The following is a 57671-nucleotide window of genomic DNA, read 5'->3' as shown; positions in this document are numbered from 1 at the left end:
GCGATGTTCAAGTGGCTGCTGCTCGCTGCGGCGCTCACCCTCTGGCTGGCGGTGTGGCTGAGCTGGCGCTGGTGGCGTGAGGGCAAACGCAACGCCGATCGGCTGAGCCGTTGGCTGACGCCGCTGCGGCTGCGCGTGGTGTGCGCCGTGAGTTGGCTGGCGGCGCTGGCGGTTGGCTATCTGCTGAGCCAGCAGCCGCTGATGCCGGTGTATCGGCACCTGTTGTGGCAGGTGCTGTCCGGGCAATGATTGCGGGGGCGTAAGCCCCCGTTTGCCTTACTGGAAGAACGCTTCCAGCTGTTCAAATACCCGCACGTCTTCGCTGTGGCGCTTCACCTGCAGCACGTCTTCCAGCTTTTCCACCTGGCTTATCATTTGCTCCAGCCGCTGATCGTCGGCGACCAGTAGCCAAATGCGGCTCTGCTGGCCGTCCTTCAGCGGCAGACACAGAATGCCTTCGACGTTGAACGCGCGGCGGGCGAACAGCCCGCAAACGTGCGACATGACGCCGGGATGGTTGCGCACGGCCAGCTCCAGGATCACCTGGGGTTTATCTTGTGGTTGCAGCATGGCTTATTCTCCAATCATGTCGATGTTGGCGGCGCCCGGCGGCACCATCGGGAACACTTTTTCGTTGATGTCGATCAGCGCGTGGATTAGGCAAGGACCCGGGCGTTGGATCGCTTCGGCCAGTGCGGCCTGCGGATCTTCCGCGGCGTTCAGATCGCAGGTATCCAGCCCGAATCCGGCGGCGATCTTCAGGAAGTTGGTGCGCTTCGGATAGGCGGCGGCGAAGATGCGCTGCTGGTAGAACAGGGTTTGCTGCTGGTGCACCAGCCCCAGCGCCTGGTTGTTCATCAAAATGATTTTCACGTCCAGATCGTGTTCGACCGCGGTGGCCATTTCCTGAATGTTCATCATCAGGCTACCGTCGCCGGAGAAGCACAGCACTTTACGCTCGGGCTCCGCCAGCGCCGCACCGATCGCCGCCGGCAGACCGAAGCCCATGGTGCCCAGGCCGCCCGACGTCAGCCACTGGCGCGGCCGGCTCAGCGGATAGGCCTGCGCCACCCACATCTGATGCTGGCCCACGTCGGTGGTGATAATGGCGCTGTCGTCCACGCAGCGCGCGGCGGCCAGCACCAGGCCGTAATGGCTCAGCGGATCGTCGGCGTTCGGCATGTTGAACGGGAACTCGCGCTTCAGGTCGTTGACCGTGTTCAGCCACGCGCTGCGCGGCTGCGTGTCGATCTGCGGCAGCAGCTGTTGCAGTACCTGGCCGACGTCGGCATGGATCGCCACGTTGGCCTGTTTGACCTTGCCCAGCTCGGCGCGGTCGATATCCACGTGAATGATGGCGGCGTTAGGGCAGAACTGCTCGGTTTTGCCGATTGCCCGATCGTCGAAGCGCGCGCCCAGCACGATCAGCAGATCGGCCTCCTGCAGAATGAAATTGGTGCTGCGCGCCGCGTGCATGCCCAGCATGCCCAGCGACAGCGGGTGTTCCACCGGCATCGCCCCCAGCGCCATCAGCGTCATGGTGGTAGGCAGACCGGCGCGCTCAGCCAGTTCCAGCGCCTGGTGGTGAGCGTCGGCGCAGATGATGCCGCCGCCCAGGTAGAGGATCGGGCGTTTCGCCTGATTGATCATCGCGGCGGCCTGCGAAACCAGCGCCGGATCGAAGCTCGGAGCGGCGTCCGGCACGGCGATCGGCGGCAGCTCTTCCAGCGTGATGGTGGCGGTTTGCACGTCTTTCGGCACATCGATCCAGACCGGGCCGGGGCGACCGGATTCGGCGATGCGGAACGCGTCGCCGATCACCTGCGGCAGTTCGCGGATATCGCGCACCAGATGGTTGTGCTTGGTGATCGGGATGGAAATGCCGTAGGTGTCCACTTCCTGGAAGGCGTCGGTGCCGATCATCGAGGAGGGCACCTGACCGGTGATGCACACCAGTGGAATGGAGTCGAGCTTGGCGTCGGCGATGGCGGTGACCAGGTTAGTGGCACCCGGCCCGCTGGAAGCGATGCACACCGCCGCTTTGCCGTTGGCGCGCGCCATGCCCTGCGCCATAAAGCCCGCGCCCTGTTCGTGGCGCGCCAGCACGTGGTGAATGCGGGTGCTTTGGCTCAGCGCGTCATACAGCGGCAGCGCCGCGCCGCCGGGGATGCCGGCGACGGTGGTGATGCCCTGACGCTCCAGCAGATGAACGATCAATTGTGCGCCGGTGAAGCGGGTGCTCGGTTGAGGCGTGCCCGAAGTTGCCATGTTCCTGTCCTTTCTCAAGGCCGGTGAGCTTTGCTGGGCAGGGTGCTAAAACAAGAAACCCCGCCCGGTTTGCGCCGGCGGGGTTTGGGAATCGATGCGTTGATTCGGACCCTACGGCGCATTGCCGACGACCACCACCACACGCACGACGACCACCGCGGCTGGTAGCGCGGTAACTAGTAGGGTCGAAGTCAGCGAGGATGCGATCACAGGGAACCTTATCATCAGTAAAAAAAGTCAGGTTTTTATAAAAACACAGGCGCAAAATTCGCACAACAGGTTTATTGGCGCAGCATAAAAAACGCGCGTCAGATCACGCTTTACCCGAAATGCCCAGCACGCGCGCTTCGGGCGCGCTGCCGTCCAGCAGGGCCTGCGTCGGGCCGTCGTAGTAGATGCGCCCGTCGACCACCAGCAGCGTGCGCGGCGCGATGCGCGCGGCGTCGTCGAGGTTATGCGACACCATCAGCAGCGTCAGGTTGCGCTGTTCGCACACCGTCTGCAGCAGCTGCAGCATCTCGTTGCGCAGCGCCGGATCGAGCGCCGAGAAGGGCTCGTCGAGCAACAGGATCGGCCGTTGGCGAATCAAACAGCGCGCCAGCGCGGCGCGCTGACGCTGACCGCCGGAAAGCTGCGATGGCAGGCGCTCCAGGTGTTCCTCCAGGCCGACCTGACGGGCGATATGCGCCCGCTGTTGGCGCTGCTGTTCAGTCAAGCGCAGACCGGGATCCAACCCCAGCCCGATGTTCTGCGCCACCGTCAGGTGCGCGAACAGGTTGTTTTCCTGAAACAGCATCGACACCGGCCGTTTGGCCGGCGGCGTGGCGGTGTGGTCCTCGCCGTTCAGCAGCAGCCGGCCGCTGGCCGCCGGCAGAAAACCGGCGATCAAACTCAGCAGGGTGCTTTTACCGGCGCCGCTGGGGCCGAGCACCGCGACGCGCTCGCCCGGCTGAATGCGCAGATCAAAGCGCATCGGCAGGTGTTCATACAGATAGGTCAGTTTTTCAAGCGTCAGCATGGCGCCCCGGTAAGCGTTCGATCAGGGTAAACAGCAGGAAGCACAACAGCAGCAACAGCAGCGCGGTCACCGCCCCGTCGTTGCTACGGTAGGCGCCAATCTGCTGATACAGGTAAAAAGGCAGGGTACGGAAATGCTCGTTGCCAAACAAGGCGACCACGCCGAAATCGCCGATCGACAGCACGCAGGCGAAGGCCAGCGCCTGCGCCAGCGGGCGGCGCAGCGCGCGCAGTTCGATCAGCCGCAGCCGTTGCCAGCCGCGGATATCCAGCGACAGGCACAGCGGGTTGTAACGTTCGGCGAGGTCGCGCATCGGGTTTTCCAACACCTTCAGCGCATAGGGTACCGCCATCAGCGCATTGGTGAGGATCACCAGCGCATAGGGCGACTGCGGCAGCCCGATCGTATCGCTCAGCAGCAGGAAGAAGCCGGTGGCCAGCACGATGCCCGGCATCGCCAGGATCACCATGCCGCTCAGCTCCAGCGCCTGGCCGCCGCGCAGCTGCTGCCGCAGCTTCAGCTCGCGGCTGCTCCACAGCAGCATCATCGTGAGCGCCACGCACAGCAGCCCGGCCCCGAGGGCGATGCGCAGCGACGTGAACAGCGCCTGCCACAGCACCGGCTGGCGCAGCACGCTGACGACGGCCTGATTGGCGCCGTCGGCGATCACCGCCAGCAGAGGCGGCAGCAGCAGGAGCAGCGCGGCGGCGATCAGCAGAAAATCGCCGACGCGTCGCCACCGGCTGTCTTCCGGGTTGCGCCAGCGTTGGGCGTGGGTATGGCCCACCGGCAGCGCCTGGCTCAGGCGCTGGCTGATCAACACCAGCCCCAGACAACAGCTTAACTGGATCAGCGCCAGCATGGCGGCGCGGCCCAGATCGTAGTCGTAACTCAGCGCCTGGTAGATCGCCAGTTCGATGGTGGTGGCCTGCGGTCCGCCGCCCAGCGACAGCACGGTGGCGAAGCTGGCGAAGCACAGCATAAAAATCAACGCGCCGCTCGGCAGGATCTGGCGGCGCAGCGCCGGCCATTCGACGAAGCGGAACTGCTGCCAGCCGCTCATACCCAGTTGGGCGGCCAGCTGGCGCTGCTCCACCGGGATGTTCTCCAGCGCCTGCAGCAACAGGCGGGTGGCCAGCGGCAGGTTAAAGAACAGGTGCGCCAGCAGAATGCCCTGCAGCCCGTAGGGCGAGAAGCCATATTCGACGCCCAGCCAGCCGCACAGCGTCGCCAGCCAGCCCTGGCGCCCATAGACGCTGAGCAGGCCGAACACTGCCACCAGCACCGGTAGCACCAGCGTCATGGCGCACAGCCGCAGCAGCAGCTGCCGGCCGGGGAAACGGCGGCGATAGAGCGCACGCGCCAGCAGAACGGCGGGCAGCACCGAAATCAGCGCCGACAACAGCGCCTGCCAGAAGGTGAAGCGCACCACGTGCCACAGGTAGCTGTCCTGCCACAGGCCGCGCCAGTCGCTGTCCGGCGCATGGCGCCACAGCGAGCCCATCGCCAGCGCGGCGACCAGCAGGATCACGCCGGCGGCCAGCAGCCCCGGCCAGAGCCAGCGGGGGATCAACGGCTGACGGCGGTTTGCCATGCCCGGATCCAACCGCCGCGTTGTGTGGCTACCTCTTCGGCGCTGTATTGCAGCGCGGTATGCGGTACGTTCATCTGCTCAAAGCCGACGGGCAGTGGGGTGTTGATCACCGGATACATCCAGTTGCCGGTCGGGATGGTGTTCTGGAACGCCGGCGTCACCATGAACTGCATGAAGCGCTCCGCCAGCTCAGGCTGTTTGGCGGCCTTCAGCTTGCCCGCCACTTCCACCTGCAGGTAGTGACCTTCGCTGAACATGGCGGCGGCATAGAGATCTTTTTTCTCTGCGATCAGGTGATAGGCGGGAGAGGTGGTGTAGCTGAGCACCAGATCGCCTTCGCCTTTCAGGAACAGGCCGTAGGCCTCGCTCCAGCCTTTGGTAACGGTGACGGTCTTTTTCGCTAACTGCTGCCAGGCGGCCGGCGCCTTGTCGCCATACACTTTTTGCATCCACAGCAGCAGGCCGAGGCCCGGCGTGCTGGTGCGCGGATCTTCGTAAATCACCTTCCAGTTGCGATCGCTGCTGATCAGCTCCTGCAGGCTTTTTGGCGGGTTCTTCAGTTTTTCTTTGTTGTAGACGAAGGCGAAGTATCCGTAGTCGTAAGGCACGAAGGTCGTATCCTGCCAGCCGCCCGGCACCGTCAGTTTGGCGGTGTCGACGCCGCTCGGCGCGAACAGGCCGGTTTGCTGCGCCGCCTGCAACAGGTTGTTGTCCAACCCCAGTACCACGTCGGCGGCGCTGTTCTTGCCCTCCATGCGCAGGCGGTTCAGCAGCGAGACGCCGTCTTCCAGCGCGACGAACTTCAGTTCACAGTCGCACTCGGCTTCGAAGGCTTTTTTCACCGCCGGGCCAGGGCCCCAGTCGGCGGCGAAGGAATCGTAGGTGTATACCGTCAGCGTCGGCTTGGCGAACACCGGCGCGGCGCACAGCAGCAATAAGCAGGGCAGATATTTTTTGACCACGTTGCACTCCTGAAAAATAAGGGGGCAAGGGCATCTGAGGGGGCGAGGCGGCGTCGCCGGTTCGCTGGGCTCAAATCCCTCCGCCGGTATTGACCGGATCAGGTTCGACGGGTGTGCTCTCAGCGGAAAATCGGGCTTATCACACGGCCCTATTCTCCGCACCCCGTTGAGACGGCGCTATTGTAAAGATTAACCGACCTGGGCGAAAGGCGCTTATGCCTCCGGCGGGGCAAACCAGGCGGACTTGAAGTCGAACCAGCCCAGTGTGTTCATCCGCACGCCGCGCATGCTGCGCTGGCCGTGCAGCTGCAGCCAGTGGTGGAACAGCGGATGCAGCTGGTGGTTGCTGACCAGGCGCCGGCAGAACTCGGCCAGCGGCAAGCGGTTGGCGCGCCACAGCGCCGCATCCTCCGCCAGATCCTCGTTCATGCAGTGCTGCATCAGCGGCAGTTCGTACAGCGTGGCGAACAGCGAAAACTCCAACGGCAGATAGAAGTTGGCGCTGCCGAGCCACAGATCGCTGCGCGCGTCGCCCTGGTGCCAGGTGGCGTAATCCACGCTTTGCACGATCAGGCGGATGCCGTGCTGCGCCAGCAGCGGTTCGATCGCCTGGCGAATGGCGTGAAACTCCGAATGCTCATTGAAGTGGGTCATCGTCAGTTCGGTCAGGCCCGCGGGTTTGGGCTGCTGCGCCAGCGTGCGGTTGTGGTGCCAGCGCGGCAGCAGGCCGTACGCCGGCGACCAGTAGCGCTGGTAGAGCGGCCCGGCGTGGCTCAGCAGCGAAATGGGGTTGATCAATTCGCACAGCCAACTGCGAATGGCGGGATCGGCCGCTAATGGGGATCGCTGATCGAACAGCAGGAAATAACAGCCTTCTTCCAGCCGGCTTTCCAGCTCGCTGTTGCCGGTTTCATTGCCCTGCAGCTGCACGCCGGAGTGCACCAGCTCTTCGGAGAATTCCGGCAGCACCCAGATATTGACCTCATCAATAAGCGCCCGGTAGCCGAAATAGTCGTCGAAGGCGTGGATCTTCATCTGGCTGGGAAGGTTGCGCACCACGCGGTAGGGGCCGGTGCCGACCGGATGGCGGGCGAAATCCGGCAGTTCGCGCCATTCGTGCGGCAGGATCATGGCCTGCACGCTGCCCAGCAGCCAGGGCAGCCAGTGGTCGGGGCTGCGCAGATGCACGTCGATAACAAACGGCGTCGGCGAGGTGACGCTCTCGATATGCGAGAACAGCGGTTGCGAGGTCAGACGCGAGAGGGAAGTGATGACGTCTGCCATCTCCAGCTCGCGGCCATGATGAAAATGGATTGCCGGGCGCAGATAAAACCGCCAGTGCAGCGGCGTCAGCGCCTGCCAATGGTGAGACAGATCGGATTCCAGTTCCCCGTTTTCCTCATTTATGCGCGTCAGGCCGTTGAAGATCTGGCGCGCCAAATGGGTCTCCGAACGCCGCAGCGCCGAGCCGGGCAGCAGGTTGTACAGCTGCCGATAGTAGAGCACCCGCAGGATGTGTTTACCCTGGCGGAAGCTGCGACCCAGCTGCGACAGCAGCATCTGGCGCACCACGTTTTTGTCGCCCACCAACTGCACCAACTGATCGATGCGGTCCTGCTCCAGCAGCTCCTCGGCCCGCTGTTGCTGCAGCGCCAGGCCGGTGTAGTGGAAGGTGAGCCGTGAACGCTTGCCGCGCCCCGACTCCGCCTGCCAGGTGAGCCAGCCTTCCCGCTGCATGGCGCTCAGCAGGGAGCGCACGTGGCGCCGCGAGCAGCTGAGCACCTCCGCCAGATCCTGGAGCGTGGTGTCAGTGGTTTCACCGTGACAGCGCTGCCACAGGCGGATGAACTGTTGCTGCAATCTGGACGTGGACATAAAAGAGGAACGCTCCCGCCTCAACTCGTCAATTTATCTTTCCCTATATTACGCCGATAATTTTCATCAATGAAAGGGGAGGGCGTAATCATGAAAGCTTTCTTATCCAGACAGTTCTATCAGCGCTATTTCAGCGCGGTGCGCCGCCAGCGCGCCGACTGGTTGAGCGTGGTGCCCGAACAGGCGCGGCTGGCGATGCTGGCGCACCTGACGCAATGGGATATCAAAGAGATGACGGACAAACAGTATCGCGAGCACCTGTAAGGCGCTGCGGTATAAAAGTTTCTGAGTAATGGTGCTGTTTCACCAGCCAGTGGGGCGACCCACTGGTTTTTTTATGCGTGGTCATGGCGATATGCTTGCATTTTTCTCGTCGTGGCCTAAGGTTCATTCTTCTGCTTTGAGGTCAGGGAAGACGATATGCAACGCCTGAGCCGGTTGTCACTGCGCATCAACCCCATCTTTGCCGCATTCCTGCTGATCGCTTTTCTCTCCGGCATCGCCGGCGCGTTGCTGACGCCGACGCTCAGCCTGTTTCTGACCACCGAGGTCAAAGTGCGGCCGCTGTGGGTCGGTCTGTTTTACACCGCCAACGCGGTGGCCGGCATTGTGGTCAGCTTCATGCTGGCCAAGCGCTCGGACACCCGCGGCGATCGGCGCAGGCTGATCCTGCTGTGCTGCCTGATGGCGGTCGGCAATTGCCTGTTGTTCGCCTTTAACCGCGACTACCTGACGCTGATCACTGCCGGGGTGTTGATGGCGGCGATCGCCAACACCGCCATGCCGCAGATCTTCGCGCTGGCGCGGGAATACGCCGACAGCGAGGCGCGTGAAGTCGTGATGTTCAGCTCGGTGATGCGCGCCCAGCTTTCGCTGGCCTGGGTGATTGGCCCGCCGCTGTCGTTTGCGTTGGCGCTGAACTACGGCTTTACCGTGATGTTCCTGATCGCCGCCGCCACCTTCGCGGTCTGCGTGCTGCTGGTCGGATTCATGCTGCCTTCGGTGCCGCGCGCGGCGGAGGGGGAAGGGTTGCGGGATGGCGCTTCCGCGCCGATTGCGCCCGCCAGCGCCTGGCGCAATCGCGACGTGCGTTGGCTCTTCATCGCCTCAATGCTGATGTGGACCTGCAATACCCTGTACATCATCGACATGCCGCTGTATATCACCGCCGATCTCGGCCTGCCGGAAGGGCTGGCCGGGGTGCTGATGGGCACCGCTGCCGGGCTGGAGATCCCGGCGATGCTGCTGGCCGGTTATTACGTCAAACGCTTCGGCAAGCGTAATATGATGCTGCTGGCGGTGGCGGCGGGCGTGCTGTTTTATCTCGGGCTGATCGTGCTGGCGGCCAAGCCGGCCCTGATCGCGCTGCAGCTGCTCAACGCGGTGTTTATTGGCATCGTCGCCGGTATCGGCATGCTCTATTTTCAAGATTTGATGCCGGGCCGACCGGGCGCCGCCACCACGCTGTTCACCAACAGTATCTCGACCGGGGTGATCCTGGCCGGGGTGCTGCAGGGCGTGCTGGTGGAGAACCTCGGTCATGGCTCGGTGTATTGGATGGCGGCGCTGTTGGCGCTGGCGGCGCTCTGGATGAGCGCCAAAGTGCGTGAAGTGTGAGGTCAAACGACGGCATTCTTGATGCAAGTCATTGAGAAGGCTGAAGCGGACGCCCAAGCTGAAGGCATATGGAGCGCGATCGTTGCGCCCACGCCCGTCTCGCTATTGAGATGCCGCCTTGTTGTTTAGAACAGTGGGAACGTTATGGATAAACTCACACCGCTCAAACCGCTTCCTTCCTTGTGCGCCCTCGCCGCCACGCTGATTATCTGGTTCCTCATTCCCGTGCCGGAGGGCGTTGCGCCCAACGCCTGGCAGCTGCTGGCGCTGTTTATTGGCACCATCATCGCCATCATCGGCAAGGCAATGCCGATTGGCGCGGTCTCAGTGATCGCCATCGCCCTGGTGGCGGTGACCGGCGTCACCAATCCCGGCAAGCCGGGCGCCGCGCTGGACGATGCGCTCAGCGGTTTTTCCAACCAACTGATCTGGCTGATCGGCTTTTCGATCATGATCTCCCTCAGCCTGAACAAAACCGGGCTGGGCGCGCGCATTGGCTATTACTTTATTTCGCTGTTCGGCAAAAAAACGCTGGGCATCGCCTATGCGCTGACGCTGGCGGAAACCACGCTGGCGCCGGTGACGCCGAGCAACACCGCGCGCGGCGGCGGCATCATTCACCCGATCATGAAATCGATCGCCGACAGTTTCGGTTCAAAACCGGAGCTCAATACCTCCGGCAAGATCGGCCGCTACCTGTCGCTGGTGAACTACAACATCAACCCGGTTACCTCGGCGATGTTTATCACCGCCACTGCGCCTAACCCGTTGATCGTCAGCCTGATCGCCAAAGGCACCCACGGCAGCTTCGAGCTGTCCTGGTCGATGTGGGCGATCGCTGCCCTGGTGCCGGGGCTGTGTTCGCTGATCGTGATGCCGTTGGTCATCTACCTGCTGTATCCGCCGGAGGTGAAAAGCACCCCAGACGCGCCGCGCTTCGCGCGCGAAAAACTGCAGGCGCTGGGGCCGGTGACGCTACCGGAGAAAATTACCCTTGGGGTGTTCGCGCTGTTGCTGGTGCTGTGGGCCGGCATCCCGGCGATGATCTTCGGCCCGGCGCTGGCGGTCAATCCCACCACCGCGGCGCTGATCGGCCTGGCGGTGTTGCTGGCCACCGGTGTGCTGAGCTGGGAGGATGTGCTGAAGCATAAAGGGGCCTGGGACACCGTGGTGTGGTTCTCGGCACTGGTGATGATGGCCAGCTTCCTCGGCAAGCTGGGGCTGATCGGCTGGCTGTCGCAGACCGTGGGCAACGGCATTGACCATATGGGTATGAGCTGGGTGGGCGGTACGATCTTGCTGACCCTTATCTATTTGTATTCGCACTATTTCTTCGCCAGTACCACGGCGCACGTGACGGCGATGTTCGCCGCCTTCTTCGCCGCCGGCATCGCGCTTGGCGCGCCACCGGCGCTGCTGGGCCTGATCCTGGCGTTCTCTTCCTCGCTGATGATGTCGTTGACGCATTACGGCACCGGCACCGCGCCGATCATCTTCGGCTCCGGCTACGTGACGCTGGGGGAATGGTGGAAAGCGGGATGGGTGATGAGCGTGGTTAACCTGCTGATCTGGATGCTGATCGGCGGGGCATGGTGGAAGCTGCTGGGCTACTGGTGAGGAAAAAATTCACCCGCCGGGCGGCGGGTGAAGGGGATTAATTCAGAAACGCCGGCTGCTGCGCTTCGTAGCGGGAGATGTCCGCTTCGTGCTGCAGCGTCAGGCCGATGCTGTCCAGCCCGTTGATCATGCAGTGGCGGCGGAAGCTGTCGATTTCGAACGGGTAGCTTTTGCCACCGGCGTTGACCGTCTGGTTCTCCAGATCCACCACGAACTCCGTCCCCTCGTTGGCGCCGACCAGGGTGAACAGCTCATCCACCTGCTGCTCGCTCAGCGTCACCGGCAACAGCTGGTTGTTGAACGAGTTGCCATAGAAGATATCGGCGAAGCTCGGCGCGATCACCACTTTGAACCCGTAGTCGGTCAGCGCCCAAGGGGCGTGCTCGCGCGAGGAACCGCAACCGAAGTTCTCGCGTGCCAACAGGATGCTGGCGCCTTTATAGCGCGGTTTGTTCAGCACGAACGCCGGGTTCGGCTGTTGGCCGGCGTCGTCGAGGAAGCGCCAGTCGTTGAACAGATGCTGGCCGAAGCCGGTACGGGTGACCTTCTGTAAGAACTGCTTGGGAATAATGGCGTCGGTGTCGACGTTGGCCGCATCTAAAGGCACCACTAAGCCGGTATGTTGAGTAAATTTAGCCACGTTAGCCCCTTAGTGAATGTCACGGATATCGGCGAAGTGACCGGCGACGGCGGCCGCGGCGGCCATCGCCGGGCTGACCAGGTGGGTGCGCCCACCGCGGCCCTGACGCCCTTCGAAGTTACGGTTGCTGGTGGACGCGCAGCGCTCGCCTGGATTCAGACGGTCGTTGTTCATCGCCAGACACATTGAGCAACCCGGCAAACGCCATTCGAAACCGGCTTCGATAAAGATTTTGTCCAACCCTTCGGCTTCCGCCTGGGCCTTCACCGGGCCGGATCCCGGCACCACGATGGCCTGCACGCCGCTGGCGACCTTGCGCCCCTTGGCTACCGCCGCCGCCGCTCGCAGATCTTCGATGCGGGAGTTGGTGCAGGAGCCGATGAACACTTTGTCGATCGGCACGTCGGTCAATTTGATGCCCGGCTTCAAATCCATGTAGGCCAAGGCTTTTTCCGCGGAGGCGCGCTCGACCGGATCGTTGAACGATTCCGGCGCCGGGATCGCCTGATTGACGGCGATCACCTGGCCGGGGTTGGTGCCCCAGGTGACCTGCGGCGCGATCTCTTCTGCGCGCAGCGTAACCACGGTATCGAACTGGGCGTCGGCGTCGGACTTCATCGTGCGCCAGTAAGCGACCGCTTGCTCCCAGTTTTCACCGGTTGGCGCGAACTGGCGCCCTTTCAGGTAGGCGAAGGTGGTGTCGTCCGGCGCAACCAACCCGGCCTTGGCGCCCATTTCGATCGCCATGTTGCACAGGGTCATGCGGCCTTCCATGCTCAACGCTTCGATCGCCTTGCCGCAGAACTCCACCACGTGGCCGGTGCCGCCGGCGCTGCCGGTTTTGCCGATCACCGCCAGCACGATGTCTTTGGCGGTAATGCCCTCGGCGGCGTCGCCGGTGACTTCAATCTTCATGGTCTTGGCGCGGCCCTGCTTCAGGGTCTGGGTCGCCAGCACGTGTTCTACTTCGGAGGTGCCGATACCGAACGCCAGTGAGCCGAAAGCGCCGTGGGTGGCGGTGTGCGAGTCGCCGCAGACGATGGTCATGCCCGGCAGCGTCATGCCTTGCTCCGGCCCGATCACATGCACGATGCCCTGGAACGGGTGGTTCAGGTCATACAGCGAAACGCCGAATTCCGCGCAGTTCTTGATCAGCTCCTGCATTTGGATGCGCGCCATTTCGCCGCTGGCGTTGATGTCTTTGGTCTGGGTCGACACGTTGTGATCCATGGTGGCGAAGGTTTTGCCGGGTTGGCGCACCTTGCGGCCCATGGCGCGCAGGCCGTCGAACGCCTGGGGTGAGGTGACTTCGTGCACCAGGTGACGGTCGATATACAGCAACGGCGTTTCGTTCGGCGCTTCGTGCACCACGTGGGCGTCGTACAGCTTCTGGTATAAGGTCTTGGCCATGTTATGCCCCCTGAGCTACAAAGCGAGCGATGATGTCACCCATTTCATCGGTGCTGACGGCTTTGCCGTCACCGGCCAGATCGGCGGTGCGGTAGCCCTGTTCCAACGCCTGGTTGATGGCGCGCTCCACGGCGTCGGCCGCTTCATCGGCGCCCAGGCTGTAACGCAGCAGCAGGGTGGCGGACAGGATCTGCGCAATCGGGTTGGCGATGCCTTTGCCTGCAATATCCGGCGCGGAACCGCCCGCCGGTTCGTACAGGCCGAAGCCTTGCTCGTTCAGGCTGGCGGACGGCAACATGCCCATCGAGCCGGTGATCATCGCGCATTCGTCGGACAGGATGTCGCCGAACAGGTTGGAGCACAGCAGCACGTCGAACTGGGACGGATCCTTGATCAGCTGCATGGTGGCGTTGTCGATATACATATGCGACAGCGACACGTCCGGGTAATCCTTGGCGACCTGATTGACCACCTCACGCCACAGGATAGAACTCTGCAGCACGTTGGCCTTGTCGATCGACGTCACCTTGTGGCGGCGCTTGCGGGCGGATTCGAAGGCGATGCGTGCGATGCGTTCAATCTCGAAACGGTGATACACCTCGGTATCGAAAGCGCGCTCCTGCATGCCCTGGCCTTCGCGGCCCTTCGGTTGGCCGAAGTAGATGCCACCGGTCAGTTCGCGCACGCACAGAATGTCGAAGCCGCGGGCGGCGATGTCGGCGCGCAGCGGGCAGAATGCCTCCAGCCCTTGATACAGGCGCGCCGGACGCAGGTTGCTGAACAGTTTAAAGTGCTTGCGCAGCGGCAACAGCGCGCCGCGTTCCGGCTGCTCGGCCGGCGGTAGGTGTTCCCATTTCGGGCCGCCCACTGAGCCGAACAGGATGGCGTCGGCCTGCTCACAGCCGGCGACGGTTGCCGCCGGCAACGGGCTGCCGTGGCGATCGATGGCGATGCCGCCGACGTCGTACTCGGCGGTGGTGATGCGAATGTCAAAGCGTTGACGCACCGCGTCCAACACTTTGCGCGCCTGAGCCATTACTTCCGGGCCGATGCCGTCTCCGGGCAAGACGGCAATGTGATAAGTCTTCGTCATGTTCACACCGTTTCCTGATTATTTTGATGTTTGTTTTGCTGCAGGCGCTGCTTTTCTTTTTCTACCTGCTGTGAGCGCCAAATATTGTTCAACACGTGCACCATCGCTTTGGCGGAGGACTCGACGATGTCGGTCGCCAGACCTACGCCGTGGAAGCGGCGGCCGTTGTAAGAGACCACGATATCTACCTGGCCCAGCGCGTCGCGGCCATGGCCCTTGGCGGTCAGCTGGTATTTCACCAGCTCGATCGGGTAGTCGGTGATGCGATTGATCGCCTGATAAACCGCATCGACCGGGCCATTGCCGGTGGCGGCTTCGGCTTTCTCTTCGCCGCCGCAGATCAGTTTCACCGAGGCGGTGGCCATGATGCTGCTGCCGGACTGCACGCTGAAGTAGCCCAGGCTGAAGTGCTCCGGCTCTTCCTGCTGTTTATTGATGAAGGCCAGCGCCTCCAGGTCATAGTCGAACACCTGGCCTTTTTTGTCGGCCAGCTTCAGGAAGGCGGCATACAGGGTATCCAGGTTGTAGTCCTGCTCCTGGTAGCCCATCTCTTCCATGCGGTGTTTCACCGCCGCGCGGCCGGAGCGGGAGGTCAGGTTCAACTGCACGTCCTTCAGGCCGATCGACTGCGGGGTCATGATTTCGTAGTTTTCGCGGTTCTTCAGCACGCCGTCCTGGTGAATGCCGGAGGAGTGGGCGAAGGCGTTGGAGCCGACGATCGCCTTGTTGGCCGGAATCGGCATGTTGCACAGCTGACTGACGATCTGGCTGGTGCGGAAGATTTCCTGATGATTGATGTTGGTGTGCACGTTCATGATGTCCTGGCGCACTTTAATCGCCATGATCACCTCTTCCAGTGAACAGTTGCCGGCGCGCTCACCGATGCCGTTCAGGGTACCTTCCACCTGACGGGCACCGGCCTGTACCGCAGCGATGGAGTTGCCGACCGCCATGCCTAAATCGTCGTGGCAGTGTACGGAGATGATGGCTTTGTCGATGTTCGGCACGCGGTCATACAAGGTGGTGATGATGCCGCCGAACTGGTTCGGCGTGGTATAACCGACGGTGTCCGGAATATTGATGGTGGTGGCGCCGGCGTTGATGGCGGCTTCGACCACGCGGCACAGATTGTCGATCGGCGTGCGACCGGCGTCTTCACAGGAGAACTCTACGTCGTCGGTGTAGTTGCGGGCGCGTTTGACCGAGCGCACCGCCATCTCCAACACTTCGTCGAACGAGCGTTTCAGCTTCGATTCAATGTGCAGGGTCGAGGTGGCCAGGAACACATGGATGCGGAACGCTTCAGCGACGCGCAGCGCTTCGGCGGCCACGTCGATGTCTTTGTCCACGCAGCGGGCCAGGCCGCAGACGCGGCTGTTCTTGATCTGGCGCGCGATGGTTTGCACCGACTCGAAGTCGCCCGGCGAAGAGACCGGGAAGCCAACCTCCATCACGTCTACGCCCATTCTCTCCAGCGCCAGCGCAATCTGAATCTTCTCTTTTACGCTCAGGCTGGCCTGTAATGCCTGTTCGCCATCACGCAGCGTGGTATCGAAAATAATGACTTGTTGGCTCATCGGTGCATTCCTTATCGTGTTGATTTCACGCTAAGCGGGCAAAAAAAAACCCGCGCAGTAGCGCGGGTTTCTTATGGGTGATCGGCTGAGTCAGCTCCGAACTTCGTCCACAGGCATACCGCGCAAACAAGATGCGTTAAGTAGTAGGCCTAGTAGACGGTGAGTACGGATCATAATGGTTCAGCTTCTCTTAAATTGGGTGTCTGCCTAATTTGATACGTGATTGGCCTGGCGATGTCAACACCTGATTGAATGCGGGGACAATGCACCGGCCAAGGGGCCAAACAGAGGATCATGCGGCAAAAAAGCGACGCCTTAGAGAAAAAACGGGGCCAGTTTGCGCGCTGCTTAGCATAAACGAATCGAATAGAGACTGCGCTAATTGCTTCTGGATTTCGTTGCGTTAAGATTTGTAATGAAAAATAAGAGCGATTAATCACGGGGGGCAATAAAATAACATTTTTAATACAAATGATTTAAATTGAATTCATATGATTAATTGATTGTTTTAGTCATAATATAACAAAATAATGCGTTTTTACACAAAGTGAGCGGTGTTTTTAGATGGTTTGATTGCTTATGATGTGTTTTTATAGTTTGTCCCATACTGTGCGGTTAGGTTGTTTAATTGTATTAATCATTGTTGATACCTAATTATTAGTACCACCCAGGTGGCATTCTTCCCGCTGACGGGAGAAGCTGCTGACATGCATTCCATATACGACTTATATCGTGACGATAACACGAGGTTTTTTATCGGCTGATGGCGGTAATGGCAGGATTTGTCGTGCAAAGATAAGACAATGCGGCGTTTCATTGTTTGTCGAGCATAAGGATTAGATTATCTACACAGGATTTAGTGGAGTGAAATATGGCTGAATATGATTCAGAAATCGCCATGGTCAAAGAGCCGGCGGACATTCATTTGCGCAGCGTCGATCTTAATTTGCTGACGGTGTTTGACGCCGTGATGCAAATGCAAAATATTACGCGAGCCGCTAATTCGTTGGGGATGTCGCAGCCGGCGGTGAGCAATGCGGTGGCGCGCCTGAAGGTGATGTTCAACGATGAGCTGTTCGTGCGCTGTGGGCGCGGGATCCAGCCCACCATGCGGGCCAGGCAGCTTTTTGGGCCGGTGCGGCAAGCGCTGCAGCTGGTGCAAAATGAGTTGCCGGGCGCCGAGTTCGAACCGTTGACCAGCACGCGAGCGTTCTCCCTGTCGCTGTGCAGCCCGCTCGATTTGCGTCTGGGCGCCGGGATAATCAATCACGTCAAACAGATCGCGCCGCAGCTTAACCTGCAAATAAAATCGTACATCAACAATAATATTGAGCATCAATTGCGTTATCAGGACGTCGAGTTTGTCATCGGCTACAGCCGTTTCGAATCGGCGGAGTTTCGCAGCCTGGCGATGTTCGACGACGAATTAGTGCTGGCGGTTGCGCAGGCGCATCCGAGAATAGGCGAGGAGGTGACGCCGGAGCACATACTGGCCGAGCAGCACGCTGCGGTTTCCCTGGAAAGTTTTGGATCGTTCAGTAAACCTTTTTATTTAGAGGAACCGATGCTGCGCGCCGTGACGCAACAGTGCACGGATCTTTACAGCGTGTTGAATATGGTGTCGCAAACGGAAATGGTGGCGATTGCGCCCGCTTGGTTGGTGCGGCAACAGGCGGAGGCGTTGAAAATAAAGGCGGTTCCTTTATGTGGCAACGATAATAAAGCCACTTGCTATCTCTCCTGGCATGAATCCTCCGAGCGGGATAAAGGCCACCAGTGGATGAAATCCGTCCTGATTGAGGCCGGTAACCCAAAGTAAAGCGATAAAAAATGGGAACCACATAAAGATAATATTCAACTGAGCGTTTTTTTCTCATGATAAAAGCTAAGAACTATCTGTGTTTTTATTAAGATGTTTCTTGGTTTTACGGCGATAAAATAACTTATTTTCAGAGTGGGTTTGTTCGTTCAGCAAAAATAATTAATATAAATTAATATTCTGATTTTTACTTCCCGGCTGGTATTTTAAACTAACCGATGCGGCGGCCCGAATGGGCCGCGTTTTATTGCCGCCACCAAACCTTTTCCTTCCCATTCTGTCCAACCTATGGAAGCACGAAAGCCGGCCTGAGTTTTGGCTCACACTTCTACGCTGAAATCACTTTTCCCTCTGCCTGAGAGTAGGTAGACTGCGCGGAAAAAAGTAAACACGTGTAAGCTGAGATGAGGGCCGCAAGGCGTCGTTCAGGCTTAACTGTATGATTCATTTCAGGCTTAGAGCACTATGATCACTAATCTGCTGCAATACCATCTTATCCATCGTATACAGCATCAAATCATCCACCGAGCCGATCGCACAGCTTTTCGCCAATGGTCGCCCAACGGCGAGTTTCAGTTGACCTGGGGAGAGGCCGCCACTCGTATTGATCGCATTGCCGCCGGGCTGCTGGGGCTTGGCGTCGACGTGCAAGAACGCATCGGTATTTTCGCCAATAACACGATGGCCTGGGCGTTGGCCGATCTCGCTATCCTGCATCTGCGCGGCGTCAGCGTGCCGCTGTATTCCACCAATACGCCGGCACAGGCGGCGTTCGTCACCAACGACGCCGACATCCGTATACTGTTCGTCGGCGAGCAGGCGCAGCTTGACGCCGCCATCGCGCTGCGCGGCGTCTGCCCACAGCTGCGTCATATTGTCGTCTTCGACGAGGGGGCCGATCTGCGCGGCTGCGAGATCGCACAGCATCTGAGCGTCTTCGAACGCGCTGCCGATCCGGCGGCTTTTGCCGCTCAACGTCGGCAGCGTATTGAAGAGTGCGACCTGCAGGATCTCTTCACCCTGATCTATACCTCGGGCACTACCGGCGAGCCGAAAGGGGTGATGCTGGACTACCGCAACCTGGCGGCGCAGCTTTACCTGCATGATGAAAGGCTGACGGTCGGCGAAGAAGATGTGTCGCTCAGCTTCCTGCCGCTGTCGCACGTTTTTGAGCGGGCCTGGAGCTTCTTTGTGATGCATTCCGGCGCGCAGAACGTTTTCCTGCCGAACACCGACTGGGTGCGGGAAGCGATGGGGCAGGTCCGCCCGACGCTGATGTGTGCGGTGCCGCGTTTCTACGAAAAGATTTTCAGCGCGGTGCACGAAAAAGTGGCGCGCGCCCCTTGGCTGCGCCGTGCGTTGTTCCACTGGGCGATCGTCTGCGGCGAGCGCAAATTCCTGCAGGAACGCGCCGGCAAACCGTTGGGCAAACTGTTCGACTTCACCCATCGCTGGGCCGATAAGCTGGTGTTGAGCAAGCTGCGCGGTATCCTCGGCGGCCGGGTGCGCTTTCTGCCAGCGGCGGGCGCCAAGCTGGACGACAATATGATTCTGTTTTTCCAGGCGATGGGCGTCAACATCAAGTACGGTTACGGCATGACCGAAACCTGTGCGACCGTCTCCTGTTGGGAAGAGGGGCATTTCCGCTTCGGCTCTATCGGCAAACCGCTGCCGGAGGTTGAGGTGCGCATCGGTGAAGAAAATGAAATCCAGGTGCGCGGGCCGATCGTGATGCGCGGCTATTTCAACAAGCCGTTGGAAACCGCCGCGACCTTTACCGAGGACGGCTGGCTGAAAACCGGCGACGCCGGGGCGATCGATGAAGAGGGCAATCTGTTCATCACCGAGCGCCTGAAGGATTTGATGAAAACCTCCGGCGGCAAATACATCGCGCCGCAGATGCTGGAAGGCACGCTGGCGCAGGATCGCTTTATTGAGCAGGTGGCGATCATCGCCGATGCGCGCAAGTTCGTTTCCGCGCTGATCGTGCCGTGCTTTGAGTCGCTGGAAGAGTATGCGAAGTCAGTGAACCTGAAATACCAGGATCGCCTGGAGCTGCTGCGCAACGGCGAGATCCTCGAGATGTTCGAAAAGCGCCTGCGCGAAATGCAAAAGGAGCTGGCACGCTTCGAACAGGTGAAGAAGTTCACTCTGCTGCCGGCGGCGTTTTCGATGGAGCTGGGGGAGTTGACGCCAACGCTGAAGCTGCGCCGTAAAGTGATCCTGCAGCGCTATCAGCGTGAAATCGACTCGATGTACCAGGAACAGGCCTGACGCCGCCGCCGGGCCATGTGCCCGGCCAAAAAAGCGGCATATCCTTCACCTGATTTAGTTCTGTAATTTCCCCCCTGTTCGAAACAATGCCTAGCCTGACAACCCCGAGGCTAGCGCATTGTTTTTATAAAGCCGCGATCTCCAGCCGCTTGGCAATAACCCCGCTACCGTTAAGCTATTTTGCCGTTTGCCTGCCCCATATTCTGACGTTATGTTAATTCGATAGCGACAACCCATAAAAACTTTGGGGCATTGCCCCGCAGCAGGCGCTACGTTCCAGCGCCAGAGAAGAATAAGCAAGCCTGGAGGCAAACCCATGGAGATGTTGTCAGGAGCCGAGATGGTCGTCCGATCGTTGATCGATCAGGGCGTTAAGCATGTATTCGGCTACCCCGGCGGGGCGGTGCTCGATATCTACGACGCCCTGCATACGGTCGGAGGGATCGATCATATTCTGGTGCGCCACGAGCAGGGGGCGGTGCACATGGCCGACGGCTACGCGCGCGCCACCGGTGAAGTGGGCGTGGTGCTGGTGACCTCCGGCCCCGGCGCCACCAACGCCATTACCGGCATCGCCACCGCCTACATGGACTCGATCCCGATGGTGGTGCTGTCGGGGCAGGTGCCCAGCTCGCTGATCGGCTACGACGCCTTCCAGGAGTGCGATATGGTGGGGATTTCTCGCCCGGTGGTGAAGCACAGCTTCCTGGTAAAACGCACCGAAGACATCCCGGCGGTGTTGAAGAAGGCGTTCTACCTGGCTTCCAGCGGCCGCCCCGGCCCGGTGGTAATCGATCTGCCGAAAGATATCGTCGGCCCGGCGGTGCGGATGCCTTATGCCTACCCGCAGGACGTGAGTATGCGTTCTTATAACCCGACGGTGCAGGGGCACCGCGGGCAGATCAAACGCGCGTTGCAAACCATTCTGGCGGCCAAAAAGCCGGTGATGTACGTCGGCGGCGGCGCGATCAACGCCGGTTGCGAGGCCGAACTGTTGGCGTTGGCGGAGCAGCTGAACCTGCCGGTGACCAGCAGCCTGATGGGATTGGGCGCTTTCCCCGGCACCCATCGTCAGAGCGTCGGCATGCTCGGCATGCACGGCACCTATGAAGCCAACAAAACCATGCACCATGCCGACGTGATCTTCGCCGTCGGCGTGCGCTTCGACGATCGCACCACGAATAATCTCGCTAAATATTGCCCGGACGCCACTGTGCTGCACATCGATATCGATCCGACCTCGATCTCCAAAACGGTGGACGCCGATATTCCGATCGTCGGCGATGCCAAGCAGGTGTTGGTTCAGATGCTGGAGCTGCTGGCGCAGGACGAGAAAGCGCAGGATCACGACGCGCTGCGCGATTGGTGGCAGTCTATTGAGCAGTGGCGTGCCCGCGACTGTCTGGGTTACGACAAGCACAGCGGCACCATCAAGCCGCAGGCGGTGATCGAAACCCTGCACCGCCTGACCAAAGGCGACGCCTATGTCACCTCGGACGTGGGCCAGCACCAGATGTTCGCCGCACTCTATTATCCGTTCGACAAACCGCGCCGCTGGATCAACTCCGGCGGCCTCGGCACCATGGGCTTCGGTTTGCCGGCGGCATTGGGTGTCAAGCTGGCGCTGCCGGAGGAAACTGTGGTGTGCGTGACCGGCGACGGCAGCATTCAGATGAACATTCAGGAGCTGTCCACCGCGCTGCAATATAACCTGCCGGTGGTGGTGGTGAACCTCAACAACCGCTATCTGGGCATGGTGAAGCAGTGGCAGGACATGATTTATTCCGGCCGTCACTCGCAGTCCTACATGGATTCGTTGCCGGACTTCGTCAAGTTGGCCGAGGCTTACGGCCATGTCGGCATCGCCATCCGCACGCCGGATGAGCTGGAAAGCAAGCTGGCGCAGGCGCTGGCGGAAAAAGAGCGGCTGGTGTTCGTCGACGTGACCGTCGATGAAACCGAACATGTTTACCCGATGCAGATCCGCGGCGGAAGCATGGACGAAATGTGGCTTAGCAAAACGGAGAGGACCTGATCATGCGCCGTATTTTATCTGTCTTGCTGGAAAACGAATCCGGCGCGTTGTCGCGCGTGGTCGGGCTGTTCTCTCAGCGCGGTTATAACATCGAGAGCCTGACGGTGGCACCGACCGACGATCCGACGCTGTCGCGCATGACTATCCAGACCGTCGGCGACGAGAAAGTGCTGGAGCAGATTGAGAAACAGCTGCACAAGCTGGTGGACGTGCTGCGCGTCAGCGAGCTGGTGCAGGGCGCTCACGTCGAGCGCGAGATCATGCTGGTGAAGCTGCAGGCCAGCGGCTACGGCCGTGAAGAGGTGAAGCGCTGCGCCGACATTTTCCGCGGCCAGATCGTTGATGTGACGGCGACGCTGTACACGGTACAGCTGGCCGGCACCAGCGACAAGCTCGACGCCTTCCTGAGCGCGGTGCGTGAAGTGGCGGAGATCGTGGAAGTGGCCCGTTCCGGCGTGGTTGGCGTGTCGCGCGGCGACAAAATCATGCGCTGAGCGCGGTCTGGCGGCGAATAATCGGGGGCGCGGCGTGGCTGCGCCCTTTGTTTTTCGGTATTTTTTGCCCGATTGCTGGCACCTTTCGGCAAAAGCGGTTGCTAGGCAGTGTTTTCTGCTGTTAGATCGCAGAGGCTGGATTGAATAACCGCACGGGATGTCATGGTTAATCCGAGCACAGCCTTCACTTCTATTTTCAGCGTCATTAAGGGGTTAATGTGAAACTGGATGAAATCGCGCGTCTCGCGGGCGTTTCGCGCACGACGGCCAGTTACGTCATCAACGGCAAGGCGAAGCAGTATCGTGTCAGCGATAAAACCGTCGAGAAAGTGATGGCCGTGGTCAGGGAGCATAACTATCACCCGAATGCCGTCGCGGCGGGGCTGCGTGCCGGGCGTACCCGTTCTATCGGTCTGGTGATCCCGGATCTGGAAAATACCAGCTATACCCGCATCGCCAACTACCTGGAACGCCAGGCGCGCCAGCGTGGCTACCAATTGCTGATCGCCTGTTCCGAAGATCAGCCGGACAACGAAATGCGCTGTATTGAGCACCTGCTGCAGCGCCAGGTGGACGCCATCATCGTCTCCACCGCCTTGCCGCCGGAGCATCCTTTCTATCAACGCTGGGCCAACGATCCGCTGCCGATCATCGCGCTGGACCGCGCGCTGGATCGCGAGCATTTCATCAGCGTCGTCGGGGCCGATCAGGAAGACGCCTTTGCGCTGGCGCAGGAGCTGCGCACCTTCCCGGCTGAATCGGTGCTGTATCTGGGCGCCTTGCCGGAGCTTTCGGTGAGCTTCCTGCGTGAGCAGGGCTTCCGTCAGGCCTGGCAAGAAGATCCCCGCCACGTCGATTATCTGTACGCCAACAGCTATGAACGTGAAGCCGCCGGCGCGCTGTTTGCCGAATGGCTGAAAACGCACCCGATGCCGCAGGCGTTGTTCACTACCTCGTTCTCGCTGTTGCAGGGCGTGATGGACGTGACGCTGAAGCAACGTGGCCGTTTGCCGACCGATCTGGCGATTGCCACCTTCGGCGACCATGAACTGTTGGATTTCCTCGAGTGCCCGGTGCTCGCGGTGGCGCAGCGCCATCGGGACGTAGCCGAACGCGTGCTGGAGCTGGTGTTGGCCAGCCTGGACGAACCGCGTAAACCCAAACCGGGGTTGACGCGTATTCGCCGCAATCTGTTCCGCCGCGGTAGCCTGAGCCGCAAATAGTTCGCTCTACAGGAGCCCGGCGTGTTGGGCTCCTGATTTAAACGTACCCCGCCACCCGGAACAGCCGCCGGCAATACTCCAGGAAATAGCCATACACCACGCCCATCGCCATGGAGACCAGCGCATTGCTGGTGACCGCCGCCAGCATTTGTTGACCGTCGGCGCCTACGCTCCACAGAATGGCGGCATAAACCGGCGACTGGAAGCTGACGTAGGCCAGCAGGTCGGCGAGGTTGCGCAGCACGAACTGGCCGCGCGGGCAGCGGCGCGCCGTGCGGATAAACAGATCGCGATAGCGGCCGTAAGGCCAGGCGATCAGGATGTTGACCGGGATCGACAGCAGGCGCGAAGAGAGGGATTGCTGGAAGCTCATGCCGGAGATCAACACTTCTATCGCCATACCGGCGATAAAGCAGTACACCACCAGTGCGAACGTATCGGCAGCGGCGCTACGCCAGTGAGCGGCGGGCGAAAGCATGTGTTATCCCTCTTGGTTAAAATGCCGTTAAATTATTAATAATTGGATGTTAATTCTAGTTTTTAGCATTATTAGTAGTTTACTAATCTGCATTGTGTTTTTTAACTAGATTTATATTTTTATTTTTAACATTTGTTCGGTTTTTGTCCCGTAGAACGGAGGTTCAGGATGGGGCGGAGAGATTAAAATCGGCATTTTTAAATAAATCGATAAAAAACATAATGTTGCGATTTTTGATGTTTGAAGGGGATTTTTTCCGGCAAAAATTGTGGAAATAAAGGTGTAAGAAAATGAAACCATAATTGTAAACAGGTATTTTGGGAATAATCTTACCAAATTGATTTAAATCGAAATTACTTCTGCTCGTAATATCCGAACCATTTATTTTTATCGCGGCCGCATCACGGCCATGCAAATTGAAGTAAAATAGCGCCCGGTTTTACGGTGAATAACGATTGAGCGTTATTAACTCAAGGAGTTATGGCCTTATTCCGCGATCGGTTCGCCCGACGCCGAGCCTTGGCGGGCGCGGCTCGCCAGCGGTTACGGCCCTGAGATTGCCGAGCTGAAAAATGAGACATGGCTTGCAGAAGGAAGTAATGAGTTAATTAATCGCCAGTTCGTCAGGTTTTTAATCAGATTCTTTCCGCTTAGAAAATTCTCTCCGTTTATCATGATGTTAATTTTTAATCGTCGAATAATCAGAGTTTCTTTCGCGAGTCAGCTCCCAAAATGACCAGAGAAATATTGCCAAAGCGCTGGCGCTCTGGCTTGACAAGGTTTTCATACCCTCCGTAAACTCCATTGTGTGGGAATTTGTGGGGTAAAGTGGTGAAAACGGTCACTAAGGGGTAGCTCAGGAATGTTCCGTGGAGCGACGATGGTCAACCTCGACAGCAAAGGGCGGCTCGCCGTACCTACCCGATATCGGGAATTGCTCAACGAGGAATCGCAAGGCCAAATGGTCTGTACCATTGACCTCCATCAGCCCTGCCTGCTGCTTTATCCTTTGCCCGAATGGGAAATTATTGAACAAAAATTATCACGTCTGTCGAGCATGAATCCCGCCGAGCGCCGCGTTCAGCGCCTGCTGCTGGGGCATGCCAGTGAGTGTCAGATGGATAGTGCCGGTCGTTTGCTGCTCGCCAATACGCTGCGGCAGCACGCCGGACTCACGAAAGAAGTGATGCTGGTCGGTCAGTTCAACAAGTTTGAACTGTGGGATGAACAGACCTGGTATCAACAAGTCAAGGATGATATTGACGCTGAACAGTCGACTCAGGAACCGTTGTCTGAGCGGCTACAGGACTTGTCGCTATAAGCATGTTGGAAAACTATAAACACACCACCGTCCTGCTGGACGAAGCCGTCAACGGCCTCAACATCCGCAGCAACGGCATATATATCGACGGTACTTTTGGTCGCGGTGGCCATTCTCGTCTGATTCTGTCCCAGCTGGGGCCGGAAGGGCGCTTGCTGGCGATTGACCGTGACCCTCAGGCGATTGCAGCCGCCAAATCTATTGAAGATCCTCGTTTTACCATCGTACACGGCCCATTTTCCGAGTTGTCGCACTATGTGCGGGAGCGCGAACTGGTCGGCAAGATCGACGGCGTTCTGCTCGATCTGGGCGTTTCCTCGCCGCAGCTTGACGATGCGGAGCGCGGATTCTCCTTTATGCGCGACGGTCCGCTGGACATGCGCATGGATCCGTCCACCGGCCTGTCCGCCGCAGAGTGGCTGATGAAGGCCGAAGCGGACGACATCGCCTGGGTGCTGAAAACCTTTGGCGAAGAGCGTTTCGCCAAGCGCATCGCACGCGCCATCGTGGAAAGAAACCGCGTGGAGCCGATGACGCGCACCAAAGAGTTGGCGGATCTGATCGCCGATGCCAGTCCGTTCCGTGAAAAGCACAAACATCCGGCGACGCGCAGCTTCCAGGCGATTCGTATCTATATCAACAGCGAGCTGGAAGAGATCGAGCGTGCGCTCGACGGCGCGCTGGAAGTGCTGGCCCCACAGGGCCGTTTGTCGATCATTAGCTTCCACTCGCTGGAAGACCGCATCGTCAAACGCTTTATGCGTCACCATAGCCGCGGCGCTCAGGTGCCGGCGGGCATTCCGTTGACCGAAGAGCAACTGCGCAGCATGGGCGGGCGAACGCTGAAAGCGCTGGGCAAAATGATGCCGTCGGAAGCGGAAGTGGCGGACAACCCGCGTGCGCGCAGCTCGGTGCTGCGTATTGCTGAGAGGATGCCCGCGTGATCGGCAACGAACGTCACGGTTTGGTCGGGGTCATTGGCGGCGACCTGCTGCGCAACGCCAAGATCCCCATGATTTTACTGATTGCGTCACTGGTCTCCGCGATTTTCGTGGTGACCACCGCGCACCGCACCCGCCTGCTGACCGCCGAGCGCGAACAGCTGGTTCTGGAGCGCGATGCGCTGGATATCGAGTGGCGCAACCTGATTTTAGAAGAGAACGCCCTCGGCGATCACAGCCGGGTTGAACGTATCGCGACAGAAAAACTGCAGATGCAACACGTTGATCCATCGCAGGAAAATATCATCGTTAAACAATGAATGGTTTAACCGGAATAATGACACGGAGTAGAAAGGAAACGCATGAAAGCAGCGCGCCCCGGTAAGATGAGACGCCAGGAAGATCAGGCCAGCTTTGTCAGCTGGCGTTTTGCGTTGCTGTGCGGCTGCATTTTGCTGGCGATGGTCGGCCTGATGCTGCGCGTCGCGTACCTGCAGGTCATCAACCCCGATCGTCTGGTGAAAGAAGGCGACATGCGTTCGCTGCGCGTGCAGGAAGTGCCGACTGCGCGCGGCATGATCAGCGATCGCGCCGGCCGTCCGTTGGCGGTCAGCGTGCCGGTCAATGCGGTGTGGGCGGATCCGAAAGAGCTGAACGAGCGCGGCGGTATCACGCTGGACAGCCGTTGGAAAGCGCTTTCCGATGCGCTGAACATCCCGCTGGACCAACTCTCCAACCGCATCAACGCCAACCCGAAAGGGCGCTTCGTTTATCTGGCGCGCCAGGTGAACCCGGCGATCGGCGACTACATCCACAAGCTCAAGCTGCCGGGGATCTACCTGCGGCAGGAGTCGCGCCGGTACTACCCGGCGGGGCAGGTGACGTCGCACATCATCGGCGTGACCAACATCGACGGGCAAGGCATTGAAGGCGTCGAGAAGAGCTTCGACCGCTGGCTGACCGGGCAACCGGGCGAAAGAACGGTGCGTAAGGACCGCTTCGGCCGGGTGATCGAAGATATCTCCTCCGTCGACAGCCAGGCTGCGCACAACCTGGTGCTGAGCGTCGATGAGCGCCTGCAGGCGCTGGTGTATCGCGAGCTGAACAACGCCGTGGCTTTCAACAAGGCCGAATCGGGCACTGCGGTGCTGATCGACGTGAACACCGGCGAAGTGCTGGCGATGGCCAACAGCCCGTCTTACAACCCGAACAACATGGCCGGTACGCCGAAAGAAACCATGCGTAACCGTGCTATCACCGATATTTTTGAACCCGGTTCAACCGTGAAGCCGATGGTGGTGATGACCGCGCTGCAAAATGGCGTGGTGAGAGAAAACAGCGTGCTGAACACCATCCCGTACCGCATTCAGGGCCACGAGATCAAAGACGTGGCGCGGTACTCGGAGCTGTCATTGACCGGGATCTTGCAGAAGTCGAGTAACGTCGGTGTTTCAAAGCTGGCGTTAGCGATGCCGTCCTCAGCGTTAGTAGATACTTACTCTCGTTTTGGGCTGGGAAAAGCGACCAATTTGGGGCTGGTCGGAGAAAGCAGTGGCATATACCCAAAAAAACAACGGTGGTCTGACATAGAGAGGGCCACCTTCTCTTTCGGCTACGGGCTGATGGTAACTCCGTTACAGTTGGCGCGAGTCTATGCAACGATCGGCAGCCTGGGCGTGTATCGCCCATTGTCGATCACCAAGGTTGACCCTCCGGTCGCCGGCGAACGCGTTTTCCCTGAACCTCTGGTGCGCACCGTGGTGCACATGATGGAAAGCGTGGCCTTGCCGGGCGGCGGCGGCGTGAAAGCCGCCATCAAGGGATACCGTATCGCCATCAAAACCGGTACCGCGAAAAAAGTGGGCCCGGACGGCAAATACGTCAGCCGATACATCGCTTATACCGCCGGCGTCGCGCCGGCAAGTAACCCCCGTTTTGCCCTGGTGGTCGTCATCAACGACCCGCAGGGTGGGAAATACTATGGTGGCGCAATCTCCGCGCCGGTGTTCGGTGCCATCATGGGCGGCGTATTGCGCACCATGAACGTCGAGCCTGACGCATTGCCTACCGGTGACAAAAGCGAATTAGTGATTAACAAGAAAGAGGGTTCAGGTGGCAGATCGTAATTTGCGCGACTTACTCGCCCCGTGGGTGCCGACGGCACCCGGGCGCGCGCTGCGGGAAATGACATTAGACAGCCGTGTGGCGGCTGCCGGGGATCTGTTTGTCGCCGTTGTCGGCCATCAAACGGATGGGCGCCGCTATATTCCGCAGGCCATCGCGCAGGGCGTCGCCGCCGTGATCGCCGAAGCTGACGGTCAGGCCGAAGACGGCGCCATCGTTGAAATGCACGGCGTGCCGGTGATCTACCTGAGCCAACTGAACCAGCGCCTTTCCGCGCTGGCCGGGCGTTTTTACCACCAGCCGGGCGAGCGTCTGCGTCTGGTCGGCGTGACCGGCACCAACGGCAAAACCACCACTACGCAGCTGTTGGCGCAGTGGAGCCAACTGCTGGGCGAAACCAGCGCGGTGATGGGCACCGTCGGCAACGGCCTGCTGGGCCAAGTGTGTCCGACCGAGAATACCACCGGTTCTGCGGTGGATGTTCAACACGTATTAAACGAGTTGGCGGAACAGGGCGCGACCTTTGCCGCCATGGAAGTCTCTTCCCACGGTCTGGTGCAACACCGGGTGGCGGCGCTGCCGTTCGCCGCGGCGGTCTTCACCAACCTGAGCCGCGATCACCTGGATTACCACGGTGACATGGCCAATTACGAGGCGGCCAAATGGTCGCTGTTCGCCGCCCACAGCGTGGGGCAGGCGATCATCAACGCCGACGATGAAGTCGGTCAGCGCTGGCTCGGCAAGCTGCCGGATGCGGTGGCGGTGACGATGCAGGGCAACCTGCAGCCGGGCGGCCACGGCCGCTGGCTGAAAACCACGGCGGTCGATTATCACGACAACGGCGCCACCGTTCGTTTCAGCTCCAACTGGGGCGACGGCGAAATCGAAAGCCGCCTGATGGGCGCTTTCAACGTCAGCAACCTGCTGTTGGCCTTGGCGACGCTGCTTTCGCTGGGCTATCCGCTGGAGGCGCTGGTAGAAACCGGCAGCCGCCTGCAGCCGGTCTGCGGCCGCATGGAAGTGTTTAACGCGCCGGGCAAACCGACGGTGGTGGTGGATTACGCCCACACGCCGGATGCGCTGGAGAAAGCGCTGGAAGCCGCGCGCCTGCACTGCCAGGGGCAGCTGTGGTGCGTCTTCGGCTGCGGCGGCGATCGCGACAAGGGCAAGCGTCCGCTGATGGGCGGCATCGCCGAGCAGTTCGCCGATCGCGTGGTGATCACCGATGACAACCCGCGTACCGAAGAGCCGCGCGCGATTATCAACGACATCCTGACCGGATTGCTGGACGCCGGGCAGGCGCTGGTGATCCACGGCCGCGCCGAAGCGGTAACCAGCGCCATCATGCAGGCGCAGGAGCAGGATGTGGTGTTGGTGGCGGGCAAAGGCCACGAAGATTATCAGCTGGTGGGCAACCGTCGCCTGGATTACTCCGACCGCACGACGGTCGCCCGACTGCTGGGGGTGCTGGCATGATCCCTGTCTCTCTTCAGACACTGGCTGAGGTATTGAGCGCTGAACTGATTGGCGCCGATTGCCAAATTGTCGAGGTGACGACAGACACCCGCAAGGTGACCGCCGGTTGCCTGTTTGTGGCGCTGAAAGGCGAGCGTTTTGACGCTCACGACTTCGCGGCGGATGCCGTAGCCGCAGGTGCCGGGGCGTTGCTGGTCAGTAAGCGCTTATTGGTGGACGTGCCGCAGCTGGTGGTGCAAGACACCCGTCTGGCGCTGGGGCAGCTTGGCGCCTGGGTGCGTCAGCAGGTGCCGGCGCGTGTGGTGGCCCTGACCGGCTCCTCGGGCAAGACATCGGTGAAAGAAATGACCGCCGCCATTCTGCGTGAATGCGGCGAAGTGCTGTATACCGCCGGTAACTTCAATAACGACATCGGCGTGCCGCTGACGCTGTTGCGTCTGGAGCCGCAGCATGACTTTGCCGTGATAGAGCTGGGCGCTAATCACATTGGCGAAATCGCTTACACCACCGCATTGACGCGTCCGCAGACCGCTTTGGTGAACAACCTGGCGGCGGCGCACCTGGAAGGCTTCGGCTCGCTGGCCGGCGTCGCCCAGGCGAAAGGTGAAATCTTTACCGGCCTGCCGGCCGATGGCGTGGCGATCGTCAACGCCGATAACAACGATTGGCCGCACTGGCAGAGCATGCTAGGCGGCAAAACCGTCTGGCGCTTCTCGCCGCAGGCTGCCGAAGGCGTGGACTTCTTCGCGGACGACGTGCGGGTGAACGGCGCAGGCACGCAGTTCACGCTGCACAGCCCGTTCGGCACCGCCGAGATCGCGCTGCCGCTGCCGGGGCGCCACAACGTGGCCAACGCGCTGGCGGCCACGGCGCTGGCGATGTCGGTGGGCGCCACCCTCGAAGCGGTGCGTCAGGGGTTGAAACAACTGCAGGCGGTGCCGGGGCGTCTGTTCCCGGTGGCGCTGGCCGAAGGCAAGCTGCTGCTGGACGACAGCTATAACGCCAACGTCGGGTCGATGACCGCGGCGGCGCAGGTACTGGCGGAAATGCCGGGCTACCGCGTGATGGTGGTCGGCGACATGGCCGAGCTGGGCGCAGAAGCGGAAGAGTGCCACCGTCAGGTGGGCGAGGCCGCCCGTCTGGCCGGGGTCGACAAAGTGATCAGCGTCGGCGGGTTGAGCCGCGTGCTGAGCGAAGCCTCCGGCAACGGCGAACATTATCAGGACAAGACAGCAGTGATCGCGCGCGTGGCGGAATTACTGTCGGAACATGCGGTCATCACCGTGTTAATCAAAGGTTCACGTAGTGCCGCAATGGAGCAGGTAGTACGCGCGTTACAGGAGAAAGCACCATGTTAGTTTGGCTGGCCGAACATTTGGTCAAGTATTACTCAGGCTTCAACGTCTTTTCTTATCTGACGTTCCGAGCCATTGTCAGCCTGCTGACCGCGCTGTTCCTGTCGCTGTGGATGGGCCCGCGGGTGATCAAGCGTCTGCAAGAAATGTCCTTCGGTCAGGTGGTGCGCAACGACGGCCCCGAGTCGCACTTCAGCAAGCGCGGCACGCCGACCATGGGCGGCATCATGATCCTGACCTCCATCACCATTTCGGTGCTGATGTGGGCTTACCCGTCCAACCCGTATGTCTGGTGCGTGCTGTTTGTGCTGGTGGGTTACGGCATCGTCGGCTTCGTCGACGACTACCGCAAGGTGGTGCGTAAGGACACCAAAGGGCTGATCGCCCGCTGGAAGTATTTCTGGCAGTCGGTGATTGCGCTGATTGTCGCATTCGCCATGTACGCCGTAGGAAAAGACACGCCAGCCACCGAGCTGGTTGTGCCGTTCTTTAAGGACGTGATGCCGCAACTGGGCCTGCTGTACATCCTGCTGGCCTATTTCGTCATCGTCGGCACCAGCAACGCGGTCAACCTGACCGACGGCCTGGACGGCCTGGCGATCATGCCAACGGTATTCGTGGCGGCCGGCTTCGCGCTGGTGGCCTGGGCGACCGGTAACATGAACTTCGCCAACTACCTGCATATTCCGTATCTGCGTCATGCCGGTGAGTTGGTGATCGTGTGTACCGCCATCGTCGGCGCCGGCCTCGGGTTCCTGTGGTTCAACACTTACCCGGCCCAGGTGTTTATGGGCGACGTCGGTTCGTTGGCGCTGGGCGGCGCGCTGGGCACCATCGCGGTGCTGCTGCGTCAGGAATTCTTGTTGGTGATCATGGGCGGCGTATTCGTGGTAGAGACGCTGTCGGTGATCCTGCAGGTGGGATCGTTCAAGCTGCGCGGGCAACGCATTTTCCGCATGGCGCCGATTCACCACCACTATGAATTGAAAGGCTGGCCGGAGCCGCGCGTTATCGTGCGCTTCTGGATCATTTCGCTGATGCTGGTGCTGATTGGCCTGGCAACGCTGAAGGTGCGTTAATCATGGCAGACTATCAGGGTAGAAAAGTCGTCATCATCGGGTTGGGCCTCACCGGCCTGTCCTGCGTCGATTTCTTCATGGCGCGCGGCGTGACGCCGCGCGTGATGGATACCCGTATCGCGCCGCCAGGGTTGGACAAACTGCCTGAAAGCGTGGAGCGCCATCTGGGCGATCTGAATCAGGACTGGCTGCTGGCGGCGGATCTGATCGTCGCCAGTCCGGGCGTCGCGTTGGCGACCCCGGCATTGAGCGCCGCGGCGGACGCCGGCGTGGAAATCGTCGGCGACGTCGAACTGTTCTGCCGTGAAGCGCAGGCGCCGATCGTGGCGATCACCGGCTCCAACGGCAAAAGCACCGTCACCACCCTGGTGGGCGAGATGGCGAAAGCCGCCGGTTGGGCGGTGGGCGTGGGCGGCAATATCGGCCTGCCGGCGCTGAGCCTGTTGCGTCAGGAATGCCAGCTTTACGTGCTGGAGCTGTCCAGCTTCCAGCTGGAAACGACGTATAGCCTGCGGGCGGCGGCGGCGACCATCCTGAACGTGACCGAAGATCATATGGATCGTTATCCGTTCGGCCTGCAGCAGTATCGCGGCGCCAAGCTGCGCGTCTATGAAAATGCCGCCGTGTGCGTGGTGAACGCGGACGACGCGCTGACCATGCCGGTGCGCGGCGCCGACGAGCGCTGCGTCAGCTTCGGTGCGGACGTCGGCGATTATCACCTGAACCGCCAGCAGGGGGAAACCTGGCTGCGGGTGCGCGGTGAGAAGGTACTGAATACGCGCGAGATGAAGCTGACTGGCCGCCACAACTACACCAACGCCCTGGCGGCGCTGGCGTTGGCGGATGCGGTCAATATCCCGCGCGCGTCCAGCCTGAAGGCGCTGACCACCTTCACCGGCCTGGCGCACCGCTTCCAGCTGGCCTGGGAGCACAACGGCGTGCGTTGGATCAACGATTCCAAAGCCACCAACGTCGGCAGTACCGAAGCGGCGCTGAACGGTCTGCAGGTAGACGGCACGCTGCATCTGCTGCTGGGCGGCGACGGCAAGTCCGCCGATTTCTCGCCGCTGGCGCGCTACCTGCAGGGCGACAATGTGCGTCTGTATTGCTTTGGCCGCGACGGCGCTCAGCTGGCACAGCTGCGGCCGGAGGTGGCGACGCTGACCGAGACCATGGAGCAGGCGATGCGCACCATCGCCGGCCGCGTACAGCCTGGCGACATGGTATTGCTGTCGCCGGCCTGCGCCAGCCTCGATCAGTTCCGTAATTTTGAAGTGCGCGGCGATGAGTTCGCCCGCCTGGCGCAGGAGCTTGGCGGATGAAACTACGCTTGCCGAACTTCGGGCTGACAGAACGGCTGAAAGACTGGGTGACCGGCGCGCGCGACAACGACGCGGTCAACATGGTGCTGTACGATCGCACCCTGCTGTGGCTGACCTTCGGGTTGGCGATCATCGGCTTCGTGATGGTGACCTCGGCGTCGATGCCGATCGGCCAACGCCTGGCGGACGATCCGTTCCTGTTCGCCAAACGTGATGCGCTGTACCTCGGCCTGGCGTTCGGCCTGTCGCTGGTGACGCTGCGCATCCCGATGGAAGTTTGGCAGCGCTACAGCAACGTGATGCTGCTGATGTCGATCGTGATGCTGCTGATCGTACTGGTGGTGGGGAGCTCGGTAAACGGGGCTTCGCGCTGGATCGCGCTCGGCCCGCTGCGTATTCAGCCGGCGGAGCTGTCCAAGCTGTCGCTGTTCTGTTACCTGGCGAGCTATCTGGTGCGCAAGGTGGAAGAGGTGCGCAGCAACTTCTGGGGCTTCTGCAAGCCGATGGGCGTGATGGTGGTGTTGGCGGTACTGCTGCTGGCGCAGCCGGACCTCGGCACCGTGGTAGTGCTGTTCATCACCACGCTGGCGATGCTGTTCCTGGCCGGTGCGAAAATGTGGCAGTTCCTGGCGATCATCGGTTCCGGCGCGTTCGCCGTAGTGCTGCTGATCATTGCTGAACCTTACCGTATGCGCCGCGTGACCTCGTTCTGGAACCCGTGGGCCGATCCGTTCGGCAGCGGCTACCAGCTGACCCAGTCTCTGATGGCCTTTGGCCGCGGCGAGTTCTGGGGGCAGGGGCTCGGCAACTCGGTGCAGAAACTGGAGTATTTGCCGGAAGCGCACACCGACTTCATCTTCTCCATTTTGGGTGAAGAACTGGGCTATATCGGTGTGGTTTTAGCCCTGTTAATGGTATTCTTCGTCGCTTTTCGCGCGATGTCCATCGGGCGCCGCGCGCTGGAGATCGACCAACGCTTCTCCGGCTTCCTGGCCTGCGCGATCGGCGTATGGTTCAGCTTCCAGGCGCTGGTTAACGTCGGTGCCGCGGCAGGCATGCTGCCGACCAAAGGTCTGACGCTGCCGCTGATCAGTTACGGCGGTTCGAGCTTGCTGATTATGTCGACGGCCATCGTGCTGTTGCTGCGAATTGATTATGAAACGCGCCTGACCAAGGCTCAGGCGTTTGTGAAGAGGTAAGGGATGAGCGGGAAACCTAAGCGTTTAATGGTGATGGCAGGCGGTACCGGCGGGCACGTGTTCCCGGGGCTGGCGGTCGCGCATCATCTGATGGCGCAGGGCTGGCAGGTGCGCTGGCTCGGAACCGCAGACCGAATGGAAGCCGATCTGGTGCCGAAGCACGGGATCGAGATTGATTTTATCCGCATCTCTGGCCTGCGCGGCAAAGGCCTGAAGGCCCAGCTGACCGCGCCGCTGCGGATCTGGCAGGCGGTGCGCCAGGCGAAAGCCATCATGCGCAGCTATCAGCCGGATGTGGTGCTGGGGATGGGCGGCTACGTTTCCGGCCCCGGCGGCCTGGCGGCCTGGCAGTGCGGCATCCCGGTGGTGCTGCACGAGCAGAACGGCATCGCCGGCTTGACCAACCGCTGGCTGGCGCGCATCGCCGCCAAAGTGATGCAGGCCTTCCCCGGCGCGTTCCCGAACGCCGAGGTGGTGGGCAACCCGGTGCGTACCGACGTGTTGGCGCTGCCGTTGCCGGCGGAGCGGTTGCAAGGGCGCGAAGGCCCGATCCGCGTGCTGGTGATTGGCGGAAGTCAGGGCGCGCGCGTGCTGAATCAGACAGTTCCTGAAGTCGCGGCGCGTTTGGGCGATAGAATTACGCTCTGGCATCAGGTTGGCAAGGGCGCGCTGGAAACGGTGCTGCGCGACTACGAAAGGGTAGGGCAGACGCAGCACAAGGTGACCGAGTTCATCGACGACATGGCCGCCGCCTATGCCTGGGCCGACGTGGTGGTCTGCCGCTCCGGCGCGTTGACCGTCAGCGAAATCGCGGCGGCGGGGCTGCCGGCGATCTTCGTGCCGTTCATGCACAAGGACCGTCAGCAGTACTGGAACGCACGTCCGCTGGAAGAAGCCGGCGCGGCGAAGATTATCGAACAGCCGCAGTTCAACGCCGATGTGGTGGCCGAACTGCTGGCGAGCTGGGATCGCAAGACGCTGCTGGTCATGGCCGAGAAAGCGCGTGCGGTCGCCATTCCGGATGCCACCGAGCGCGTGGCGGCGGAGCTGGTGCGGCTCGCCAAGTAACGAATGCAGGGGTTCGGTATGCCGAACCTGAATAAAGCAATGTGATGTAGGGCCGGGGTACCGGATCCGGATTAGAGAGAGTGATGAATACACAACAACTGGCGAAACTACGTACTATCGTGCCCGAGATGCGTCGCGTCCGGCACATTCACTTTGTCGGCATCGGTGGCGCCGGCATGGGTGGTATCGCCGAAGTGTTGGCAAACGAAGGGTATCAGATCAGCGGCTCCGACCTGGCGCCGAATCCGGTCACCCAGCAGTTGAGCGCGCTCGGGGCGACGATTTACTTCAATCACCGTCCGGAAAACGTGCTGGATGCGAGCGTAGTGGTGGTTTCTACCGCCATCTCCGCCGACAACCCGGAGATCGTCGCCGCCCGTGAAGCGCGCATCCCGGTGATTCGCCGCGCAGAAATGCTGGCGGAGCTGATGCGTTTTCGCCACGGCATCGCTATCGCCGGCACGCACGGCAAAACCACCACCACGGCGATGGTTTCGAGCATTTACGCCGAAGCCCGCCTGGACCCGACCTTCGTCAATGGCGGGTTGGTGAAGGCGGCGGGCACCCACGCGCGACTGGGGTCCAGCCGTTATCTGATCGCGGAAGCGGATGAGAGCGATGCGTCGTTCCTGCATCTGCAGCCGATGGTGGCCGTGGTCACCAACATCGAAGCCGACCATATGGACACTTACCAGGGCGACTTCGAAAACCTGAAGCAGACGTTTATCAATTTCTTGCACAACCTGCCGTTCTACGGCCGTGCGGTGATGTGCATCGACGATCCGGTAGTGCGCGAGCTGTTGCCGCGCGTGGGTCGCCACATTACCACCTACGGCTTCAGTGAAGATGCCGATGTGCGCATCGAAGACTACCGGCAGATTGGGCCGCAGGGGCACTTTACCCTGAGCCGTCAGGACAAACCGTTGCTGACGGTGACGCTGAACGCGCCGGGTCGCCACAATGCGTTGAACGCGGCGGCGGCGGTAGCGGTCGCGACCGAAGAAGGCATCGACGACGAGGATATCCTGCGCGCGCTGGCGGGCTTCCAGGGGACCGGGCGTCGCTTCGATTTCCTCGGCGAGTTCCCGCTGGAGCCGGTCAACGGCAAAGCGGGCAGCGCGATGCTGGTGGACGACTACGGCCACCATCCGACCGAGGTGGACGCCACGCTGAAAGCGGCGCGCGCCGGCTGGCCGGACAAGCGTCTGGTGATGATCTTCCAGCCGCACCGTTATACGCGCACCCGCGATCTGTACGACGATTTCGCCAACGTGCTGTCGCAGGTGGATGTGCTGCTGATGCTCGACGTGTACGCCGCCGGCGAAGCGCCGATTCCGGGCGCGGACAGCCGCTCGCTGTGCCGTACCATCCGCAGCCGCGGCAAGCTGGATCCGATCCTGGTTTCCGATGCCGATACCGTGCCGGAAACCCTGGCGCAGCTGCTGCAGGATGAAGATCTGGTGCTGGTGCAAGGCGCCGGCAACGTGGGCAAAATCGCCCGTAAACTGGCCGAGCTGAAGCTGCAGCCGCCGAAGAAAGAGGAGGAGCACCATGGCTGATAAAGTTGCAGTTCTGCTGGGCGGCACCTCCGCCGAACGTGACGTTTCCCTGCAATCCGGCGCCGCGGTGCTGGCCGGGTTGCGCGAAGCCGGCATCGATGCGCACGGCGTCGATACCCGCGATTTCCCGGTAACCGAGCTGAAAGATCAGGGGTTTACCAAAGTGTTTATCGCGCTGCACGGCCGCGGCGGCGAGGACGGTACCCTGCAGGGGCTGCTGGAGTTCCTCGAGCTGCCTTATACCGGCAGCGGCGTGATGGCCTCGGCGCTGACCATGGATAAATGGCGCACCAAGATGGTGTGGCAGTCGATGGGCTTGCCGGTGGCGCCTTACGTGGCGTTGAATCGCCAGCTGTACCTCGGCGTTGAAAAAGCGGCGCTGCTGGCGCGCGTGGCGGATCTCGGCCTGCCGCTGATCGTCAAGCCGAGCCGCGAAGGCTCCAGCGTCGGCATGAGCAAGGTCACCGAGAGCGCCACGTTGGAAGCCGCGCTGGAAGAAGCCTTCCGCCATGACGACGATGTGCTGGTGGAAAAGTGGCTGAGCGGCCCGGAATACACCGTGGCGATGCTGGGCGACCAGGTGCTGCCGTCGATCCGTATCCAGCCGGCCGGCGTGTTTTACGACTATCAGGCCAAGTACATTTCGGACGACACGCAATACTTCTGCCCGAGCGGTTTGAGCGCCGAGCAGGAAGCCGAAATGGCGGCGTTGGCGCTGCGCGCCTACCGCGGCCTGGACTGCAGCGGCTGGGGCCGCGTCGACGTGATGCAAGACAGCGATGGCAGCTTCTATCTGCTTGAGGTGAACACCTCCCCGGGCATGACCAGTCATAGCCTGGTGCCGATGGCAGCGCGCCAGTTTGGATTAAGCTTCTCGCAGCTAGTGGCGAGAATTTTGGAGTTGGCCGACTGATATGTCGCAAGCTGCCCTGAATGCGCGCGATCGCGAGGTGGATAACGGCCCGCGCCGCAGCAATGGAACCCAGTTGGCGGGAATGATTTTCCTGCTGATGGTGTTGGGAACGGTCGTGTGGAGCGGTTGGGCGGTGCTTGGCTGGATGAAAGACGCCAGTCGCCTGCCGCTCTCAAGGCTGGTGGTGACCGGCGAACGCCACTACACCACCAACGATGATATTCGTCAGGCGATCCTGGCGCTGGGCGCACCCGGCACCTTTATGACGCAGGATGTGGACGTCATCCAGCAGCAGATCGAACGTCTGCCGTGGATCAAGCAGGCCAGCGTGCGCAAACAATGGCCGGATGAGCTGAAGATCCATTTGGTGGAGTACGTTCCGGTGGCGCGCTGGAACGATTTGCACATGGTGGACGCCGAGGGCAAAGCGTTCAGCGTGCCGGCGGAGCGGGCGGGCAAGCAGAAGTTGCCGCTGCTCTACGGGCCGGAAGGGAGCGAGCAGGATGTGCTGGAGGGCTATCGGGCGATGAGCGCCACGTTGGCGGCCAGCAAATATACGCTGAAAATGGCGGCGATGACCGCGCGCCATTCCTGGCTGCTGGCGCTGGACAACGATGTCCGGCTTGAGCTGGGGCGCGATGACCGCAACGGGCGTTTGCAGCGGTTTATCGAGCTTTACCCGGTATTGCAGCAGCAGGGCCAGGCGGAGAGCAAGCGTGTCAGCTATGTCGATCTGCGCTACGAGTCCGGCGCTTCGGTAGGATGGGCTCCGGTGTTGGTCGATCCGCAGGCGCTTGGCGGTCAGCAAAACAGTAATCAGCAACAGAATCAGGCACAGGCAAAACAACAATGATCAAGTCGACGGACAGAAAACTGGTAGTTGGACTGGAGATCGGTACTGCAAAAGTCTCCGCGTTGGTAGGGGAAGTTCTGCCCGATGGCATGGTCAACATTATCGGGGTGGGCAGCTGCCCGTCTCGCGGCATGGATAAGGGTGGCGTAAACGACCTGGAGTCGGTGGTGAAGTGCGTACAGCGCGCCATCGATCAGGCCGAGCTGATGGCGGACTGCCAGATCTCGTCGGTGTATCTGGCGCTGTCGGGCAAGCACATCAGCTGCCAGAACGAAATCGGCATGGTGCCGATTTCGGAAGAGGAAGTGACGCAGGACGACGTGGAGAACGTGGTGCACACCGCCAAATCGGTGCGCGTGCGCGACGAACATCGCATCCTGCACGTGATTCCTCAGGAATACGCCATCGATTATCAGGAAGGCATCAAAAACCCGGTTGGGCTGTCCGGCGTGCGCATGCAGGCCAAGGTGCATCTGATTACCTGCCATAACGATATGGCGAAGAACATCGTCAAGGCCGTGGAACGTTGCGGCCTGAAAGTTGACCAACTTATTTTCGCCGGTCTGGCCGCGAGCTACGCGGTGCTGACCGAAGATGAACGCGAACTCGGCGTTTGCGTGGTGGATATCGGCGGCGGCACCATGGATATGGCGGTGTACACCGGCGGTGCGCTGCGCCACACCAAAGTGATCCCTTATGCCGGGAACGTGGTCACCAGCGATATCGCCTACGCCTTCGGCACGCCGCCGACCGACGCGGAAGCGATTAAAGTTCGACACGGCTGTGCGCTTGGGTCGATTGTTAGCAAGGATGAGAATGTAGAGGTGCCTAGCGTCGGGGGACGTCCTCCGCGCAGTCTGCAAAGACAGACGCTGGCTGAAGTCATTGAGCCACGCTACACCGAACTGTTGAATCTGGTTAACGATGAAATTTTGCAATTGCAGGAGCAACTGCGTCAGCAAGGGGTGAAGCATCATCTGGCAGCCGGTATCGTGCTGACCGGTGGTGCCGCCCAGATTGATGGCCTGGCAGCCTGTGCGCAACGGGTGTTCCACACTCAGGTACGCATCGGCCAACCCTTGAACATCACGGGTCTGACGGATTATGCGCAGGAGCCTTACTACTCGACGGCGGTAGGTCTGCTGCACTATGGAAAAGAGTCTCACCTGAGCGGTGAGACAGAAGTAGAAAAACGCGCCTCGGTGGGCAATTGGTTTAAACGTATCAATAGCTGGCTGAGAAAAGAGTTTTAATGTTTCAACAAAGAGATCATGCTGAGTAATCTTTTTATGATCTCGCAGCGACAGGCACAAAACGGAGAGAAACTATGTTTGAACCAATGGAACTAACCAATGACGCGGTGATTAAAGTCATCGGCGTCGGCGGCGGCGGTGGCAACGCCGTTGAACACATGGTGCGCGAGCGCATCGAAGGTGTTGAATTCTTCGCTGTGAACACGGACGCCCAGGCGCTCCGCAAAACGGCGGTTGGCCAAACCATCCAGATTGGTAGCGGTATTACCAAAGGTCTGGGTGCGGGCGCGAACCCTGAAGTGGGTCGCAATTCAGCGGAAGAAGACCGCGAAGCCCTGCGCGCAGCGCTGGACGGCGCAGACATGGTCTTCATCGCAGCCGGCATGGGCGGCGGTACCGGTACCGGTGCGGCGCCAGTGGTGGCTGAAGTGGCTAAAGATTTGGGTATTCTGACCGTGGCCGTGGTGACCAAGCCTTTCAACTTCGAAGGCAAGAAGCGCATGGCATTCGCGGAGCAGGGTATCGCTGAACTGTCCAAACACGTGGACTCGCTGATCACCATCCCGAACGACAAATTGCTGAAAGTTCTGGGTCGCGGCATCTCTCTGCTGGACGCGTTCGGCGCGGCCAACGACGTGCTGAAAGGCGCGGTGCAGGGTATCGCCGAGCTGATCACCCGTCCGGGCCTGATGAACGTCGACTTCGCCGACGTGCGCACCGTGATGTCCGAAATGGGCTACGCGATGATGGGCTCCGGCGTGGCTTGCGGTGAAGACCGTGCCGAAGAAGCGGCCGAAATGGCGATCTCCAGCCCACTGCTGGAAGACATCGACCTGTCCGGTGCGCGCGGCGTGCTGGTCAACATTACCGCCGGCTTCGACCTGCGTCTGGATGAGTTCGAAACCGTGGGTAACACCATCCGCGCGTTCGCGTCCGACAACGCTACCGTGGTTATCGGTACCTCGCTGGATCCGGAAATGAACGACGAACTGCGCGTTACCGTGGTTGCAACCGGTATCGGTATGGACAAACGTCCTGAAATCACCCTGGTGACCAATAAGCAGGCCAGCCAGCCGGTGATGGATCACCGTTATCAGCAGCACGGTATGTCGCCTCTGCCGCAGGAAGTGAAACCTGCCGCCAAGGTGGTCAACGACCAAGCTGCGCAGCCGAATAAAGAGCCCGACTATCTTGATATTCCAGCCTTCCTGCGTAAACAGGCAGACTAAGAATATCCTGAGAATTTGGAATCTCCGCTCTTTGTGCTAAACTGTCCCGCCAGCCATGCTGTATGCTTGGCTGGTAGGATGGATAACATTGCGAGATAAAACGATGATCAAACAAAGGACATTAAAACGTATTGTTCAGGCGACTGGCGTCGGTTTGCATACCGGCAAGAAAGTCACGCTGACAATGCGCCCAGCGCCGGCTAATACCGGGGTCATCTATCGTCGCACTGACTTGAATCCACCGGTTGATTTTCCGGCTGATGCAAAATCCGTGCGTGATACCATGCTCTGTACTTGCCTGGTGAATGAGCATGACGTGCGTATTTCGACCGTTGAGCACCTCAACGCCGCGCTGGCTGGGCTGGGCATCGACAACATCGTCATTGAAGTCGACGCCGCTGAAATCCCAATCATGGACGGCAGCGCCAGTCCGTTCGTGTTCTTGCTGCTGGATGCCGGCATCGAAGAACTGAACTCGGCGAAGAAATTCCTGCGTCTGAAAGAGACCGTGCGTGTTGAAGATGGCGACAAGTGGGCCGAGCTGTCCCCGCATAACGGGTTCCGCCTGGACTTCACCATCGACTTCAACCACCCGGCTATCGACGCCAGCGCTCAGCGCTATCGTCTTGATTTCTCGGCTGAGTCGTTCGTGCGTCAAATCAGCCGCGCGCGCACCTTCGGTTTCATGCGTGATATCGAATACCTGCAGTCCCGTGGCCTGGCCCTGGGCGGCAGCTTCGATTGCGCCATCGTGGTAGATGATTATCGCGTGCTGAACGAAGACGGTCTGCGTTTCGAAGACGAATTCGTACGTCACAAAATGCTGGACGCCATCGGCGACCTGTTCATGTGCGGCCACAACATCATTGGCGCGTTCACCGCGTTCAAGTCTGGCCACGCGCTGAACAACAAACTGCTGCAGGCCGTGCTGGCCAAGCAGGAAGCGTGGGAATACGTGACCTTCCAGGACGAAGCCGAAATGCCATTGGCATTCAAGGCACCGTCTACCGTATTGGCGTAAGGTCTGAATTCCTCGCCTGCGAATAACGGCAGGCGCATCCTCTGAGAGCCTGATCATTCAGGCTCGTGATGCCGGCTGTCGGATGTTTTGCAGTTCGTGTCGCTGATTACTTATCACGACTGGTTGTGTTGGTACCCTCTCCGGCCAATGCAGCCAGCCGTTCCAAAATCTTGCGCAGTTTCTCCGGGCTACGGCTCGCCAATCCTCTCAGTTCCTCCGCACTTTCCAGACTCAAATGCCGCATTGGCACGGGTTTTTCAGGCGCTTTTTCGGCGTTTTGCACCTGGTTGCTGCCTTTCGCCATCAAGGCCGGATTAATCCTGATGTCGATCGACGACAATGATGGTAGAATTTGCGCTCGTAGTGCAGATAGCAAAGCGGGTTGTTCGTAGCGCAAGCGCATCATCCAACTGGCATTTGCCGTTTCGAGCACTAAAATACCCTGTCGGAAATTCGCGACGCGGCACCAGGGATGCAGGGGAGCAGGCAACAAGCCCTTCACTGCACGGTTAAGCTTGAGTAGCGCCACCGCGCGTTGCTGGACGTTTTGCAGCGTCCCTTTGCTGCCGGCAGACGCGTCGTCGAACAGGACATCTAATAATTGTGGACGGCTATCGCGCATAATGGGCTCCGGCGGATTATAAACTCGTGATCGGTATTCTAAATCGTTGGCGACAATTTGGCAGACGTTATTTCTGGCCCCATCTCCTGTTAGGGATGGTTGCGGCCACGCTTGGCGCGCCTTCCAATTTGTCCGGCGCCCCCGATCAGGCCGCACTGCCGAATACGTCGTCCAGCCTTAACCGGCAAAATTCGGCCAACGGCACCTTCAATAGCCTGGCTCTGCTCCAGGACGCGCACCGCCGTCCTACCTTCAGCGTAGATTATTGGCAGCAACATGCGCTGCGCACCGTCATTCGTCACCTCTCTTTCGCGCTGGCGCCGCAGGCAGTTTATGCGCGGGTGCAGGAGAGCGAAGCCGAAGCGGAGCCCCCTTTGCAAGTGGCGCAACTGGCGCTGCTTTCTTCTCTCAACGCGCTGCTGACGCACGAGCCGAAGCCGCCGACCATCATTCGTCACACCCACCTTGAGGTGTTGCCAACGCTGGCACGGCACCAGACCGGCCTGTGGGTGGCGCAGGTGCAAGGCATTCGTGCCGGGCCCGCCGCGCTCGTCTGACTTCGCCCTTCGGGCACAAAAACCATAAATAATAGCAAGTTGACTGCCGTGCTCGGCCGTCATGACAGAGATATCAAACATCATGTTAGTGAAATTATTAACCAAAGTTTTTGGCAGCCGTAACGATCGTACCCTGCGCCGCATGCGCAAAGTGGTTGAGCAGATCAACCGTATGGAACCGGACATGGAAAAACTGTCCGATGACGAGCTGAAAGCGAAAACCAACGAGTTCCGCGCGCGCCTGGAGAAAGGCGAGTCGCTGGACAGCCTGATCCCTGAAGCCTTCGCCGTAGTGCGTGAGGCGAGCAAGCGCGTGTTCGGCATGCGTCACTTCGACGTTCAGCTGCTGGGCGGTATGGTGTTGAACGATCGCTGCATCGCCGAGATGCGCACCGGTGAAGGTAAAACCCTGACCGCGACGCTGCCGGCCTACCTGAACGCCCTGAGCGGCCGCGGTGTGCACGTCGTGACCGTCAACGACTATCTGGCGCAGCGTGACGCCGAAAACAACCGTCCGCTGTTCGAGTTCCTCGGCCTGAGCATCGGCATCAACCTGCCGGGCATGCCGGCGCCGGCCAAGCGTGAAGCTTACGCTGCCGACATCACCTACGGTACCAACAACGAATACGGTTTTGACTACCTGCGCGACAACATGGCGTTCAGCCCGGAAGAGCGTGTGCAGCGTAAATTGCACTATGCGTTGGTGGATGAGGTGGACTCCATCCTGATCGATGAAGCGCGTACGCCGCTGATCATCTCCGGCCCGGCAGAAGACAGCTCCGAGATGTACATCAAGGTTAACAAGCTGATCCCTAAACTGATCCGCCAGGAAAAAGAAGACTCCGACACCTTCAAGGGTGAAGGGCACTTCTCGGTGGATGAGAAGGCGCGTCAGGTTCACCTGACCGAACGCGGCCTGATCCTGATCGAAGAGATGCTGGTAGAAGCCGGCATCATGGATGAAGGCGAATCGCTGTACTCGCCGACCAACATCATGCTGATGCACCACGTTACCGCCGCGCTGCGCGCCCACGTGCTGTTTACCCGCGACGTGGACTACATCGTGAAAGACGGCGAAGTGATCATCGTCGATGAGCACACCGGCCGTACCATGCAGGGCCGCCGCTGGTCCGACGGTTTGCACCAGGCGGTGGAAGCCAAAGAAGGCGTGGAGATCCAGAACGAGAACCAGACGCTGGCTTCGATTACCTTCCAGAACTACTTCCGTCTGTACGAGAAGCTGGCCGGGATGACCGGTACCGCCGATACCGAAGCCTTCGAATTCAGCTCGATCTACAAGCTGGATACCATCGTGGTGCCAACCAACCGTCCGATGATCCGTAAGGATATGCCGGATCTGGTGTACATGACCGAGAAAGAGAAGATCGGTGCCATCATCGAAGACATCCGCGAGCGTACCGCCAAAGGCCAGCCGGTGCTGGTGGGTACCATCTCAATCGAGAAATCCGAAGTGGTTTCCCATGAGCTGACCAAAGCGGGTATCGAGCACAAGGTGCTGAACGCCAAATTCCACGCCATGGAAGCGGACATCGTCGCCCAGGCCGGCCAGAGCGGTGCGGTAACCATCGCCACCAACATGGCGGGCCGTGGTACCGACATCGTGCTGGGCGGCAGCTGGCAGGCCGAAGTGGCGCTGTTGGAAGAGCCGACCGAAGAACAAATTGAAGCCATCAAAGCGGCCTGGAAAGTACGCCACGACGCGGTGCTGGCGGCGGGTGGCCTGCATATCATCGGCACCGAGCGCCATGAATCGCGCCGTATCGATAACCAGCTGCGCGGCCGTTCCGGTCGTCAGGGCGACGCCGGTTCATCCCGCTTCTACCTGTCGATGGAAGATGCCCTGATGCGTATCTTCGCTTCGGATCGCGTGTCCGGCATGATGCGTAAACTGGGTATGAAAGAAGGCGAGGCGATTGAGCACCCGTGGGTGACCAAGGCGATTGCCAACGCTCAGCGCAAGGTGGAGAGCCGCAACTTCGACATCCGTAAGCAGCTGCTGGAATACGACGACGTCGCCAACGATCAGCGCCGCGCCATCTACAGCCAGCGTAACGAATTGCTGGACGTGTCCGACGTGAGCGAAACCATCGCCAGCATCCGCGAAGACGTGTTCAAGAGCACCATCGACAACTACATCACGCCGCAGTCGCTGGAAGAAGAGTGGGACATTCAAGGGCTGGAAGAGCGCCTGAAGAACGACTTCGATCTGGAGATGCCGATCGCACAATGGCTGGACAAAGAGCCGGAGCTGCACGAAGAGACGCTGCGCGAACGTATTCTGGAGAACGCCAAAGAGCAGTACCTGCGTAAGGAAGAAGTGGTCGGCAGCGAAATGATGCGCAATTTCGAGAAGGGCGTGATGCTGCAGACGCTGGATTCCCTGTGGAAAGAGCACCTGGCGGCGATGGACTACCTGCGTCAGGGGATCCACCTGCGCGGCTATGCACAGAAAGATCCGAAGCAGGAGTACAAGCGCGAATCCTTCAACATGTTCGCCACCATGCTGGAATCGCTGAAATATGAAGTGATCAGCGTGCTGAGCAAGGTGCAGGTGCGGATGCCGGAAGAGGTGGAAGCGCTGGAACAGCAGCGCCGTGAAGAGGCCGAGCGCCTGGCGCAGCACCAACAGCTGAGCCATCACGACGAGAACGCGCTGGTGACTGAAGATCCGAACGCGCCGGCCACCGCCGAGCGTAAAGTGGGCCGCAACGATCCTTGCCCATGCGGCTCCGGCAAGAAATACAAGCAGTGTCACGGCCGCCTGCAGTAATGCCGGCCGCGGTTAACCGATAACACCCAGGGGTTCAGCTTGCTGAGCCCCTGTTTTTTGGCACCCATCAGGAGGGTGAGATGAAACATCTGAATATCGCCGTGGGCATCATCCGCAATGCTCAACGGGAGATCTTTATTACCCGCCGCGCCGCCGACGCGCACATGGCCGGATTCTGGGAGTTTCCCGGCGGCAAGATCGAACAGGGTGAAACGGCGGAACAGGCGCTGAGCCGCGAGCTGCGTGAAGAGACCGGTATCGAAGCCGAACGTGCCGAACTGCTGGAGGTGGTGGAACACCGCTTCAGCGATCGCATCGTAACGCTGAATTTTTATCTGGTGGAAGCCTGGACGGGTGAGCCGTTCGGCCGTGAGGGGCAACCGATGCGCTGGGTAAAACAGGCCGATCTGCGTGAAGACGAGTTCCCGGAAGCCAACGTCGGCATTATTCAACTGCTGGTAGCGCAGGCTAACGCCGCGCAATAACTAGATTGGCCTGGCGCCCGCCAGGCCAATCGTGGACGATCAACGATCGTCCATTTCACTCCAGTCTTCGCTTTCCGACAGATCGCTGTTGCTCGGAATGCGCTTCTCTTCATCGGCCCATTCGCCGAGATCGATCAACTGGCAGCGTTTGCTGCAAAACGGCCGGAACGGGCTGACTTCACCCCAAACCACGCCGGTGCCACAGGTTGGGCATTTTACTACGGTCGTCATAACGGTTCCTTACGCCTTCTGTCAGTGCTGAGAAGGCTTTCTTGCACAAGTTCAACAACAGGCCAGTTCGAACGTCAGGCGTTCAGGCACCACGCCATTTTCACTGTCCAGCGGCAGGAAACGAATGGCATAGCGCGTCTTGTGGCCGGAAATCTGCGGATAAAGCTGCGGCGCCAGATGGAGGCGCAGGCGCAGCAGATCCGCCCCTTCGGCGTTGTCCTGGAAAAAGCCGTTCAGGCTGATTTGATTGCGGAACGGCCCGGATTGGCGGATCAGATCCAGCACCATGATCAGCGCCTGGTTCAGCGGATCCAGCGACTGTAGCCAGGCGGCGACGTCGGCATCGCGATCCTGCTGTGGCGCGTGCATCCACATGTGCAGGGTCGGCAGATCGAAGCTGCAGCAGCCGCCGGGAATGTTCAGCCGCTGGCGCACCAGGCCGATCAGCCGGTCTTCGCGCAGCGCCTGGCCGAGGCGCGGCGCCGCCATCAGCGCCGATGAGCGCGACTTCAACTGGCCGCGCAGCTGGTCAATCAGTGCCATATCCACGCCCGGCACATCGGCCCAGGCCAACAGTTTCTGCTGCTGGCGCTCCAGCTCTTTGAGCAGTTCGGTGCGCACTTCGCCGCGCTCCAGCACGTCCAGCAGGTCGGAGACGGTGCGAAAGAAGGTGAGGGCGATGGCGGTTTCACTCAGGGCGCGTTGGCCGTGCAGCTGTTGCAGCAGGAATTCGATGCGCAGCCAGGTGCGCATTTTTTCGTTCAGCGGATGTTCAAAGAGAACGGTTGGGGAAACATCACTCATGCAGTTTAATCCTGTTGGGGCGCTGTTGCCGCCAGTTCAAGGTAGCGACGATGCAGTGCGGCGACCTGTGGCTCTATCCCCTGAGCGGCGCCGCTGTTGTCAATAATGTCATCCGCCACGGCGAGGCGCTGCCGGCGCGTGGCCTGGGCGGCGAGAATGCTCTGCGCTTGCTCACGGCTGACGCCGTCGCGCGCGATGGTGCGAGCCAGCTGGGTTTCGGCGTCGACGTCGATCACCAGCACCCGATCGGCGCGATCCTGCAGACCGTTTTCCACCAGCAGCGGCACGACCCACAGCGCGTATGGGCCGGTGGCCTGCGCCAGTTGGCGCTGGGTTTCACGGTGTATCAGCGGATGCAGCAGCTGGTTCAGCCAGGTTTTGTCATCGGGATGACTGAAGATGCGCTGACGCAGCGTAGCGCGGTTCAACGCGCCGTCCGGCAGCAACATTTCATTACCAAATCGCTCGGCGATCGCGGCCAAAGCAGGGGTGCCCGGCTCGACGACCTGACGGGCGATCACGTCGGCATCGACGAGGGTTGCGCCGTGGCGCGCAAAGGCGTTCGCGACGGTCGTCTTGCCGCTGCCTATGCCCCCGGTCAACGCAACAATGTAGGCCATGGTGTTAGGTGCATCCGATGTTCATAAAAAAATAATAGTCGAATCATAAAGCGATCGCGCAGAAGTGCAAGTCGGCAGGCGGCGCTTGCGCATCGGCACCGATCGAGTGGCGAGAAAAAGCGCAGCGGCACGGCAAAAATGAGCGGGCAATCACACTGCAATTATGCAGGTAAATTTGTCGGATTGTAGCGTAAATAAAGGCGAATTCGCAGTCTTGTTCGGCGATTATTAGCGCGTATTATAACGTCACTGGAACTGGCATTAATCTCGCCGCCGTCTTTTTGCGCCACTGGAAAGCCGTCGGGCAGAGGTTCGAATATCCTCCTTGCGATCCGTCGCCATTAACCAGGAAATCATAAGTCATGCGTATTGAAGAAGATTTGAAGTTGGGCTTTAAAGACGTGTTGATCCGCCCTAAGCGCTCCACGCTGAAAAGCCGTTCCGAGGTTGAACTGGAACGTCAGTTTACCTTCAAACATTCAGGTTGCAGCTGGTCCGGCGTGCCGATTATCGCCGCCAACATGGACACGGTGGGCACCTTCCGCATGGCCGAGGCCCTGGCTTCTTTCGACGTTCTCACCGCCGTACACAAGCATTACAGCGTCGAGCAATGGGCTGACTTCGTGCAGCGCATGCCGGAATCGGTGCTGCGCCATGTGATGGTGTCCACCGGTACTTCCGAAGCCGACTTCGCCAAAATGCAGCAGATCCTGGCCCTGTCTCCGGCGCTGAAATTCATCTGTATCGACGTGGCCAACGGCTACTCTGAACACTTCGTCGCCTTCCTGCAGAAAGCGCGCGAAGCCTGCCCGAATCACGTGATCTGCGCCGGTAACGTAGTGACCGGCGAGATGGTGGAAGAGCTGATCCTTTCCGGCGCCGACATCGTTAAGGTCGGCATCGGCCCGGGCTCAGTTTGTACCACCCGCGTGAAAACCGGCGTGGGCTACCCGCAGCTGTCGGCGGTAATCGAATGCGCCGATGCGGCCCATGGGCTGGGTGGCCAAATCGTCAGCGACGGCGGCTGCTCGGTACCGGGCGACGTCGCCAAAGCCTTCGGCGGCGGTGCGGACTTCGTGATGCTGGGCGGCATGCTGGCCGGCCACGACGAGTGCGAAGGCACCGTGGTGGAAGAGAACGGCGAGAAGTTCATGCTGTTCTACGGCATGAGCTCCGAGTCGGCGATGAAGCGCCACGTCGGCGGCGTGGCGGAATATCGCGCGGCCGAAGGCAAAACCGTCAAGCTGCCGCTGCGCGGCGAGGTGGAGTTCACCGTGCGCGATATCCTCGGCGGCCTGCGTTCCGCCTGTACCTACGTCGGTGCAGAGCGCCTGAAAGAGCTGACCAAGCGCACCACCTTTATCCGCGTGGCGGAGCAGGAAAACCGCGTCTTCGGCAGCAAATAAGCCGCACCTCGCATTCGGGCGCTGCGCACAGCGGCGCCCGCTAACCTCTTGTTATCCCAGCACGCTGCCCAGTTGAAAAATAGGCAGGTACATGGCGATCACCAAAGCCCCGACAATCCCGCCCACCACCAGCATCAGCAGCGGCTCCAGCGTTTGCGCCAGCGTATCGGCCAACTCGTGCGTCTGCCGTTCATACCACTGCGCCAATTTTTCAAGCAAGGCGTCCAGCGAACCGGATTCTTCGCCCACCCGCACCAGTTGCCGGCACAGCGGCGGAAACAGCGGTTGCAGGCCCAGAGCATGATGAAACGCCTCGCCTTCGGCGATCTGCCGCTGCACCTGTTCCAGCGCTTGTCGGTATAGCAGATGATCCGCCGCCAGCATCGCCGCGTTTAACCCTTCCACCAGCGTCAGCCCCGCGCGTTGGGTCATGGTCAGAATACGAAACGTTTGGCTCAGCGCGCCGCCGCTCACCAGCCGGGCGATCAGCGGCAGGCGTAGCAAGGCGGCCTGTTCACGTCGGCGCCATGGCGGGCGTGGATGCAGCCAGCGGCAATAGCCGAGCAGCAATGCGCCGAGCAGCAGCGCCAAATAGGGGCCAACGGCGATCAGCAGCGCGGACACCCCCAATAACCCTTGGGTAAACCAGGGCAGCGGCGCATCGAACGACTGATAAACCTTGGCGAATTCCGGCAGCACCATCACCAGCATCAGCACGCTGACCAGCAGCGCCACCGCACAGATGAAGAGGGGATACCGCAGCGCTTTGGTCACTTTGCGGCGCAGCAGCAGCTGGGCTTCCTGCTGTTGTGCCAGCTGCAGGCAACAGCGATCGAGGTTGCCGGTCAGTTCGCCGATGGCGATCAGTTGGCGATAGATAGGCGGAAAAACGCCTGGTTGCGCGGCAAGGGTTTCGGAAAGTGGCTGCCCTTCGCGCACCTGTTCTGCCAACTGACGCAACAGGCAACGCCAGGCTGCCGAAGGGTGCTCTGTCGCCAGCAGCTGCAGCGTATTGACCAGCGGCAGCCCGGCCTGCAACAGAGTAGCGAGTTGGCGCGTGAAGTGGATTAACGGTTCCCCACGCCACTGGCCGGGCGTGACGCGTTTGCCGTGCCCGATCCGCCACGGTTGCATGCCTTGCTCAATCAGTAATCGGCTCACCTGCCGTTTTTCTTCGCTCATCAGTTCGCCGCGGCGTAAGGCGCCCTGAGCGTCGAAAGCCTGCCACAGAAACAGGCGCCGCGCTTTCATGGCGTGGTTACGCCGAGCTGGACGACGTCGATCACGCGATACAGTTCTTCCAGCGAGGTCGTGCCTTCGGCGGCCAGAGTCAGCCCGGCCTGCAGCAGCGAAAGCTGCCCCTGCTCACGGGCGACATTCGCCAGCAGGCTAGGAGCAGCGTTCGCCAGCAGCGCCGCCTGTATTTCCGGCGTAATGGCCAACAGCTCATACACGCCGATGCGCCCATAGTAGCCGCCGAAGCAATGCTCGCAGCCGTCAGCGCGCCAGGCGGTCAGCGGTTCTGGCCAGACCGCTGTGGGAAAATGCGTCGGCTGGCTATGTGGGTATCGGCAGTGGCGGCACAACCTGCGCACCAACCGCTGCGCGACGACCAGCTTCAGGCAGCCGGCGAGCAGGTAACCGGGGATCCCCATGTGCATCAGCCGCGTCAGGGTTTCGCCGGTGGAGTTGGTATGCAGCGTCGACAGCACCAGGTGGCCGGTTTGTGCGGCCTTGACCGCGATCTCGGCGGTTTCCGCATCGCGGATCTCGCCGATCATGATGACGTCCGGATCCTGGCGCAGCAGGGCGCGCAGCACCCGGGCGAAACTCAGCTCGGTTTTGGCGTTGATCTGGGTTTGATTGACGCCGAACAGCGGGATCTCGACCGGATCCTCGACGCTGCACAGGTTGCTTTGCGCATCGTTCAACTGGCGCAGACCGCTGTACAGCGTGACCGTCTTGCCGCTGCCGGTCGGGCCGGTCACCAGGATCAACCCTTGCGGGCAGGCCAGCGCCGTCGCGTAGCGCGCCAGATCCGCCCGGCTCATGCCCAGTTGATCCAGCGGCAGCTCCTGCTGCTCACCCTGCTGAACGCGCAGCACCACCTTTTCGCCGTGCAGCGTCGGCAGGGTGGCGATACGCATGGCATAGCGCGCGCTGTCCAGCGTCAGGCTGAGCTGTCCGTCCTGAGGCTGACGGCGCTCGGCGATATCCAACTGGCCGAGGATCTTCAGCCGGGCGATGAGGCGCGCGGTCAGCTGCGGCGGCGGCGAGGCGAGGGTTTGCAGTACGCCGTCGATGCGCAGACGAATGCGAAAATGCTGCCGAAAGGGCTCGAAGTGGATGTCCGAGGCGCGGCGCTGAATGGCCAGGCGCAGCGTCTGGTTGATGAACTGTACCACCGGCGCATCGCCGTCGTCGGGGTAGGCGATGTCGGTCGTGTCCTCTTCGGCCGTCAAGGCTGCCGAGAGCGGCTCGTGGTGCTGATTCAGCGCCAGTTCCAGCCTGGCCGCCGGCCATTGTTCCAAATGGATGTGCTTGCCGGTGGCGAAACGCAGCGCCGCCAGCAGCCCCTGCGGCGCTTCTTCGCTGAGCGCGACCGTCAGAGTGGTCGGGTCTTCGCTCAGCGCCAGCGCCTGATAGCGCCGGCACAGGGCGTGAACCTCTTCGCTGATTTGCGCGTTCATCGCCGTTACTCCGCCGCGTTGTCGAAGCGGAAGACTTCCTGACATACCTCAACCAGCGTCGCGTTTTCGCTGCTGCACAGCCGGCTCCAGCGGGTCAGCCCATCGGCGTTGGATTTGGGGGTTAATGCTACCGCCAGCCCCTGCAGCGTTTGGGTGCCGGTCAGCGTGATCACCCCTTTAACGACCTTCACCCCGCTGACGTAACGCGACGAGCCGCCGGTGGGGATGCCTTTGCTGCCGGCCTCACAGCCGGCGGGGGCGCCCTCGTCCAGCACGCACAGCTCGACCGCCAGCTTATACGGCGCCATGGTTTGCAGCATGTCGGTCATCGCCGCTTTCTGGATGTAGCGCTGGTAGGCGGGAATGCCGATGGCGCTGAGGATGGCGATGATGGCGATCACCACCATCAGTTCTATCAGGGTAAAGCCGCGTTGCGTTTCCATGTGTTGTTTCCTCCATTGGGGTGTGGAAGGCAACGGTAGCGGCTTGCTCGGGGGCACGGCGAGGGGCTTTTGCGCGTTTCTCGGCGCGCTTCCATCAGTAATGATGTCGTTTGCAGCGGTGAAAAAAATGGTGAGAGGGGGTTCGCAATTTTATGGTAACGCCCCCGGCAGCGGCCGGGAGCGAGGGGATCATTTGAAGCGCATCGACAGATCGAGTGCGGTGATGTGCTTGGTCAGCGCGCCGACCGAAATGTAATCCACGCCGGTCTCGGCGAAGGTGCGCAGCGTCTCACTGGTGACGTTGCCGGACACTTCCAGCTGGGCGCGGCCCTGGGTTTGGGCGACCGCCTGACGCATCATCTCGACGCTGAAATTGTCCAGCATGATGATATCGGCACCGGCATCCAGCGCCTGCTGCAGCTCATCGAGCGATTCGACTTCCACTTCCACCGGCACGTCGGCGTGCAGCCAGAAGGCTTTTTCCACTGCGTTTTTGATCGAGCCGGAGGCGATGATGTGGTTTTCCTTGATCAGGAAGGCGTCGGACAGCCCCAACCGGTGGTTGCTGCCGCCCCCGCACAGCACGGCGTATTTCAGCGCGGTGCGCAGGCCGGGCAAGGTCTTGCGGGTATCGAGCAGGCGAGTCCGTGTGCCTTCCAGCAGGGCCACGTAGCGGCTGACCTCGGTCGCCACGCCGGAGAGCGTCTGCACGAAGTTCAGCGCGGTGCGCTCGCCGGTCAGCATCACCCGCGCGGGGCCGTGCAGCCGGCAAAGGGGTTGGTTCGGCGCCAGACGGTCGCCATCTGCCACCAGCCACTCCACCTGCACCTGGTTGCCCAACTGAATAAAGACTTCATTCAGCCAGCGTTGGCCGCAGAACACGCCGGTTTCGCGGGTGATGACGGTGGCCTCGGCCTGCTTGTCCGCCGGTAACAATTGCGCGGTAATATCGCGCCCGGCGTCGACTTCACCCCCCAGGTCTTCGCGCAGCGCCTGGGCGACGGCATAGGGAATATCACTTTCAATTCGTTCAAGAAGCTCGGTGCGGCGACTGTCGGCACTGTAGCGGCGTGTCGGCATGGAAAACTCCGAAATGGACGGTTAGATCGTAGGGGAACATGCTACTCTGTTGCAGGAATAAGTACCACCGCAGAGAGGTGTCTGATGCAGTTGGAAAATGGCTGGATTGTCGGGGTGACGCGAGTGGTCTCGCCGCACTGCGATCGGCGTCCGGATGACGAGCCGCCCTCGCTGCTGGTCATCCACAACATCAGCCTGCCGCCCGGCGAGTTCGGTGGCCCCTATATTGACCAGCTGTTCACCGGCACGCTCGACCCTGCGCAGCACCCTTATTTCGCTGAAATCCATCAGCTGCGGGTGTCGGCGCATTGCCTGATCCGCCGCGACGGGGAGATGGTGCAGTATGTGCCTTTCGACCAGCGTGCCTGGCACGCAGGCGTTTCCCTGTATCAGGGACGTGAGCGGTGCAACGATTTCTCCATCGGCATCGAGCTGGAAGGCACTGACCAATTACCCTATACCGAGGCGCAATATCGCACGCTGCAGGCGGTCACCGCGCTGCTGGCCGAACGTTATCCGCCGCTGGTGGCCAATATCGCCGGGCATTGCGATATCGCCCCCGGCCGCAAGACCGATCCCGGGCCGGCGTTCGATTGGGATCGCTATCTGGCATCTCTGGAACAACGCGGCGCGCCCGCCGACGCTATGCTTGAGACAAGAAAAAGGGAGAGGAATCGCTAATGACGCTGTTTACGCTGTTGCTGGTTTTGGCCTGGGAACGCCTGTTCAAGCTGGGAGAACACTGGCAGCTGGATCATCGCCTCGAAGTGGTATTTCAACGGCTGCATCGGGTTTCGCTGGCGCAGACGCTGGTGATGACCGCCGCCTGGATGGTGATCGTCTGGGGTGTTCTGTGGTTGTCGCACGGGTTGTTCTTCGGCGTGGTGACGCTGCTGCTGTGGATCGTCATCGACCTGCTGTGCGTCGGCGCCGGCATCAAGCGCAAACACTACCGCGCCTACCTGAAAGCGGCGCGGCAGGGCGATACCCACGCCAGCGATCAGATGGCGGAAGAGCTGGCGTTGATCCACGGCTTGCCGGTGGACTGCAGCGAAGAGCTGCGCCTGCGTGAGCTGCAAAACGCGCTGCTGTGGATCAACTTCCGCTATTACCTGGCGCCGCTGTTCTGGTTCGTGGTCTTTGGGCCGTACGGGCCGATCGCGCTGGCGGGATATGCCTTCCTGCGCGCCTATCAAACCTGGCTGGCGCGCCACAATACGCCGCTGGAGCGTTCGCAGTCGGGCATCGATCATCTGCTGAACTGGCTGGACTGGATCCCGGTGCGTTTGGCCGGGGTGGCCTATGCGCTGTTCGGCCACGGCGAGCGGGCGCTGCCGGCCTGGTTCGCCTCGCTGGGGGATCGGCATTCGTCGTCGTATCAGGTGTTGACGCGGCTGGCGCAGTTCTCGCTGGCGCGCGATCCGCATATGGATCCGGTGCAAACGCCGCGCGCGGCGGTGACGCTGGCGCGCAAGGTGACGATGATCATCGTGGTGGTGGTGGCGCTGTTGACCATTTACGGCACGCTGCTTTAAGCCGCAGCGAAAAACAAAACGGGCGCCGAGGCGCCCATTTTTTTGGCCATTCGGCCGGGATTACAGCTTGGCGAAGCAGCGACGCGCGGCGTCGATGGTGCGCTGGATGTCTTCCTTGCTGTGCGCCACGGACATGAAGCCCGCTTCGAAGGCGGACGGTGCCAGATACACCCCTTCTTCCAACATCAGGTGGAAGAAGCGCTTGAAGCGTTCCACGTCGCACTGCATCACGTTCTGGTAGCAGGTGACTGTCGGCGCGTCGGTGAAGAACAGGCCGAACATGCCGCCGACGTTGTTGACCACCAACGGGATATTCTCTTCCTGCGCCGCATGCAGCAGGCCTGCGGCCAGCATCTCGGTCAGTTCGGTCAGCGTCTGGTGCACGCCCACCTGCGACACTTCGGTCAGGCAAGCGTAGCCCGCCGCCATGGCGATCGGGTTGCCGGACAGGGTGCCCGCCTGGTAGACCGGACCGGTCGGCGCCAGCGCCTCCATCACATCGCGACGGCCGCCGAAGGCGCCCACCGGCATCCCCCCACCGATGATTTTGCCGAGGCAGGTCAGATCCGGCTCAACGCCGTAATAGGACTGCGCGCCGGCCAGCGCCACGCGGAAGCCGGTCATCACTTCGTCGATGATCAAGAGCGCGCCGTACTTGTCGCACAGGGCGCGCAGGCCCGGCAGGAATTCCGGCAGCGGCGGTACGCAGTTCATGTTGCCGGCAACCGGCTCGACGATGATACAGGCGATCTCGGACGGGTACTGCTCGAAGGCGGCACGCACCGAATCCAGGTCGTTGTAGGTGCAGGTCAGGGTGTGCTTGGCGAAGTCGGCCGGCACGCCCGGTGAGTTCGGCTGGCCGAGGGTCAGCGCGCCGGAACCGGCTTTCACCAGCAGGCAGTCGGCGTGGCCGTGGTAGCAGCCTTCGAACTTGATGATTTTATCGCGGTTGGTGTAGCCGCGCGCCAGGCGGATGGCGCTCATGGTAGCTTCGGTGCCCGAGTTCACCATGCGCACCATATCCATGGTAGGCACCAGCTCGGTGACCAACTGCGCCATTTTGACTTCCATCTCGGTTGGCGCGCCGAAGCTCAGGCCGCGCTGCGCCGCTTCGATCACCGCGTCGCGGATCGCCGGGTGGTTATGCCCCAGCACCATCGGCCCCCAGGAACCGACATAGTCGATATAGGCCTTGCCGTCGGCATCGAACAGGTAAGCCCCGTCTGCCCGCTCGATAAACAGCGGCACACCGCCTACGCCGGTGAATGCACGCACCGGAGAGTTCACCCCACCGGGGATCAACTGTTGCGCCTGGGCGTACAGACTTTCGGACTTGCTGTGTAGGCTCATAAATCGGCTCCTGGATTCTCTTTTGAATGATTTGACCGCGCTATTCTAGAGGAGAGCGCCGCGTTATGAAACGATCACAGTCAGATACCATTAACGGCAGCGCCCGCCACCGGGTTGGGGTAGAATAACCGCCTTGCCTATTTGTATTACAAATTACCTGACGAATTACTCGCGATGACGGAAACACATTCACAGCCAGTCGGGACGCTGAGCCCGCGTCTTAGCCGCAGCGATGCGGTGCGTCAGTTTATTCGCCGTGATAAAACCCCGGTGGCGATCCTGGTGATGGCCGCGCTGGTGGGGACGCTGGCCGGTTTGCTCGGCGTGGCTTTCGATAAGGCGGTGGAGTG

The 57671-nt window shown here is 60.6% G+C and carries 53 protein-coding genes and 1 riboswitch (2 of these 54 cut by a window edge); of the genes, 32 read left to right on the top strand and 21 right to left on the bottom strand.

Features of this window, described 5'->3' with window-relative positions:
* A protein-coding gene (locus FHU12_RS18255) for a DedA family protein (protein WP_126179554.1) crosses the window boundary here: on the top strand, positions 1-249 show its final stretch. Its footprint begins 522 nt before the window's first position; only the last 249 of its 771 coding nucleotides appear in the window; its start codon lies beyond the left edge, outside the window; it ends in the stop codon at positions 247-249.
* A 27-nt stretch (positions 250-276) separates the two neighbouring features.
* Here the strand turns inward: FHU12_RS18255 and ilvN (FHU12_RS18250) are convergent, their stop codons facing one another.
* From ilvN (FHU12_RS18250) to sgrR, 7 genes are all read right to left on the bottom strand, one after another.
* Complete coding sequence (gene ilvN, locus FHU12_RS18250; protein ID WP_016929110.1) at positions 277-570, bottom strand: acetolactate synthase small subunit; 294 nt, start codon at positions 568-570, stop codon at positions 277-279.
* 3 nt (positions 571-573) lie between these two features.
* Entirely contained in the window at positions 574-2268 is a 1695-nt protein-coding gene (gene ilvB / locus FHU12_RS18245) for an acetolactate synthase large subunit (RefSeq protein WP_141970994.1), read from the bottom strand.
* A 111-nt stretch (positions 2269-2379) separates the two neighbouring features.
* The gene (gene ivbL / locus FHU12_RS18240) at positions 2380-2493 is read right to left on the bottom strand and encodes an ilvB operon leader peptide IvbL (RefSeq protein WP_154747116.1); all 114 of its coding nucleotides are present in this window, start codon (positions 2491-2493) and stop codon (positions 2380-2382) included.
* An 88-nt stretch (positions 2494-2581) separates the two neighbouring features.
* On the bottom strand, positions 2582-3286 hold the full coding sequence (gene thiQ, locus FHU12_RS18235) for a thiamine ABC transporter ATP-binding protein ThiQ (protein ID WP_025301552.1): 705 nt from the start codon (positions 3284-3286) through the stop codon (positions 2582-2584).
* Positions 3273-4880, bottom strand: coding sequence for a thiamine/thiamine pyrophosphate ABC transporter permease ThiP (gene thiP, locus FHU12_RS18230; protein WP_043135960.1), 1608 nt, complete (start codon positions 4878-4880; stop codon positions 3273-3275). Before thiP ends, thiQ begins: the two co-directional genes overlap by 14 nt.
* Complete coding sequence (thiB, locus tag FHU12_RS18225) at positions 4856-5842, bottom strand: thiamine ABC transporter substrate binding subunit (protein WP_141970992.1); 987 nt, start codon at positions 5840-5842, stop codon at positions 4856-4858. Before thiB ends, thiP begins: the two co-directional genes overlap by 25 nt.
* 57 nt (positions 5843-5899) lie before the next feature.
* Positions 5900-6018, bottom strand: a riboswitch (TPP riboswitch).
* 37 nt (positions 6019-6055) lie between these two features.
* On the bottom strand, positions 6056-7717 hold the full coding sequence (sgrR, locus tag FHU12_RS18220) for an HTH-type transcriptional regulator SgrR (protein ID WP_141970990.1): 1662 nt from the start codon (positions 7715-7717) through the stop codon (positions 6056-6058).
* A gap of 90 nt (positions 7718-7807) precedes the next feature.
* Between sgrR and sgrT the strand changes: the two genes are divergently transcribed.
* The 3 genes from sgrT to FHU12_RS18205 all read left to right on the top strand — a co-directional run bounded on the left by sgrT (position 7808) and on the right by FHU12_RS18205 (position 10951).
* The gene (gene sgrT, locus FHU12_RS18215) at positions 7808-7981 is read left to right on the top strand and encodes a glucose uptake inhibitor SgrT (RefSeq protein WP_004932838.1); all 174 of its coding nucleotides are present in this window, start codon (positions 7808-7810) and stop codon (positions 7979-7981) included.
* Between the two features lie 156 nt (positions 7982-8137).
* Entirely contained in the window at positions 8138-9334 is a 1197-nt protein-coding gene (locus tag FHU12_RS18210) for an MFS transporter (protein ID WP_141970988.1), read from the top strand.
* Positions 9335-9478: 144 nt separating this feature from the next.
* Positions 9479-10951 (top strand): DASS family sodium-coupled anion symporter, encoded by a 1473-nt coding sequence (locus FHU12_RS18205; RefSeq protein ID WP_141970986.1) that lies wholly within the window; start codon positions 9479-9481, stop codon positions 10949-10951.
* 37 nt (positions 10952-10988) lie between these two features.
* On the opposite strand, the gene leuD is transcribed toward FHU12_RS18205, so the two are convergent.
* From leuD to leuA, 4 genes are read right to left on the bottom strand one after another with little or no spacing between them, the layout of a single operon-like run.
* Positions 10989-11591: a 3-isopropylmalate dehydratase small subunit gene (gene leuD, locus FHU12_RS18200; protein ID WP_141970984.1), complete on the bottom strand. Its 603-nt coding sequence runs from the start codon at positions 11589-11591 to the stop codon at positions 10989-10991.
* A 9-nt stretch (positions 11592-11600) separates the two neighbouring features.
* Complete coding sequence (gene leuC / locus FHU12_RS18195) at positions 11601-13001, bottom strand: 3-isopropylmalate dehydratase large subunit (RefSeq protein ID WP_141970982.1); 1401 nt, start codon at positions 12999-13001, stop codon at positions 11601-11603.
* A gap of 1 nt (position 13002) precedes the next feature.
* Entirely contained in the window at positions 13003-14094 is a 1092-nt protein-coding gene (gene leuB, locus FHU12_RS18190) for a 3-isopropylmalate dehydrogenase (RefSeq protein ID WP_025159635.1), read from the bottom strand.
* A gap of 2 nt (positions 14095-14096) precedes the next feature.
* The gene (gene leuA, locus FHU12_RS18185; RefSeq protein WP_004932820.1) at positions 14097-15671 is read right to left on the bottom strand and encodes a 2-isopropylmalate synthase; all 1575 of its coding nucleotides are present in this window, start codon (positions 15669-15671) and stop codon (positions 14097-14099) included.
* A gap of 871 nt (positions 15672-16542) precedes the next feature.
* Between leuA and leuO the strand changes: the two genes are divergently transcribed.
* The 5 genes from leuO to cra all read left to right on the top strand — a co-directional run bounded on the left by leuO (position 16543) and on the right by cra (position 23516).
* On the top strand, positions 16543-17490 hold the full coding sequence (gene leuO, locus FHU12_RS18175) for a transcriptional regulator LeuO (RefSeq protein ID WP_141970980.1): 948 nt from the start codon (positions 16543-16545) through the stop codon (positions 17488-17490).
* Between the two features lie 465 nt (positions 17491-17955).
* Positions 17956-19764, top strand: a complete 1809-nt coding sequence (locus FHU12_RS18170) for an AMP-dependent synthetase/ligase (protein WP_141970978.1) — start codon at positions 17956-17958, stop codon at positions 19762-19764.
* A gap of 316 nt (positions 19765-20080) precedes the next feature.
* Entirely contained in the window at positions 20081-21799 is a 1719-nt protein-coding gene (ilvI, locus tag FHU12_RS18165; RefSeq protein WP_041033253.1) for an acetolactate synthase 3 large subunit, read from the top strand.
* A 2-nt stretch (positions 21800-21801) separates the two neighbouring features.
* Positions 21802-22293, top strand: coding sequence for an acetolactate synthase small subunit (ilvN, locus tag FHU12_RS18160; RefSeq protein ID WP_004932806.1), 492 nt, complete (start codon positions 21802-21804; stop codon positions 22291-22293).
* A gap of 218 nt (positions 22294-22511) precedes the next feature.
* Complete coding sequence (gene cra / locus FHU12_RS18155; RefSeq protein ID WP_004932801.1) at positions 22512-23516, top strand: catabolite repressor/activator; 1005 nt, start codon at positions 22512-22514, stop codon at positions 23514-23516.
* 37 nt (positions 23517-23553) lie between these two features.
* Here cra and FHU12_RS18150 read toward each other — a convergent pair whose 3' ends face one another.
* Positions 23554-23994, bottom strand: coding sequence for an L-alanine exporter AlaE (locus FHU12_RS18150; RefSeq protein WP_043148147.1), 441 nt, complete (start codon positions 23992-23994; stop codon positions 23554-23556).
* An 862-nt stretch (positions 23995-24856) separates the two neighbouring features.
* On the opposite strand from FHU12_RS18150, the gene mraZ reads away from it, so the two are divergent.
* The 16 genes from mraZ to lpxC all read left to right on the top strand — a co-directional run bounded on the left by mraZ (position 24857) and on the right by lpxC (position 42707).
* Positions 24857-25315, top strand: a complete 459-nt coding sequence (gene mraZ, locus FHU12_RS18145) for a division/cell wall cluster transcriptional repressor MraZ (protein WP_025159638.1) — start codon at positions 24857-24859, stop codon at positions 25313-25315.
* 2 nt (positions 25316-25317) lie between these two features.
* Positions 25318-26259 (top strand): 16S rRNA (cytosine(1402)-N(4))-methyltransferase RsmH, encoded by a 942-nt coding sequence (rsmH, locus tag FHU12_RS18140; protein WP_049200285.1) that lies wholly within the window; start codon positions 25318-25320, stop codon positions 26257-26259.
* Positions 26256-26576 carry a cell division protein FtsL gene (gene ftsL, locus FHU12_RS18135; RefSeq protein WP_033651674.1) on the top strand — a complete coding sequence of 107 codons (321 nt, stop codon included), beginning with the start codon at positions 26256-26258 and terminating at the stop codon, positions 26574-26576. The genes rsmH and ftsL overlap by 4 nt, the downstream gene beginning before the upstream one ends.
* A 42-nt stretch (positions 26577-26618) precedes the next feature.
* Positions 26619-28382 carry a peptidoglycan DD-transpeptidase PBP3 gene (gene ftsI / locus FHU12_RS18130; RefSeq protein WP_141970976.1) on the top strand — a complete coding sequence of 588 codons (1764 nt, stop codon included), beginning with the start codon at positions 26619-26621 and terminating at the stop codon, positions 28380-28382.
* On the top strand, positions 28369-29856 hold the full coding sequence (murE, locus tag FHU12_RS18125) for a UDP-N-acetylmuramoyl-L-alanyl-D-glutamate--2,6-diaminopimelate ligase (protein ID WP_141970974.1): 1488 nt from the start codon (positions 28369-28371) through the stop codon (positions 29854-29856). Before ftsI ends, murE begins: the two co-directional genes overlap by 14 nt.
* Positions 29853-31214 (top strand): UDP-N-acetylmuramoyl-tripeptide--D-alanyl-D-alanine ligase, encoded by a 1362-nt coding sequence (murF, locus tag FHU12_RS18120; protein WP_141970972.1) that lies wholly within the window; start codon positions 29853-29855, stop codon positions 31212-31214. The genes murE and murF overlap by 4 nt, the downstream gene beginning before the upstream one ends.
* On the top strand, positions 31208-32290 hold the full coding sequence (mraY, locus tag FHU12_RS18115) for a phospho-N-acetylmuramoyl-pentapeptide-transferase (protein WP_004932782.1): 1083 nt from the start codon (positions 31208-31210) through the stop codon (positions 32288-32290). The genes murF and mraY overlap by 7 nt, the downstream gene beginning before the upstream one ends.
* 2 nt (positions 32291-32292) lie before the next feature.
* Entirely contained in the window at positions 32293-33612 is a 1320-nt protein-coding gene (gene murD / locus FHU12_RS18110) for a UDP-N-acetylmuramoyl-L-alanine--D-glutamate ligase (protein WP_025301569.1), read from the top strand.
* Positions 33609-34811 carry a cell division protein FtsW gene (gene ftsW / locus FHU12_RS18105; protein WP_141970970.1) on the top strand — a complete coding sequence of 401 codons (1203 nt, stop codon included), beginning with the start codon at positions 33609-33611 and terminating at the stop codon, positions 34809-34811. The genes murD and ftsW overlap by 4 nt, the downstream gene beginning before the upstream one ends.
* A 3-nt stretch (positions 34812-34814) precedes the next feature.
* The gene (murG, locus tag FHU12_RS18100) at positions 34815-35879 is read left to right on the top strand and encodes an undecaprenyldiphospho-muramoylpentapeptide beta-N-acetylglucosaminyltransferase (protein WP_103101742.1); all 1065 of its coding nucleotides are present in this window, start codon (positions 34815-34817) and stop codon (positions 35877-35879) included.
* A gap of 83 nt (positions 35880-35962) precedes the next feature.
* Positions 35963-37438: a UDP-N-acetylmuramate--L-alanine ligase gene (gene murC, locus FHU12_RS18095; protein ID WP_025301571.1), complete on the top strand. Its 1476-nt coding sequence runs from the start codon at positions 35963-35965 to the stop codon at positions 37436-37438.
* Positions 37431-38351: a D-alanine--D-alanine ligase gene (locus FHU12_RS18090; protein WP_141970968.1), complete on the top strand. Its 921-nt coding sequence runs from the start codon at positions 37431-37433 to the stop codon at positions 38349-38351. The genes murC and FHU12_RS18090 overlap by 8 nt, the downstream gene beginning before the upstream one ends.
* A gap of 1 nt (position 38352) precedes the next feature.
* Positions 38353-39204 carry a cell division protein FtsQ gene (gene ftsQ, locus FHU12_RS18085; protein WP_141970966.1) on the top strand — a complete coding sequence of 284 codons (852 nt, stop codon included), beginning with the start codon at positions 38353-38355 and terminating at the stop codon, positions 39202-39204.
* Positions 39201-40457 carry a cell division protein FtsA gene (gene ftsA / locus FHU12_RS18080; protein WP_004932758.1) on the top strand — a complete coding sequence of 419 codons (1257 nt, stop codon included), beginning with the start codon at positions 39201-39203 and terminating at the stop codon, positions 40455-40457. The genes ftsQ and ftsA overlap by 4 nt, the downstream gene beginning before the upstream one ends.
* Positions 40458-40531: 74 nt before the next feature.
* Positions 40532-41686 carry a cell division protein FtsZ gene (gene ftsZ, locus FHU12_RS18075; RefSeq protein WP_004932757.1) on the top strand — a complete coding sequence of 385 codons (1155 nt, stop codon included), beginning with the start codon at positions 40532-40534 and terminating at the stop codon, positions 41684-41686.
* Positions 41687-41789: 103 nt separating this feature from the next.
* Positions 41790-42707, top strand: a complete 918-nt coding sequence (gene lpxC, locus FHU12_RS18070; RefSeq protein ID WP_025301573.1) for a UDP-3-O-acyl-N-acetylglucosamine deacetylase — start codon at positions 41790-41792, stop codon at positions 42705-42707.
* A 106-nt stretch (positions 42708-42813) separates the two neighbouring features.
* Here lpxC and FHU12_RS18065 read toward each other — a convergent pair whose 3' ends face one another.
* On the bottom strand, positions 42814-43329 hold the full coding sequence (locus FHU12_RS18065; protein ID WP_025301574.1) for a DUF721 domain-containing protein: 516 nt from the start codon (positions 43327-43329) through the stop codon (positions 42814-42816).
* 26 nt (positions 43330-43355) lie between these two features.
* On the opposite strand from FHU12_RS18065, the gene secM reads away from it, so the two are divergent.
* The 3 genes from secM (at position 43356) to mutT (ending at position 47162) form a co-directional block, all read left to right on the top strand.
* Positions 43356-43886 carry a secA translation cis-regulator SecM gene (secM, locus tag FHU12_RS18060; protein ID WP_141970964.1) on the top strand — a complete coding sequence of 177 codons (531 nt, stop codon included), beginning with the start codon at positions 43356-43358 and terminating at the stop codon, positions 43884-43886.
* An 82-nt stretch (positions 43887-43968) separates the two neighbouring features.
* Positions 43969-46677, top strand: coding sequence for a preprotein translocase subunit SecA (secA, locus tag FHU12_RS18055; protein WP_141970962.1), 2709 nt, complete (start codon positions 43969-43971; stop codon positions 46675-46677).
* Between the two features lie 80 nt (positions 46678-46757).
* Positions 46758-47162 (top strand): 8-oxo-dGTP diphosphatase MutT, encoded by a 405-nt coding sequence (mutT, locus tag FHU12_RS18050; RefSeq protein WP_141970960.1) that lies wholly within the window; start codon positions 46758-46760, stop codon positions 47160-47162.
* A 39-nt stretch (positions 47163-47201) separates the two neighbouring features.
* Here the strand turns inward: mutT and yacG are convergent, their stop codons facing one another.
* The 3 genes from yacG to coaE are packed head-to-tail and all read right to left on the bottom strand — an operon-like array spanning position 47202 to position 48817.
* A complete protein-coding gene (gene yacG, locus FHU12_RS18045; protein WP_004932737.1) occupies positions 47202-47393 on the bottom strand; it encodes a DNA gyrase inhibitor YacG in 192 nt (63 codons plus the stop codon).
* A 51-nt stretch (positions 47394-47444) separates the two neighbouring features.
* Positions 47445-48197: a cell division protein ZapD gene (zapD, locus tag FHU12_RS18040; protein WP_025301579.1), complete on the bottom strand. Its 753-nt coding sequence runs from the start codon at positions 48195-48197 to the stop codon at positions 47445-47447.
* Positions 48198-48202: 5 nt separating this feature from the next.
* Positions 48203-48817, bottom strand: a complete 615-nt coding sequence (gene coaE / locus FHU12_RS18035) for a dephospho-CoA kinase (RefSeq protein ID WP_141970958.1) — start codon at positions 48815-48817, stop codon at positions 48203-48205.
* A 362-nt stretch (positions 48818-49179) separates the two neighbouring features.
* Between coaE and FHU12_RS18030 the strand changes: the two genes are divergently transcribed.
* Positions 49180-50223: a GMP reductase gene (locus FHU12_RS18030; protein ID WP_015376656.1), complete on the top strand. Its 1044-nt coding sequence runs from the start codon at positions 49180-49182 to the stop codon at positions 50221-50223.
* 51 nt (positions 50224-50274) lie between these two features.
* On the opposite strand, the gene hofC is transcribed toward FHU12_RS18030, so the two are convergent.
* The 4 genes from hofC to nadC form a co-directional block, all read right to left on the bottom strand.
* The gene (gene hofC, locus FHU12_RS18025) at positions 50275-51474 is read right to left on the bottom strand and encodes a protein transport protein HofC (protein ID WP_141970956.1); all 1200 of its coding nucleotides are present in this window, start codon (positions 51472-51474) and stop codon (positions 50275-50277) included.
* Positions 51471-52913: a type II secretion system protein GspE gene (gene gspE, locus FHU12_RS18020; protein WP_141970955.1), complete on the bottom strand. Its 1443-nt coding sequence runs from the start codon at positions 52911-52913 to the stop codon at positions 51471-51473. The genes hofC and gspE overlap by 4 nt, the downstream gene beginning before the upstream one ends.
* Positions 52914-52918: 5 nt before the next feature.
* Positions 52919-53356: a prepilin peptidase-dependent pilin gene (ppdD, locus tag FHU12_RS18015; protein ID WP_141970953.1), complete on the bottom strand. Its 438-nt coding sequence runs from the start codon at positions 53354-53356 to the stop codon at positions 52919-52921.
* A gap of 189 nt (positions 53357-53545) precedes the next feature.
* Entirely contained in the window at positions 53546-54436 is an 891-nt protein-coding gene (nadC, locus tag FHU12_RS18010; protein ID WP_141970951.1) for a carboxylating nicotinate-nucleotide diphosphorylase, read from the bottom strand.
* A gap of 84 nt (positions 54437-54520) precedes the next feature.
* Between nadC and ampD the strand changes: the two genes are divergently transcribed.
* The gene (gene ampD / locus FHU12_RS18005; protein WP_141970948.1) at positions 54521-55117 is read left to right on the top strand and encodes a 1,6-anhydro-N-acetylmuramyl-L-alanine amidase AmpD; all 597 of its coding nucleotides are present in this window, start codon (positions 54521-54523) and stop codon (positions 55115-55117) included.
* Entirely contained in the window at positions 55117-55971 is an 855-nt protein-coding gene (ampE, locus tag FHU12_RS18000; RefSeq protein ID WP_141957993.1) for a beta-lactamase regulator AmpE, read from the top strand. Before ampD ends, ampE begins: the two co-directional genes overlap by 1 nt.
* A gap of 60 nt (positions 55972-56031) precedes the next feature.
* On the opposite strand, the gene hemL is transcribed toward ampE, so the two are convergent.
* On the bottom strand, positions 56032-57321 hold the full coding sequence (gene hemL / locus FHU12_RS17995; protein WP_141970946.1) for a glutamate-1-semialdehyde 2,1-aminomutase: 1290 nt from the start codon (positions 57319-57321) through the stop codon (positions 56032-56034).
* A gap of 174 nt (positions 57322-57495) precedes the next feature.
* Here hemL and clcA point away from each other — a divergent pair, with 174 nt between their 5' ends.
* On the top strand, positions 57496-57671 hold the start of the coding sequence (clcA, locus tag FHU12_RS17990) for a H(+)/Cl(-) exchange transporter ClcA (RefSeq protein ID WP_141970943.1). Its footprint extends 1264 nt past the window's final position; 176 of the gene's 1440 nt are visible here — the first part of the coding sequence; it begins with the start codon at positions 57496-57498; the stop codon falls past the right edge of the window.

It is taken from the genome of Serratia marcescens (genome assembly GCF_006715005.1).
In the GTDB taxonomy this organism is placed as follows: Bacteria; Pseudomonadota; Gammaproteobacteria; order Enterobacterales; family Enterobacteriaceae; genus Serratia; species Serratia montpellierensis.
Note: the sequence above shows the minus strand (reverse complement) of the source record. Positions and strands in the feature narration are given on the sequence as shown.

Bases quoted from the DNA above. Each gene is read 5' to 3' on its own strand.
- FHU12_RS18030 (WP_015376656.1), top strand. From the start codon at position 49,180: ATGCGTATTGAAGAAGATTTGAAGTTGGGCTTTAAAGACGTGTTGATC.
- hemL (WP_141970946.1), bottom strand. From the start codon at position 57,321: ATGAGCCTACACAGCAAGTCCGAAAGTCTGTACGCCCAGGCGCAACAG.
- leuO (WP_141970980.1), top strand. From the start codon at position 16,543: ATGGCTGAATATGATTCAGAAATCGCCATGGTCAAAGAGCCGGCGGAC.
- mraZ (WP_025159638.1), top strand. From the start codon at position 24,857: ATGTTCCGTGGAGCGACGATGGTCAACCTCGACAGCAAAGGGCGGCTC.
- FHU12_RS18150 (WP_043148147.1), bottom strand. From the start codon at position 23,994: ATGCTTTCGCCCGCCGCTCACTGGCGTAGCGCCGCTGCCGATACGTTC.
- ilvB (WP_141970994.1), bottom strand. From the start codon at position 2,268: ATGGCAACTTCGGGCACGCCTCAACCGAGCACCCGCTTCACCGGCGCA.
- coaE (WP_141970958.1), bottom strand. From the start codon at position 48,817: ATGGCCTACATTGTTGCGTTGACCGGGGGCATAGGCAGCGGCAAGACG.
- thiQ (WP_025301552.1), bottom strand. From the start codon at position 3,286: ATGCTGACGCTTGAAAAACTGACCTATCTGTATGAACACCTGCCGATG.
- sgrT (WP_004932838.1), top strand. From the start codon at position 7,808: ATGAAAGCTTTCTTATCCAGACAGTTCTATCAGCGCTATTTCAGCGCG.
- ftsW (WP_141970970.1), top strand. From the start codon at position 33,609: ATGAAACTACGCTTGCCGAACTTCGGGCTGACAGAACGGCTGAAAGAC.
- ivbL (WP_154747116.1), bottom strand. From the start codon at position 2,493: ATGATAAGGTTCCCTGTGATCGCATCCTCGCTGACTTCGACCCTACTA.
- leuA (WP_004932820.1), bottom strand. From the start codon at position 15,671: ATGAGCCAACAAGTCATTATTTTCGATACCACGCTGCGTGATGGCGAA.
- FHU12_RS18210 (WP_141970988.1), top strand. From the start codon at position 8,138: ATGCAACGCCTGAGCCGGTTGTCACTGCGCATCAACCCCATCTTTGCC.
- leuC (WP_141970982.1), bottom strand. From the start codon at position 13,001: ATGGCCAAGACCTTATACCAGAAGCTGTACGACGCCCACGTGGTGCAC.
- ftsI (WP_141970976.1), top strand. From the start codon at position 26,619: ATGAAAGCAGCGCGCCCCGGTAAGATGAGACGCCAGGAAGATCAGGCC.
- gspE (WP_141970955.1), bottom strand. From the start codon at position 52,913: ATGAACGCGCAAATCAGCGAAGAGGTTCACGCCCTGTGCCGGCGCTAT.
- murF (WP_141970972.1), top strand. From the start codon at position 29,853: ATGATCCCTGTCTCTCTTCAGACACTGGCTGAGGTATTGAGCGCTGAA.
- hofC (WP_141970956.1), bottom strand. From the start codon at position 51,474: ATGAAAGCGCGGCGCCTGTTTCTGTGGCAGGCTTTCGACGCTCAGGGC.
- leuB (WP_025159635.1), bottom strand. From the start codon at position 14,094: ATGACGAAGACTTATCACATTGCCGTCTTGCCCGGAGACGGCATCGGC.
- ppdD (WP_141970953.1), bottom strand. From the start codon at position 53,356: ATGGAAACGCAACGCGGCTTTACCCTGATAGAACTGATGGTGGTGATC.
- mutT (WP_141970960.1), top strand. From the start codon at position 46,758: ATGAAACATCTGAATATCGCCGTGGGCATCATCCGCAATGCTCAACGG.
- lpxC (WP_025301573.1), top strand. From the start codon at position 41,790: ATGATCAAACAAAGGACATTAAAACGTATTGTTCAGGCGACTGGCGTC.
- FHU12_RS18205 (WP_141970986.1), top strand. From the start codon at position 9,479: ATGGATAAACTCACACCGCTCAAACCGCTTCCTTCCTTGTGCGCCCTC.
- FHU12_RS18090 (WP_141970968.1), top strand. From the start codon at position 37,431: ATGGCTGATAAAGTTGCAGTTCTGCTGGGCGGCACCTCCGCCGAACGT.
- ftsZ (WP_004932757.1), top strand. From the start codon at position 40,532: ATGTTTGAACCAATGGAACTAACCAATGACGCGGTGATTAAAGTCATC.
- murC (WP_025301571.1), top strand. From the start codon at position 35,963: ATGAATACACAACAACTGGCGAAACTACGTACTATCGTGCCCGAGATG.
- FHU12_RS18170 (WP_141970978.1), top strand. From the start codon at position 17,956: ATGATCACTAATCTGCTGCAATACCATCTTATCCATCGTATACAGCAT.
- ilvI (WP_041033253.1), top strand. From the start codon at position 20,081: ATGGAGATGTTGTCAGGAGCCGAGATGGTCGTCCGATCGTTGATCGAT.
- nadC (WP_141970951.1), bottom strand. From the start codon at position 54,436: ATGCCGACACGCCGCTACAGTGCCGACAGTCGCCGCACCGAGCTTCTT.
- ampE (WP_141957993.1), top strand. From the start codon at position 55,117: ATGACGCTGTTTACGCTGTTGCTGGTTTTGGCCTGGGAACGCCTGTTC.
- ftsA (WP_004932758.1), top strand. From the start codon at position 39,201: ATGATCAAGTCGACGGACAGAAAACTGGTAGTTGGACTGGAGATCGGT.
- thiP (WP_043135960.1), bottom strand. From the start codon at position 4,880: ATGGCAAACCGCCGTCAGCCGTTGATCCCCCGCTGGCTCTGGCCGGGG.
- mraY (WP_004932782.1), top strand. From the start codon at position 31,208: ATGTTAGTTTGGCTGGCCGAACATTTGGTCAAGTATTACTCAGGCTTC.
- secA (WP_141970962.1), top strand. From the start codon at position 43,969: ATGTTAGTGAAATTATTAACCAAAGTTTTTGGCAGCCGTAACGATCGT.
- murD (WP_025301569.1), top strand. From the start codon at position 32,293: ATGGCAGACTATCAGGGTAGAAAAGTCGTCATCATCGGGTTGGGCCTC.
- ilvN (WP_016929110.1), bottom strand. From the start codon at position 570: ATGCTGCAACCACAAGATAAACCCCAGGTGATCCTGGAGCTGGCCGTG.
- ilvN (WP_004932806.1), top strand. From the start codon at position 21,802: ATGCGCCGTATTTTATCTGTCTTGCTGGAAAACGAATCCGGCGCGTTG.
- yacG (WP_004932737.1), bottom strand. From the start codon at position 47,393: ATGACGACCGTAGTAAAATGCCCAACCTGTGGCACCGGCGTGGTTTGG.
- rsmH (WP_049200285.1), top strand. From the start codon at position 25,318: ATGTTGGAAAACTATAAACACACCACCGTCCTGCTGGACGAAGCCGTC.
- ftsQ (WP_141970966.1), top strand. From the start codon at position 38,353: ATGTCGCAAGCTGCCCTGAATGCGCGCGATCGCGAGGTGGATAACGGC.
- murG (WP_103101742.1), top strand. From the start codon at position 34,815: ATGAGCGGGAAACCTAAGCGTTTAATGGTGATGGCAGGCGGTACCGGC.
- ampD (WP_141970948.1), top strand. From the start codon at position 54,521: ATGCAGTTGGAAAATGGCTGGATTGTCGGGGTGACGCGAGTGGTCTCG.
- sgrR (WP_141970990.1), bottom strand. From the start codon at position 7,717: ATGTCCACGTCCAGATTGCAGCAACAGTTCATCCGCCTGTGGCAGCGC.
- FHU12_RS18065 (WP_025301574.1), bottom strand. From the start codon at position 43,329: ATGCGCGATAGCCGTCCACAATTATTAGATGTCCTGTTCGACGACGCG.
- zapD (WP_025301579.1), bottom strand. From the start codon at position 48,197: ATGAGTGATGTTTCCCCAACCGTTCTCTTTGAACATCCGCTGAACGAA.